We start from the raw sequence: 57671 nt of genomic DNA on the forward strand, positions 1-57671 counted from the left end.
TAGGCTTGCCGCATGACGACGATCCTCGTGCTGAACGGCCCGAACCTCGGACGCCTCGGCACCCGGGAGCCCGAGGTCTACGGCAGCGAGAGCCTCGCCGACATCGAGGCGCAGCTCGCGGCATCCGTGCCGGAGGGCGTCGAGATCGACCTGCGGCAGACCGACGACGAGGCCGAGCTGGTCGGGTGGATCCACGAGGCCGTCGACCGCCGGGTGCCCGTCGTGCTGAACCCTGCCGCCTTCACGCACTACAGCTACGCGCTTCGCGATGCCGCCGCGCAGCTCAAGCAGGCGGGCGTCCCGCTGATCGAGGTGCACCTCTCGAACCCGCATGCCCGCGAGACGTTCCGGCACACGAGCGTCATCTCGGGCATCGCGACGGGCGTCATCGCCGGCTTCGGGTCGGGCTCGTACCGGCTCGCGGTCGACGCCGTCCTGCGTTCGCTCGGGTGAGTCGACTACACTCGATCAGTCGCATGCCTTCGCCGTGCGCCCGCAACTTTCCTCGAATCGAACGGAATCACCTCCATGGCAAGCACCGCTGACATCAAGAACGGCGTCGTCCTCTCCATCGACGGCCAGCTCTGGAGCGTCATCGAGTTCCAGCACGTCAAGCCGGGCAAGGGCGGTGCGTTCGTGCGCACCAAGCTCAAGAACGTGGTGTCGGGCAAGGTCGTCGACCGCACGTACAACGCGGGCGCCAAGATCGAGGTCGAGAACGTCGACCGCCGGGACTTCACGTACCTCTACGCCGACGGCGACGGCTTCGTGTTCATGGACACCTCCGACTACGACCAGATCACGGTCCCCGGCACGGTCGTCGGCGACGCCGCGAACTTCATGCTCGAGAACCAGTCGGTCACGGTCGCGCTGAACAACGGCAACCCGCTCTACGTCGAGCTGCCCGCATCCGTCGTGCTCGAGATCACGTACACCGAGCCCGGCCTGCAGGGCGACCGCTCGACCGGCGGCACGAAGCCCGCGACCGTCGAGACCGGCTACGAGATCCAGGTCCCGCTGTTCCTCGAGACCGGCACGAAGGTCAAGGTCGACACTCGCACGGGCGACTACCTCGGGCGCGTGAACGACTAGTGAGCGCACGTACGAAGGCGCGCAAGCGCGCCCTCGACCTGCTGTACTCCGCGGACATGCGGCAGGTCCCCGTCGAGCAACTGCTCGTGGTCGAGGCCGAGCGCGCCGCGGGGGAGCCCGAGCGCCAGACGTCCTGGCTCTACGCGCGCGAGATCGTCGACGGCGTCGTCGACCATCGTGAGGAGATCGACGAGCTGATCACGACGCACTCGCGGGGGTGGACCCTCGAGCGCATGCCCGCCGTCGACCGGGCGCTGCTCCGCATCGGGGCGTGGGAGATCCTCTACAACGACCAGGTGCCCGATCCCGTCGCGATCTCCGAGGCGGTCGAAGCCGCCACCGTCCTCTCGACCGACGATTCGGCGGGCTTCGTCAACGGGCTCCTCGCCGCGATCTCGCACTCGAAGGCCTGATCCGCCGCCCCTGATCCGTCCTCGAAGGCCGGGTGCCGCGCGTCCCACGACGCGTCGCACCCGGCCTTCCGCGTCGTCACCGCGGAGTCTCGTGGGGGGCTCCCGCGGGCCCGGGCTCGGTGGCTGCCCGGAGGGGAGGCCAGCGACGCCCCTGACGGACGTTCAGCGATGGCCCCGACGCACGACGTCGCTGCTCGCGATGGGATTGGCCTCGGCGCCGATTCACGGCTGCCGCCTCCGATCCCATCGCCTCCGAAAGGCCCCTCCATGTCCAGCACCACCCTCGCCAGCGGCCGCACGTCGACCGCGCAGACCCTCGACTCCATCCTCGATCGCGCGGACGCCGCCCAGGCGGTGGTGCAGCGCTTCCTCGCCCGGACCGCCGAGCCGGCGCTCCGCATCAGCCTCGGGCTCGTCTTCCTCGTCTTCGGCGTCCTCAAGTTCTTCCCGGGCGTGAGCCCCGTCGAGGGCCTCGTCGGTCGTACGTGGAACGCGCTCTCGTTCGGCGTCATCGACGGGTCCGCGGCGATGATCCTCACCGGGGCGCTCGAGACCTTCGTCGGCCTCGCACTCGTGACCGGGCTGCTCCTGCGGATCGGCCTGCTCGTGCTGGCCGGCACGTTCATCGGGATCTTCTCGCCCCTCGTTTTGTTCGGCTCCGAGGCCTTCGGCGCCACCGGGCCGACCCTCACCGGGCAGTACATCCTGAAGGACGTGGTGCTGGTCGCCGCCGCGATGGTCGTCGCCGCCGCGGCGCTGAAGCGGCCGATCCGTCGGTGATCGCGCCCGCGCGCCTCCGGACTAACCGCCGCAGCGCGGCCCCGTATCGTGCGGGGCCGCGCTGCGTCGCGTGTCCCGGGGCCGGGCACTGGTAGGCTCGGAGGACTGGCAACCTTGAAGACCGTCCCGTGAGGCGGAGAAGGGAGTCGCTTCCGTGCGCATCGTGCTCACCCAAGCTGACGTTCAACGGGCGTTGACCCGCATCGCACATGAGATCCTCGAGTCCAATCGAGGCGCCGAGAATCTCCTCCTCCTCGGCATCCCGACGCGGGGCACCGTGCTCGCGAAGCGCATCGCCGCCGTCATCCACCGCATCGAGCCGTCGGCGCCCGCCGAACTCGCCGGGTCCCTCGACGTGACGATGTACCGCGACGACCTCTCGCGCAGCGGCATCCGCATGCCCTCGCCGACCGAGATCCCGGCGTCCATCGACGGCCGCACCGTCGTGCTCGTCGACGACGTGCTCTACTCCGGTCGCACCATCCGCTCGGCGTTCGACGCGCTGAGCGACCTCGGGCGTGCCCGGGCCGTCCGCCTCGCGGTCCTGGTGGATCGCGGCCACCGGGAGTTCCCGATCCGAGCTGACTTCGTCGGCAAGAACCTGCCGAGCGCCGCGAGCGAGCGCATCAACGTGCGCCTCTCCGAGACCGACGGCGTCGAGGACCACGTCTCGATCGAGGGAGGCGTCGAATGAGGCACCTGCTCAGTACGCGGGAGCTGGCCCGCGACGAGGCCATCGCCCTGCTCGACATCGCCGAGGACATGGCCGCCGTGCAGCACCGCGAGGTCAAGAAGCTGCCGACGCTCCGCGGCAAGACCGTCGTGAACCTCTTCTTCGAGGACTCCACGCGCACGCGCATCTCGTTCGAGGCGGCCGCCAAGCGGCTTTCGGCCGATGTCATCAACTTCAGCGCGAAGGGATCGAGCGTCTCGAAGGGCGAGAGCCTGAAGGACACCGCGCAGACGCTGCAGGCCATGGGCGCCGACGGCGTCGTCATCCGCCATCCCTCCTCGGGGGCTCCATACACCCTCGCGACGAGCGGGTGGATCGACGCCGGCGTCGTGAACGCCGGCGACGGCACCCACGAGCACCCCACCCAGGCGTTGCTCGACGCCTTCACGATGCGCAGCCGGCTGCACGGCGCGGCGAGCAGGGGCCGCGGCCTCGACGGCGTGCGCGTCGTCATCGTCGGCGACATCCTGCACTCGCGCGTGGCCCGCTCGAACGTCTGGCTGCTGGCGACGCTCGGCGCCGAGGTGACCCTCGTCGCGCCCCCGACGCTCGTGCCGGTCGACACCGGGGGCTGGCCGGCATCCGTCGTCTTCGACCTCGACGAGGCGCTCGCGAGCGGACCCGACGTGGTCATGATGCTCCGCATCCAGGCGGAGCGGATGCACGGCGCGTTCTTCCCGAACAGCCGCGAATACGCACGAACCTGGGGGCTGGACGATGCCAGGTTCTCCCAGTTGCCCACGGCTACGATGGTCATGCATCCCGGACCGATGAACCGAGGGCTGGAGATCTCCGCCCTCGCGGCGGACTCCGCGCAGTCCACGGTCAGGGAGCAGGTCGCGAACGGAGTATCAGTGAGAATGGCCGCCCTGTACCTTCTGCTCTCGAGCGAACGAGGTGAGGCCTGATGGGCGAATCGTTCGTCATCACCGGCGCGACCCTCCCGACGGGTGAGCGCGCCGACATCCGGCTCGACGGCGGCATCATCGCCGAGGTCGGGAGCATCGCGGATGCCGCGGGGGCGACGGTCATCGACGCCGACGGCCTCATCGCGCTTCCCGGCCTCGTCGACCTGCACACGCATCTCCGCGAGCCGGGCTACGAGCAGTCCGAGACGGTGCTCACGGGCACGCAGGCCGCCGCGGCGGGCGGATTCACCGCGGTGTTCGCGATGGCGAACACCTCGCCGGTCGCCGACACCGCGGGCGTCGTCGAGCAGGAGGCGAGCCTCGGGCTCTCGGCCGGCTACGCCACCGTGCAGCCGATCGGCGCCGTCACCGTCGGCCTCAAGGGCGAACTGCTCGCCGAACTCGGCGCCATGGCGAGGTCCCGCGCGAACGTGCGCGTCTTCAGCGACGACGGGTTCTGCGTCTTCGACCCGCTGCTCATGCGTCGCGCCCTCGAGTACGTCAAGGCCTTCGACGGCGTGATCGCCCAGCATTCGCAGGAACCGCGTCTCACGCAGGGCGCCCAGATGAACGAGGGCGCGCTCTCGGGCGAACTCGGGCTCGCGGGCTGGCCGGCCGTCGCCGAGGAGTCGATCATCGCCCGTGACGTGCTCCTCGCGGAGCACGTGGGCAGCCGCCTGCACGTGTGCCACGTGTCCACCGCCGGTTCCGTCGAGGTCATCCGCTGGGCCAAGGCCCGCGGCATCGACGTGACCGCAGAGGTCACGCCCCACCACCTGCTGCTGACCGAGGACCTCGTCTCGAGCTACGACCCGCGCTACAAGGTGAACCCCCCGCTGCGCCGCGCCGAGGACGTCGAGGCGCTGCGCACCGCCCTCGCCGACGGCACGATCGACATCGTCGCGACCGACCACGCGCCGCATCCGGTCGAGGCCAAGCAGAGCGAATGGGATGCCGCGGCCAACGGCATGGTCGGGCTCGAGTCCGCGCTCTCGGTCGTGCATGCGTCGGTGGTCGAGACGGGCCTGCTCGACTGGGCCGACGTGGCGCGCGTGCTCTCCTCGGCGCCGGCCCGCATCGGCCGCCTCCGCGGGCAGGGCGAGGCCATCGAGGTCGGCGCGGCTCCGGAACTCACGCTCTACGACCCGGCGGCGGCATCCGAGTTCGGACTCGACCGGTTGGCCGGGCGGAGCGTGAACTCCCCGTACCTCGGGCGCCTGCTCCCGGGCCGCGTGGTCGCGACCTTCCACTCGGGCTACGCCACGCTCCTCGACGGCATCGTGCAGCCCGCCGACGAGGTCGCTCGGCTGGCGACGGCGAGTACCGGGGGTGCCCGTGGATAAGTGGATCGGTGCCGTCGTCGCCATCGTCGTCGTCGCCGTCGTGGTGTGGCTCGGGTACCGCGCCTGGCGGCGCCGGGTCGTCCGCGACGAGACGCTCTCCGCGTACCCGCTGCCGGCGTCCATCGGCCCGGTGCGCTACGAGACCGAGGTGCTCTACGTCGCGACGACGCCCGTCGGGTCGCCGCTCGAGCGCCTCGCCGTCGAGGGGCTCGCGTTCCGCGGGTCCGGTCGCGTCGAGGTCCTCGCCGAGGGCCTCGTCCTGCGCATCGCCGGCGAGCGCCCCTCCTTCGTCCCGGCCGATCGGCTCGTGGCCGCGGGGGAGGCGACCTACGCGATCGACCGGGGCGTCGAGCCCGGCGGTCTCGTCGCGATCAGCTGGATCGTGAACCTCGACGAGCCGGCCCCCGACCGCGTGGCGCCGTACGTCGACAGCTACCTCAGGGCCCGGCATCCGGGCGACTCGGCTCGGATCATCGACGCCGTCAACGACATCGCTGCAGCGCGCCCCGTGCTGCAGCCCCACCAGGAGAGCGAGGCCTCGGATGACTGAGACCACCACCCGACTGCACGAGCCGGCCGTGCTCGTGCTCGAAGACGGCACCCGGTTCGAGGGCCGTGCCTACGGCGCCCGCGGACGCACGCTCGGCGAGGCCGTGTTCGCGACCGGCATGACGGGCTACCAGGAGACGCTGACCGACCCCTCGTACGCAGGGCAGATCGTCATGATGACCGCACCGCACATCGGCAACACGGGCATGAACGACGAGGACATGGAGTCGGCCCGCATCTGGGTCGCCGGCTTCGTGGTGCGGGACCCCTCCCGAGTCGTCTCGAACTTCCGCTCGCAGCGGAGCCTCGACGACGACCTCCAGGCGGCCGGCGTGGTCGGCATCAGCGGCATCGACACGCGTGCGCTGACGCGCCACCTGCGCTCCGCGGGCGCCATGCGTTCCGGCATCTTCTCGGGGGAGGCCGCCGCGCTCACGCACGGCGAGCAGCTCGAGCTCGTGCAGAGCACCATCGAGATGACCGGCCGCAACCTGTCGGACTCGGTCTCGACGGCCGAGCGGTACGAGCTCCCCGCCAAGGGCGAACGCGTCGGATCCGTCGCGGTGCTCGACCTCGGCGTCAAGACGTCGACCCTGAACTTCCTCGCGGAGCGCGGTTTCGACGTGAAGGTCCTCCCGCAGTCCGTCACGGCCGAGGAGGTGCTCGCCGAACGCCCCGACGCGCTGTTCTTCTCGAACGGGCCCGGGGACCCCGCGGCATCCGATCGCCATGTCGAGATCCTCCGGAGCTCGCTTCGCGCCGGCGTGCCGTACTTCGGCATCTGCTTCGGCAACCAGCTGCTCGGGCGCGCGCTCGGCTACGGCACGTACAAGCTGCCCTTCGGCCACCGCGGCATCAACCAGCCCGTCGTCGACAAGGCGACCGGCCGCGTCGAGATCACCGCGCACAACCACGGCTTCGCCGTCGACGCTCCGATCGACCGCATCAGCGAGTCGAGTGAGGGCTTCGGCCGTGTCGAGGTCAGCCACGTCGACCTGAACGACGACGTCGTCGAGGGGCTCAACTGCCTCGACATCCCCGCCTTCTCGGTGCAGTACCACCCGGAGTCCGCGGCCGGTCCGCACGACGCCAACTACCTCTTCGACCGGTTCCGCGACATGGTCATCGCGAGCAAGGAGAACCAGGCCTGATGCCCAAGCGCGACGACATCAACAGCGTCCTCGTCATCGGATCCGGTCCGATCGTCATCGGACAGGCGGCGGAGTTCGACTACTCCGGCACCCAGGCGTGCCGGGTCCTCCGCGCCGAGGGGGTGCGCGTCATCCTCGTGAACCCGAACCCCGCGACGATCATGACGGATCCCGACTTCGCCGACGCGACGTACATCGAGCCCATCACGCCCGAGATCATCGAGTCGATCATCATCAAGGAGCGCCCGGATGCGGTGCTGCCGACGCTCGGAGGCCAGACGGCGCTGAACGCGGCGATCGCGCTGCACGACGCCGGCATCCTGCAGAAGCACGGCGTCGAGCTCATCGGCGCCAAGGTGGAGGCCATCCGCAAGGGCGAGGACCGCCAGCTGTTCAAGGACCTCGTCATCGAGGCCGGCGCCGGCGTCGCCCGATCGCACGTGGCCAAGACGCTCGATGATGCGAAGACCTTCGCCGAAGACCTCGGCTACCCGTTGGTCGTGCGTCCGTCGTTCACGATGGGCGGCCTCGGGTCGGGCTTCGCGTACACCGAGGAGGACCTCGTGCGCATCGTCACGCAGGGCCTGCACGACTCGCCGACCACCGAGGTGCTCCTCGAGGAGTCGATCCTCGGCTGGAAGGAGTACGAGCTCGAGCTCATGCGCGACACGGCCGACAACACGGTCGTCGTCTGCTCGATCGAGAACGTCGACCCCGTCGGCGTGCACACGGGCGACTCGATCACCGTGGCGCCGGCGCTCACCCTCACCGACCGCGAGTACCAGCACCTCCGCGACATCGGCATCGAGATCATCCGGCGCGTGGGCGTGGACACCGGCGGCTGCAACATCCAGTTCGCCATCGACCCCGCCGACGGGCGCGTCATCGTCATCGAGATGAACCCGCGCGTCTCCCGGTCGTCGGCCCTCGCCTCCAAGGCCACGGGCTTCCCGATCGCGAAGATCGCCGCGAAGCTCGCCATCGGCTACCGGCTCGACGAGATCCCGAACGACATCACGCGCGTCACGCCGGCCAGCTTCGAGCCGACGCTCGACTACGTCGTGGTCAAGGTGCCGCGGTTCGCGTTCGAGAAGTTCCCGGCCGCCGACCCCACCCTCACGACCACCATGAAGTCGGTCGGCGAGGCCATGGCGATCGGGCGCAACTACGCGACCGCCCTCCAGAAGGCGCTGCGCTCGCTCGAGAAGCGCGGATCCTCCTTCCACTGGGGCGAGGAGCCCCGCACGGCCGAGGAGCTCCTCGAGGAGTCGCGCATCCCGACCGACGGGCGCATCGTGCTCGTGCAGCAGGCGCTCCGCAAGGGCGCGTCGATCGAGCAGGCTTTCGAGGCCACGAAGATCGACCCGTGGTTCCTCGACCAGATCGTGCTCATCAACGAGGTCGCCGAGCAGGTCGCGGCAGCCGAGAACCTCGACACCGACCTGCTGCTGCTCGCGAAGGACCACGGGTTCTCCGACGCGCAGATCGGCCAGCTCCGCGGGTTCGGCGAGGCCGACGCCCGCGAGGTGCGGCACATCCTCGGCATCCGTCCGGTCTTCAAGACCGTCGACACGTGCGCGGGGGAGTTCCCGGCGCTCACGCCGTACCACTACTCGAGCTACGACTTCGAGACCGAGGTCGCACCGTCCGACCGCCGCAAGGTCGTCATCCTCGGTTCCGGCCCGAACCGCATCGGCCAGGGCGTCGAGTTCGACTACTCGTGCGTGCACGCCTCGTTCGCACTGTCGGCCGCGGGCTTCGAGACGATCATGATCAACTGCAACCCCGAGACGGTCTCCACCGACTACGACACGAGCGACCGGCTCTACTTCGAGCCGCTCACGCTCGAGGACGTGCTCGAGGTCATCCACGCGGAGTCGCAGTCGGGCGAGCTCGTCGGCGTCGTCGTGCAGCTCGGCGGCCAGACCGCGCTCGGACTCGCCAAGGGCCTCGAGGCGGCCGGGGTCCCCATCCTCGGCACCACCCCCGACGCGATCGACCTCGCCGAGGAGCGAGGCCTCTTCTCGGGTATCCTCGACCAGGCGGGCCTCCTGGCGCCGCGCAACGGCACCGCGACCGACCTCGCCGGCGCCGTGCAGATCGCCGAGGGCATCGGGTATCCCGTGCTCGTGCGGCCGAGCTACGTGCTCGGCGGCCGCGGCATGGAGATCGTCTACGACTCCCCGTCGCTCGCCGACTACTTCGCCCGCATCGAGGGCCAGGGCATCGTCGGACCGACGCATCCGCTGCTCGTCGACCGGTTCCTCGACGACGCGATCGAGATCGACGTCGACGCGCTCTACGACGGCACCGACCTCTACATCGGCGGCGTCATGGAGCACATCGAGGAGGCCGGCATCCACTCGGGCGACTCGAGCTGCACGCTGCCCCCCGTCACGCTCGGCCGTGCCGAGATCGATCGGGTCCGCGAGGCGACGCGTTCGATCGCCGCGGGCATCGGCGTGAAGGGCCTGCTGAACGTCCAGTTCGCGATCGGCGCGGGCGTGCTCTACGTGCTCGAGGCGAACCCGCGCGCGAGCCGCACGGTGCCGTTCGTCTCCAAGGCGCTCGGCATCCCGCTCGCGAAGGCCGCCTCGCGCATCATGGTGGGCGCCACCGTGGCCGAGCTCATCGCCGAGGGCATGCTCCCCGCATCCGACGGCTCCCGCGTGCCGCTCGACGCACCGGTCGCCGTGAAGGAGGCCGTGCTGCCGTTCCACCGGTTCCGCACGAAGGAAGGGCTCATCGTCGACTCGGTGCTCGGCCCCGAGATGCGCTCGACCGGAGAGGTCATGGGCATCGACCGCGACTTCCCGCGTGCGTTCGCGAAGAGCCAGCTCGCCGCGTACGGCGGCATGCCGACCGGTGGCACCGTGTTCGTGTCGGTGTCCGACGGCGACAAGCGCGCCATCATCCTGCCGATCCTCCGCCTGCACCAGCTCGGCTTCGAGATCGCCGCGACGGAGGGCACCGCCGAGGTGCTGCGCCGCAACGGCATCGCCGCGCGAGAGGTGACGAAGTACAGCGAGAAGGCGAACGAGGACGCGGTCTCCGTGGTGGAGCTCATCCACCGCGGCGAGGTCGCGCTCGTCGTGAACACGCCGAGCGGCCGTTCGGCGCGTGCCGACGGCTACGAGATCCGCGCCGCGGCGGTGTCCTCCGACATCCCGCTCTTCACGACGATCGCCGAGCTCGCGGCCGCCGTCGCCTCGATCGACGCGAGCGGTGAGCCCTTCGAGGTGACGAGCCTGCAGGAGTACGCGCTCCGTCGCGGGGCCACCGCATGAGCGCGCCCGGCACCGTGATCCCCTTCGGCGAGCGGCTCGAGGCCGTCTTCGCCGCGTACGGCCGGCTCTGCGTCGGCCTCGACCCGCACGCCTCGCTCCTCGACCAGTGGGGGCAGCCCGATTCCGCGGAGGGCCTCCGGGAGTTCGGCCTGCGCGTGATCGAGGCCGCCGCGGACCGCGTCGGCATCCTGAAACCCCAGATCGCCTTCTTCGAGCGCCACGGCGCCGCCGGGTACGCCGTGCTCGAGCGACTCCTCGCGGAGGCCCGCGATGCCGGGATGCTCGTGATCGCCGACGTGAAGCGCGGCGACATCGGGTCGACCGTCGAGGCGTACGGCGAGGCCTGGCTGCGTCGCGGGTCGAGCCTCGAGGCCGACGCCATGACCATCAGCGCCTACCAGGGGCTCGGGTCGATCGAGCAGGTCATGCTCGCGGCCGAGGCCGGCGGCAAGGGCCTGTTCGTGCTCGCCGCGACCTCGAACCCCGAGGCATCCGCGATCCAGCGGGCCGTGCTGCAGCAGTCCAGTCGCGCCGGTCACACCGTCGCCGGCGCGATCACGCAGGGAGTCATCGGCTGGAACCAGTCGCGGTCGGATGCCGCGAGCCGGGCGCTCGGCTCCGTCGGCGTCGTCTTCGGCGCCACGACCGACCTGCGCGCCGCGGGGATCCCGACCGACGTCGAGCCGCCGCGGCCCGGGCTCCCCGTGCTCGCGCCCGGGTTCGGCCACCAGGGCGCCGAGCCCGGCGATCTCCGGGCGCGTTTCGGGGCGTACGCCGCCGGGGTGATCGCGAACGAGTCGCGCTCGCTCCTCTCGGCCGGCCCCGACGGCATCGGCGACGCGATCGCGCGCCGTGCCGACGAGTACGGAGCCGTCGGTGCCTGAGGCCGTGCACAGGTCGACGCCCCCCGAGGTCGACCGCGTCGCCGCCTCGCGCGCGGCGGTCGCCGCCCGGCGCGCCCGGGCGTCCGTGAAGGCCGCCATCGCGGCGGGGGAGCGGAGCCCGCTCGACGTGCTCCGGGTCGCGTTCGAGGACGCGGAATCGCCCGAGGGCCGACTGCGCGTGACCGAGTACCTGACCTCGATCCCGGCGATCGGCGTGACGAAGAGCGCCCGCATCCTCGAGGACCTCGAGATCTCCAGCGCCAAGCGCCTCGGTGGGCTCGGCCGGCTCCAGCGACGCCGGCTCCGGGAGTTCGTCGCAGCCTGGATCTCCTCGCACGGCGGCACGGGCGACCGCCTCGTCGTCCTGGCGGGCCCGACCGCCGTCGGCAAGGGCACCGTCGCGTCGTACATCAGACGGCACCATCCCGAGGTCCGGCTGTCCGTGTCGGCGACGACCCGGGCGCCGCGCCCCGGCGAGGTCGAGGGCGAGAGCTACTTCTTCGTCGACGATGCGGAGTTCGACCGCCTCATCGAGGCCGACGAACTCCTCGAGTGGGCGACGGTCCACAACGCGTACCGGTACGGCACGCCGAAGGCTCCGGTCGAGGCCGCGATCGCCGCAGGCGACAGCGTGCTGCTCGAGATCGACATCCAGGGCGCACGCGCGGTCCGTCGCGCGATGCCCGAGGCGACGCTCGTCTTCCTGCTCCCGCCGTCCTGGGACGAACTGGTGCGCCGGCTCGTCGGCCGCGGCACCGAGAGCCCGGCCGAGCAGCAGCGCCGTCTCGAGACCGCGAAGGTGGAGCTCGCGGCCGTCGACGAGTTCGATCACCAGGTCGTCAACCACGACGTGCCCGAGGCCGCGCAAAAGGTCGTAGACTTGATGCGACCCCGTTCAGGGCGGCGTTGAGCTGCCCGGGTCACGGTTTTCCGGCGCACGCGAGGTGCGCATGTTCGTTTCGAAGGAGTATCTCCATGGCTGAGAAGCTGTCCGGCATCATCGACCCGCCCATCGACGACCTGCTCTCCAAGGTCGACTCGAAGTACCAGCTGGTGATCTTCGCGTCCAAGCGCGCCCGTCAGATCAACGACTACTACGCCGACCTCCACGAGGGAAGCCTCTTCGACAACGTGGGTCCGCTGGTCGACTCGTCGATCGACGACAAGCCGCTCTCGGTGGCGATGCACGAGATCAACGAGGACAAGCTGGTGCTCCGCCCCCTCGGCGAGTAAGCACGGCAAGGATGTCGCGGCTCAACATCGTCGTCGGCATCACGGGCGGCATCGCGGCGTACAAGGCCGTCGGCGTCGTACGTGCGCTGGTGCTCGCCGGGCATGACGTCCACGTCGTGCCGACCGAGGGAGCCCTGCGCTTCGTCGGTCGACCGACCCTCGAGGCGATCTCCCGCAACCCCGTGCACGTCGATCTCTACGAGGGGGTCTCCGAGGTGCGGCACGTGGCGATCGGCCAGGCCGCCGACCTCATCGTGATCGCACCGGCGACCGCGAACACGATCGCCAAGCTCGCCGCCGGCCTCGCCGACGACCTCCTCGGCAACACGGTCCTCGCGAGCGAGGCGCCCATCGTCATCGCCCCGGCGATGCACACCGAGATGTGGGCGAACCCCGCGACCCGCACGAACGTCGCCACGCTCCGCGAGCGCGGCGTGACGGTCGTCGGCCCCGCGGTCGGCCAGCTCACGGGCGCCGACAGCGGCCCCGGACGCATGGAGGAGCCCGACGTCATCGTCGAGGCGGCGCTCGCACGCGTGGGGGCGTCCGCTCGTCGCGACCTCGCGGGGCGGCGCGTCGTGGTCACCGCGGGCGGCACGCGCGAACCGCTCGATCCCGTGCGCTTCCTCGGCAACCGCTCCAGCGGCAAGCAGGGCGTGGCCCTCGCGGAAGCCGCGCGGGCGCGAGGAGCCGAGGTCACCCTGATCGCGGCGAACCTCGAGGTCGCCGATCCCGTCGGTTGCGGCATCCGCCCGGTCTCGACGGCCGCCGAGCTGCAAGCCGCGGTCATCGAGGAGGCGCTCGGCGCCGATGTCGTGGTGATGGCGGCCGCTGTGGCCGACTACCGTCCCGCCACGGTGAGCGAATCCAAGATCAAGAAGCAGCCGGGCGAGGACGGACTGACGCTCGAACTCGTCCGCAACCCCGACATCCTCGCCGAACTCGGGCATGCGCCGCACGACGGCACGCTGCTCGTGGGGTTCGCCGCCGAGACCGAGCCCGACGACGAGCGCCTCGTCGCGCTCGGAGCCGCGAAGCTCGAGGCGAAGGGCGCCGACCTGCTCGTCGTCAACCGCGTGGGGTGGACCGAGGGCTTCGCCCGAGACGAGAATCGCGTCGTCATCCTCGGCGCGGGCGGGGCGGTCCTCGATCGCAGCGCCGGCAGCAAGATGTCGGTGGCCGACGCCATCCTCGATGTCGTGGCACGTCATCTGGGCGGCGAGCCCGATGGCGCGGCAGATACGCTGGGCGCGTCGGACCCGGTGCCCGCCGCCTCGGCGGTGCGTGCCGACACCCGTTCTCGCTCCTGACGAAAGTAGACCGCGCCCATGAGCCAGCTCCGCCTCTTCACCTCCGAGTCGGTCACCGAGGGTCACCCCGACAAGATCTGCGACCAGATCTCGGACTCGATCCTCGACGCCCTGCTCCGCGAGGATCCGAAGAGCCGTGTCGCCGTCGAGACGCTGGTCACGACCGGGCTCGTGCACGTCGCCGGAGAGGTCAGCACGTCGGGGTACGTCGAGATCCCGGCGATCGTGCGCGAGCGCGTCACGTCCATCGGCTACGACTCGTCCGATGTCTGGTTCGACGGCCGCTCGTGCGGCGTCTCCGTGTCGATCGGGGGCCAGTCGCCCGATATCGCCCAGGGCGTCGACGATGCGTTCGAGTCGCGGGAGCGCTCGAGCGAGGACGCCCTCGACAAGCAGGGCGCCGGCGACCAGGGCATCATGTTCGGGTACGCCACGCGTGAGACGCCGCAGTTGATGCCCGTGCCGATCTGGATCGCGCACCGACTCGCCGAGCGGCTGACCGAGGTGCGCAAGCGTGGAGAGCTCGACTATCTCCGTCCCGATGGCAAGACGCAGGTGACGATCGGCTACGAGGGGCAGGTCCCGCGCACCATCGAGACCGTCGTGCTCTCCACGCAGCACTCGCCGAAGGTGTCGACCGAGCGGCTGCGCGCCGAGGTCGAGGAGCTCGTCATCACCCCGGTGCTCGAGCAGGTCGAGCTGGCCCGTCCCGAGCTCGCGGTCCTCATCAACCCGACCGGCCGGTTCGAGATCGGCGGGCCGCAGGGCGACGCCGGGCTCACCGGCCGCAAGATCATCATCGACACGTACGGCGGCGCGAGCCGCCACGGCGGCGGCGCGTTCAGCGGCAAGGACCCGTCGAAGGTCGACCGCTCGGCGGCGTACGCCATGCGCTGGGTCGCGAAGAACGCCGTCGCCGCCGGCCTCGCCGACCGGCTCGAGGTGCAGGTCGCCTACGCCATCGGCAAGGCGGCCCCGGTCGGCCTCTACGTCGAGACGTTCGGCACCGCGCACGTCCCCGAGGACCGCCTCATCGAGGCGATCCGGGAGGTGTTCGACCTGCGTCCGGCGGCCATCATCCGGGACCTCGACCTCCTGCGGCCCATCTACGCGCAGACGGCCGCCTACGGGCACTTCGGTCGGGAGCTCCCCGACTTCACGTGGGAGCGACTCGACCGGGTCGACGATCTTCGCGCCTCCGCCGGACTCTGACGTGACGGGCGGCTCCGTCGCCAGGGTGCTCGTCGATTCCCCGCTCCCGCAACTCGATCAGCTCTTCGACTACCGGGTCCCCGACCGGCTGCGGGATGCGGCCAAGCCGGGGGTCCGCGTTCGCGTGCCGCTCCGTTCGGGCGGCCGCATCGCCAACGGGTGGCTCGTCGAGCTGGTGGCGTCGAGCGAGTTCGAGGGACGCCTCAGCGACCTCGAGGACGTCGTGTCCGAGGTGCCGCTGCTCACCCCCGAGGTCTGGGCGCTCGCGCGCGCCGCGGCCGACCGGGCCGCGGGCAACGCCAGCGACGTGCTCAGGCTCGCGGTCCCGTCGCGCTACGTCCGGGTCGAGCGCGCCTGGGCGGGCGCCGAGCCCGACGCCGGGCCGCTGCCGAGCACACCTCCCCCAGTCCACGGCGCTGCCGAAGGACGCATCGAAGCGGGTCTCCGTTCGGGGGAGCGCATGTGGTTCGCGGCCGATCCCCGGCCCGTCCGACTCGAGACGGGAGCCTGGGTCGGGGCATGGGCGGTGACGATGGCGCAGGCTGCGGCGCACGTGCTCGCCGACGATCGATCCAGCCTGCTCATCGTTCCCGACTATCGCGACCAGGAGCAGCTGCAGGCCGCGCTCGAGGCGCACCTCGATGCCCGGCGCATCATCCGCACGGACGCGAGGCAGAGCGGCGGCGCCCGCTTCCGGTCCTTCCTCGACGCGACCGGCGCCGATGCGCGCGTGGTCATCGGCAATCGGTCGACGGTCTACGCGCCCGCGGCACGACTCGGCCTGATCGCCATGTGGGACGACGGCGACTCGCTCATGAACGAGCAGCTCGCTCCGGGCGTCCATCCGCGCGATGCCGCGCTCATCCGGCAGGAGCAGTCCGGTGCGGCGCTCCTCTTCGTCGCCCACTCGCCGAGCGTCGAGCTGGCCCGTCTCGTGGAGATCGGCTGGGTGCGCGAGATCCCGGGCGCCAGGAACGCACGCCCGCGCGTGATCCCCACCGAGCACCAGGCCGCGCACGAGCCGGGGTCGGCCCGCATCCCGTCCGCCGCGTGGCGGCAGGCGCAGGAGGCGGTTCGCGAGGGTCCGGTCCTCGTGCAGGTGGCCAGGCCGGGCAACGCCCCGCTGCTGGCGTGCGACCGCTGCCGCGAGCCCGCGCGGTGCGCGACCTGCGGCGGCGGCCTGGCGATCCCGCGCGAGGGCGGGGTGGCGAGGTGCGTGCTCTGCGGCACCACCGCCAACGGTTGGGCCTGCCCCACCTGCGAGGGCACACGCCTCCGCGCCGTGACCATCGGCGCGAGCCGGACGGCCGAAGAGCTCGGCCGGGCATTCCCGAACACCCGGGTCGTGCTCTCCGACGGCGAGAAGCCGGTGCTCCGCGTCGGCGCCGAGTCGGCACTGGTGGTCGCCACCAGGGGCGCCGAGCCCATCGCCGACGGCGGCTACCGCGCGGTCCTCCTGCTCGACGGGGAGCGGATGCTGCTGCGCGAGTCGTTGCGCGTCGCCGAGGACTGCCTGCGCTGGTGGTCGAATGCCGCGGCGCTCGTCGCTCCGGGGTCGCCGGTCTTCCTGGTCGGCGTTGGCGGCGCCCTCGCCACGGCGCTCACGACCTGGCGGCAGGGCGACTGGGCCTCGGCCGAACTGGCGTCGAGGCGCGCCCTTCGATTCCCGCCGGCGGTGCGCGTCGCGAGCGTCACGGCGTCGACGGCGAACGTGGCCAGGGCGGTGGATGCCGCGAAGGCGATCGACGGCGTCGACGTGCTCGGCCCCACGCCCGTCGACGAGTCGCTCGCTCGGGCGCTCGTCCGATTCGACTACGCGGCCGGCGCGAAGGTCGCCCGGGAACTGCGCTCGGAGATGATCCGGGTGGCGACCGAGCGTCGCAGGCCCGTCGCGGGGCGGCCGGTACGACGTCCGGCCGTCCTGCGAGTGCGGTTCGATGACCCGGAAGTGCCCTGAGGGCTTGACGGGCCGAGGGGCCACGGTCGACCGGGCGGCGCCGTCATCGGACCCCTCCGACCGTCGTTCGTCCGACAGCGGGCCGGGCACGCCCCGCTGGTCGGCGACAATGGAGTGTGCAGAAGCTCCGTCTCGTGTTCGCCGGTACGCCGGCCGCCGCTGTCCCCTCGCTCGAACGGCTCGCCGCGAGCGGCCACGAGATCGTCGCGGTGGTCACCCGTCCGGCGGCTCCGATCGGCCGGAAGCGCGTGCTCACGCCCTCTCCAGTCGCTCGAGCGGCCGAGCGGCTGGGCCTCGAGGTGATCGAGGCCGCGAGGCTCGACGACGAGGCCACCACCCGTCTCGCGGCATCCGCGCCCGACCTCGGCGTGATCGTCGCGTACGGCGGCCTGGTGCGCGAGCCGCTCCTGTCGACGCCCGTGCACGGCTGGATCAACCTGCACTTCTCGTTGCTTCCGGCCTGGCGGGGTGCCGCGCCCGTGCAGCATGCCCTCATCAACGATGACCCCGCGACCGGCGCCGCCGTGTTCCAGCTCGTGGCCGAGCTCGATGCCGGGGACGTCTTCGCGGAGCTCTCGCACCGGATCGAGCCGGGTGACACCGCAGGCAGCCTGCTCGAGACCCTCGCCGAACGCGGGGGAGCGTTGCTCTCCGACGTGGTCGACGGCATCGCCGAGGGCACCGCGCGGGCGATCCCGCAGGCGGGCGAGCCGTCCTTCGCCCCGAAGCTCCGCATCGACGACGCCCGCATCGACTGGAACGAACCCGCACGATCGGTCCTCGCGCGCTATCGGGGCGTGACCCCCGAACCCGGCGCGTGGACGACCCTCGACGGCGCGAGGCTCAAGCTCCTCGGCCTCGCCGCCGCGCCCACTCCCACGGATCTGGGGGTCGAGGCGCTTCCGACCCTCGCCGTCGGCGAACTCGCCGCGGTCGGACGACGCCTGCTCATCGGCACGGCCGACGTGCCCGTCGAGGTCGTGCAGGTCCAGCCGGCCGGCCGGACGGCGATGCCGGCCGCCGACTGGTGGCGCGGGGCAGGCCGCGTCGGGGCGGTGGCCGCATGAACGCGCAGGGCGGCGACCGCGGTGCGCCCCGCCGGCACCAGCCTCCCCGTGGGCCGAAGGTGTCCCCGGCGCGCACGGTCGCGTTCGACGTGCTCGAGGCCGTTCGCCGAGACGAGGCCTACGCCAACCTCCTCCTGCCCGCGCGCATCCGTCGCGCCCGCCTCAGCACCGCGGATGCCGCGTTCGCGACCGAGCTGACGTACGGGACCCTGCGCAGGCAGGGCTACTACGACCAGGTGCTCGCGATCGCGGCGGGTCGCCCGGCGGAGGCGATCGATCCGGCCGTGCTCGACGTGCTGCGCCTTGGGACTCATCAGCTGCTCGCGACGCGGGTGCCGACCCACGCGGCCGTGAACGAGCAGGTGGACCTCGTGCGCCGCGTCGCGCCGAAGGCCGCCGGCTTCGTCAACGCCGTGCTGCGGACGGTCTCACGCACCGACGCCGAGGCCTGGCGCGCACTCGTGGCCGAGGGTGCGCCGAACGAGGACGAACGCCTGGCGCGGCTCGAGAGCCACCCCGTGTGGGTCGTCCGGGCGCTGCGCGCGGCACTCGCGCGCGAGGGTCGTGCCGACGAACTCGAGGCGCTGCTCCAGGCCGACAACTCCTCGCCGCGGGTGAACCTCGCGGTCCTGCCCGGCATCGGCGACGGTGCCGACGAGCTCGGCGCGATCGACGGCTTCGCGCCCGACCGGTACTCGCCGATCGGTGGCACGGCCGAGAACCCGATCGCGGTCGTCGAGGCGGCCGGGGGTCGCATCCGCGTGCAGGACGAGGGTTCGCAACTCGCGGCGCTCGCACTCAGCCGGGCCGTGCCCGTGCGAGCCGGCGAGCGCTGGCTCGACCTCTGCTCGGGCCCAGGCGGCAAGACGGCCGTGCTCGCGGCCGAGGCGCTCGCGGGCGGAGCCGTGCTCGCCGCGAACGAGGTAGTCCCGGCGCGGGCCGACCTCGTGCGTGCGGCGATCGCCGGCGTGCCGACGCAGGTCGACGTGCGTGTGGGCGATGGGCGCTCCCTCGACCCGGCCGCGTACGGAGCCCCCGACGGGTTCGACCGGATCCTGCTCGACGCGCCCTGCACGGGCCTCGGCGCGCTTCGGCGACGCCCGGAGGCACGCTGGCGCAAGCGACCCGAGGACGTCGCGGAGCTCACGCTGCTCCAGGGCCAGCTCCTCGATTCCGCGTTCGCCGCGCTGGCCCCGGGAGGCGTGCTCGCGTACGTGACCTGTTCGCCGCACACGGGGGAGACGCACGGCACATTGGGCGCGGCGCTCGCCCGGTGGGGGTCGATGGCCGAGCAGCTCGACACGGCCGCGATCGTGCAAGACCTGTCGCGGCATCCGCTCGACCTCGCGTCCGATCCGGCCACGGTGCAGCTCTGGCCGCACCGACACGGCACGGACGCCATGTTCATCGCCCTGGTGCGTCGGGTTGCGGCATCCGCCGATCGCCCGGGCGGCGACCGCACGCCTGCTCGATAAGGTTGCAGCATGACGACGCGGATCAACCCGAGCATCCTCGCTGCCGACTTCGTGAACCTGCAGGCCGAGCTCGCGCGCATCGCGACCGCCGACCTCGTGCACGTGGACGTCATGGACAACCACTTCGTCCCGAACCTGACCTTCGGTCCGCAGATGGTCGGACGCATCCAGGACGTCAGTCCCATCCCGCTCGACGTGCACCTCATGATCTCCGACGTCGATCGGTGGGCACCCGGGTACGCGGAGCTCGGCGCCTACTCCGTCACGTTCCACGCCGAGGCGACCGACGAGCCGGTCGCCCTCGCCAGGCGGCTGCGCGCGATCGGCGCCCGTGCCGGCATCGCCCTCAAGCCGGGAACGGATGCCGAGCCCTACCTGGAACTGCTCTCCGAGTTCGACCAGGTGCTCGTCATGACCGTCGAGCCCGGATTCGGCGGCCAGTCCTTCATGCACGAGACGATGCCGAAGCTGCGTTCCGTCGCCGACGCGGTCCGTGCCGCTGGTCTGGACGTCTGGCTGCAGGTCGACGGCGGGATCTCGACCGACACGATCGGCATCGCCGCAGAGGCCGGGGCCGATACGTTCGTGGCCGGCTCGGCAGTGTTCGGCGCCGACGTGCCGGCCGAGCGCATCGCGGCGCTGCGTGACCTCGCGGCGTCGCACCGCCACGAGGGCGCGCACGGCCCGGGTAGTCTGAAGTCGTGAAGACATTCGACGAACTCTTCGTCGAGCTCAGCGAGAAGGCCCGCACCCGTCCAGAGGGTTCCGGCACCGTGCGCGAGCTCGATGCGGGCGTGCATGCCATCGGGAAGAAGATCGTCGAGGAGGCGGCCGAGGTGTGGATGGCCGCCGAGTACCAGACCGACGATGAGGCTGCCGAGGAGATCTCGCAGCTGCTCTACCACCTTCAGGTGATGATGATCGCGAAGGGGCTCTCGCCCGCCGACGTGTACCGACATCTCTGATCGCGCTCCCGTCCGTCAGAACCGTCGAAACGATCGTGCATCCCGCACAAGAAGGCCAGAACATGCTTCGAATCGCCGTGCCCAACAAGGGCTCGCTCTCAGAGACCGCCGCCCAGATGCTCTGGGAGGCCGGGTACACGGGTCGCCGGGACCCGCGCGACCTGCACACCGCCGATCCACGCAACGGCGTCGAGTTCTTCTACCTGCGACCGCGTGACATCGCGACCTACGTCGGGTCGGGGGCGCTCGACGTCGGCATCACCGGCCGCGACCTCCTCCTCGACTCGGGCTCCGACGCGGTCGAGATCGCGCCGCTCGGGTTCGGCGACTCGACCTTCCGGTTCGCGGGCCCCGCCGGAGCCTTCACCGACCTGGCCGGCCTCCAGGACGTCCGCGTCGCGACGAGCTATCCGGGCCTCGTGGGCGCATTCCTCGCCGGCCATGGCGTCACGTCGACGCTCGTGAAGCTCGACGGGGCGGTCGAATCGGCCGTCCGTCTGGGCGTCGCCGACGCCGTCGCCGACGTCGTCTCCACCGGGTCGACCCTGCGCCAGGCCGGGCTGGAGATCTTCGGCCCCGTGATCCTGGACTCCGAGGCCGTCCTCATCGGTTCGGGCGTCGAGCGCTCGGGGGCCGACACGCTGCTCCGCCGCCTCCAGGGCGTGCTCGTCGCGCGGCAGTACGTGCTGCTCGACTACGACGTGCCGGTCGAGCACCTCGAGGCCGCGACCGCCGCGGCGCCCGGGTTCGAGTCGCCGACCGTCTCACCGCTGCACGACCCCGAGTGGGTCGCCGTGCGCGTCATGATCCCGCGGGGCGACATGAACCAGGTGATGGACGAGCTGTACTCGCTCGGTGCCCGGGCGATCCTCGTGAGCGCGATCCACGCCGCACGGCTGTAGGCCCCGATGCCAGTCGCGATCAGGGTCATCCCGTGCCTCGACGTCGCCGCGGGGCGCGTCGTCAAGGGCGTCAACTTCGAGAACCTGCGGGATGCCGGCGACCCGGTCGAGCTCGCCGCGCGCTATGGGGAGCAGGGCGCCGACGAGCTCACCTTCCTCGACGTCACCGCGACGGTCGACGACCGGTCCACCACCTACGAGATGGTCCAGCGCGTCGCCGAGCAGGTCTTCATCCCGCTCACGGTGGGAGGCGGTGTGCGCTCCGCGGAGGACGTGGCCCGACTGCTCGGCCACGGCGCCGACAAGGTGGGCGTCAACAGCGCCGCCATCGCGCGCCCGGCCCTCCTCGGCGAGATCGCCGACCGCTTCGGCGCGCAGGTGCTCGTCCTCTCGCTCGACGTGAAGCGGTCGGAGCGCACGGCGTCGGGTTTCGTGGTGACCACGCACGGCGGCCGCACCGAGACCGACCTCGACGCCCTCGACTGGGCGAGGCGGGCCATCGAGCTCGGCGCGGGCGAGCTGCTCGTCAACTCGATCGATGCCGACGGGACGAAACGCGGCTTCGACCTGGAGCTCACCGCGCTGATGCGCGAACGATCGAGCGTTCCCGTCATCGCCTCGGGCGGCGCCGGCGCGGTGGAGCACTTCGCGCCCGCGGTCGCCGCGGGCGCTGACGCCGTGCTCGCGGCATCCGTGTTCCACAATGGGGAGATGACCATCGCCGAAGTGAAGGCCGCCCTGGCCGCCGACGGGCGGATCGTCCGATGAGCGCCGCCGTCGACGCTGCGCTCGACCGGGCGGCGTTCAATGCCGACGGCCTGCTGCCGGCCGTCATCCAGCAGGAGGGCACCGGCGAGGTCCTGATGCTCGGCTGGATGGACCGCGAAGCCATGCGGCGCACGCTCACCGAGGGGCGCGTGACGTTCTGGTCTCGGTCGCGGCAGGAGTACTGGCGCAAGGGCGACACGTCGGGCCATGCGCAGTACGTGCGGCAGGCCGCGCTCGACTGCGACGCCGACACCCTGCTCGTGACCGTCGAGCAGGTCGGCGTGGCATGCCACACCGGCACGAGGACCTGTTTCGTGGGCGACCCGCTCGAGGTCGTCCAGGGCTTCCCGCCCGCCGACTGACGAGGAGCGCGCGTGCCCGCCACCACCACCTTCGACGAGTTCACCTCGCTGCTTCCCGGCAGGCGCGTCGTCCCCGTCGCGCGCGAGCTCTTCGCCGACGGCGAGACGCCGGTCGGCATCTACCGCAAGCTCGCCCACGGCAAGCCGGGCACGTTCCTGCTCGAGTCGGCGGAGCAGGGCGGCATCTGGTCGCGATACTCCTTCGTCGGCGTCGCGTCCTACGGCGTGCTCACGGAGCACGAGGGGCGCGTCCGATGGCAGGACCACGGGCTCGACGAGGCCAGGGCCCTCGGCGACGCCGGTTCCCTCGCACCGCTCGCAGCGCTCGAGGCGCTCTACGAACGGTGGCGTTCCGACGACGTCCCCGGCGCGCCGCCGCTCACCGGCGGGCTGGTCGGCTTCATCGGCTGGGAGGCGATCCGGCAGATCGAGCACCTGCCGAACCGGCCACCGGCGGACTTCGAGGTTCCCGGCCAGGCGTTCTGCTTCGTCGCCGAACTGGTCGTGATCGATCACCGCACGGGCACCGTGCAACTCGTGGCATCCGTGCTCAACGACGGCGTCGACGCGCCCGATGCGATGTGGGTCGGTGCGCAGGAGCGACTCGACCGGATGCAGCGCGATCTCGCCCGACCTGCCGAGGCGTGGCTGGCCGAGATCGACCTCACGACACCGACGACGCCCACTCACCGCACCGAGAAGACCGACTTCCTGGCGGCGGTCGAGCGATCGCGCGAGTACATCCGCGACGGCGACGTCTTCCAGGTGGTCGTCTCCCAGCGCTTCGAGCAGGAGGCGAGCGCCGACCCCGTCGACGTCTACCGCGTCCTGCGCGCCCTGAACCCGAGCCCGTACATGTACTTCCTGCACCTCGCGGATGCCGCGGGCGAGCCGTTCCACATCGTCGGGTCCTCACCGGAGGCCCTCGTCAAGGTCGCCCAGGGCAGGGTGTTCACGCATCCGATCGCCGGGTCGAAGCCGCGCGGCGACACGCCCGAGGCCGACGCCGACTACGAGGCGGAGCTCATCGCGGACCCGAAGGAGCAGGCGGAGCACCTCATGCTCGTCGACCTCGCCCGCAACGACCTCGCCAAGGTCTGCATCGCGGGCTCCGTCGAGGTGACGGAGTTCATGCGCGTCGAGCGCTTCAGCCACATCATGCACCTCGTCTCCTCCGTCGAGGGTGATCTCGCGGCCGGCGCGAACGCCGTCGACGTGTTCCGCGCCACCTTCCCCGCCGGCACGCTTTCGGGAGCGCCGAAGCCCCGCGCGCTCGAGATCATCGACGAGCTCGAGCCGGCCCAGCGCGGCGTGTACGGCGGCGTCGTCGGCTACTTCGGGTTCGGCGGCGACGCCGACCTCGCGATCGCGATCCGGACGGCGACGATCGCGGGCGGCGTCGCGCACGTCCAGGCCGGAGCGGGGCTCGTGGCCGACTCCGTTGCCGAGTCGGAGTACGAGGAGTCGCAGAACAAGGCCGCCGCACCCCTCCGGGCCGTGGCCATCGCCAACGCGATGCGGCGGGTTCCGTGAACGGCGCGCGCGCCAAGTCGCTCGCACTCCTCGCGGGCGTGGCGGGTGCCGGACTGACGCTCCTGGCCTGGAGCCAGACCTGGTTCGAGCTCCGACTGCTCGGGCAGGCGGGCATCGGGACCGCGGATGTCATCGCCGTCGGCGGGGGAGTCGCGTCCCCGGCGCTCGCGGCGCTCGGCCTCGCCGGCCTCGCCCTCGTCGCGGCGATCGCGATCGCCGGACCGGTGCTGCGCGTCGTGCTCGCGGTCATCCAGGCCCTCCTGGGGGGATCGATCATCCTCGCGAGCTCCCTCGCCATCGGCGATCCGGTCGGCGCCGTCGCACCGGCCGTGACGGAGGCCACGGGCGTGGCCGGCACCGGGCCGACCGCCGAGCTCGTGGCATCCGCGAGCGCGACCTTCTGGCCGACGGCCGCGATGCTCGGGGGAGCCCTCGTCGTCATCGCCGGCCTCGTCGCGCTGTCCACGACGCGGCAGTGGCCAGGCTCCTCCCGCCGCTACTCGTCCGCGCGCGTGACGGATGCCGCCACCGGTGAGCCCACGACGCTCGCCGCCGCCCAGGTGCCGCAGATGGACGCCCGCCGACGGGCCTCAGATCGAGCCGTCGATGCCTGGGATGAACTCAGCCGCGGCGACGACCCGACCGAGGCCGGGATGCCTGGCCCCGGCTCCGGTATCGGAGATGACGTGCCGCACGCCGAGGGCGAAGGCCCCACCGACCCCAGCCGCTAGACTTGCGACGACCCCTGAACGCTACGAAGGAGCAACATGAGCACTGAGACCGCAGACCCCGGCCACGGACACTCGCCCGCGGCATGGACGGCCGTCGTCATCATGCTCGTCGGCTTCGCGGTGGGGACGCTCGCATTCTGGTTCGAGATCGTGTGGCTCGTGTGGGCGTCCGCCGGCATCGTCCTGATCGGCCTGCTCGTGGGCTGGTTCCTCGGCCGGGCCGGCTACGGCGTCGGCGGCGACAAGGTCGCCGCGAAGGCGCACTGACGCGTGCTCGCCGACCTGACGGCCAACTCGGTCGCCGACGCACTCGCGCGCCGTGAGGTCCGCCCGCTCGACGTGGTCGAGCGTGCGGCCCTCGATCGCGCTCCCGCGCTGGACGCGCTCCACGCACTGCGGCCGGCCGCCCGGGTGAAGGTCATCGCCGAGATCAAGCGGGCGAGCCCATCCCGCGGGGCCCTGGCGAGCATCGACGACCCGGCCGAGCTGGCGCGCCTCTACGAGCTCGGCGGGGCCAGCGCCATCAGCGTGCTCACCGAGTCGCGCAAGTTCAAGGGCTCGCTCGCCGACCTCGATGCCGTTCGCGCCGCGGTGGCCCTCCCGGTGCTGCGCAAGGACTTCATCGCCACGCCCTACCAGGTGTTCGAGGCGCGAGCGGCCGGTGCCGACCTCGTGCTCCTCATCGTGGCGGCCCTCGACGACCGCACACTGCTCGAGTTGTACGAGCTCATCACCTCGCTGGGCATGACGGCGCTCGTCGAGACGCACTCCGGCGAGGAGCTGGAGCGAGCTTCGGCGATCGGCGCGCGCCTCATCGGCGTGAACGCGCGCGACCTGTCGAGCTTCGAACTCGATCGCGACCTCTTCGGCCGGCTCGCCGACCGATTCCCCTCAGATGCCATCCGCGTCGCCGAGTCGGCGGTGCTCTCAGCCGCGGATGTCGCGCACTACCGTGCGGCGGGCGCCGATGCCGTGCTCGTCGGCGAAGCGCTCGTCACGGGCGACCCGATGGCCAACCTCTCAGCTTTCCTGGCGGTGTGACATGGCGCTCAGAGCGCAGACCGGTCCGTACTTCGGCGACTTCGGCGGGCGCTTCGTGCCCGAATCCCTGATCGCCGCCCTCGACGAGCTCGGTGAGGCGTACTCCCTCGCCAAGCTCGATCCCGCGTTCGCGGAGGAGCTCGCCGAACTCGGGCGCAGCTACACCGGGCGCCCCTCGATCATCACCGAGGTGCCGCGGTTCGCTGCCCACGCCGGCGGCGCCCGCATCATCCTGAAGCGCGAGGACCTCAACCACACGGGGTCCCACAAGATCAACAACGTGCTCGGCCAGGCGCTGCTCACCAAGCGCATCGGCAAGACGCGCGTCATCGCCGAGACCGGAGCCGGCCAGCACGGCGTCGCCACCGCGACCGCCGCGGCCCTGTTCGACCTCGACTGCACGATCTACATGGGCGAGGTCGACACCGAGCGCCAGGCGTTGAACGTGGCCCGCATGCGTCTGCTCGGCGCCGAGGTGATCGCGGTCACGAGCGGTTCTCGCACCCTGAAGGACGCCATCAACGACGCGATGCGCGACTGGGTCACGAACGTCGAGACGACCAACTACATCTTCGGCACGGTCGCCGGGCCGCATCCGTTCCCCGAGATGGTGCGCGACTTCCAGAAGATCATCGGCGAGGAGGCACGCCAGCAGGTCCTCGACCTGACCGGTGCACTGCCCACCGCCGTCGCGGCGTGCGTCGGCGGCGGCTCCAACGCCATCGGGCTCTTCCACGCGTTCCTCGACGACGCCGACGTGAGGATCTACGGCTTCGAGGCCGGCGGCGAGGGCGCGGAGACGCCGCGGCACGCGGCGACGATCACGAAGGGCCGGCCCGGCGTGCTGCACGGCGCCCGCAGCTTCATGCTCCAGGACGAGGACGGCCAGACCATCGAGTCGCACTCGATCTCCGCCGGCCTCGACTATCCGGGTGTGGGCCCCGAGCACTCCTGGCTCGCCGACATCGGCCGAGCCGAGTACCGTCCCGTGACCGACGACGAGGCCATGCAGGCGCTCCGCCTGCTGACCCGCACGGAGGGCATCATCCCGGCCATCGAGTCGGCCCACGCCCTCGCGGGCGCACTCGAGCTCGCGCGGGAGCTGGGGCCCGACGCGACCATCCTCGTGAACCTCTCGGGTCGTGGCGACAAGGACATGGACACGGCCGCGAAGTACTTCGAGCTCTACGACGAGGAGAACGCCAAGTGAGAACGGTCGCTCCCGTCATCGCCCGCCGCAACGACGAGGCCGACGGGGCGCTCATCGGCTACCTCCCGGTCGGGTTCCCGACGCTCGACGAGAGCGTCGAGGCCGCCGTCGCGCTGGTCGAGAACGGCGTCGACATCCTCGAGCTCGGGCTGCCCTACTCCGATCCGGTCATGGACGGTCCGGTCATCCAGGCCGCGACGCAGCAGGCGCTCGCGAACGGGTTCCGACTCTCGCACGGCTTCGAGGCCGTCCGCCGCATCACGGAGCGCGTCGCCGCTCCCGTCCTGATCATGACCTACTGGAACCCCGTCGTGCAGTACGGCGTCGACCGCTTCGCCGACGATCTCGCGGCGGCCGGGGGAGCGGGCCTCATCACGCCCGACCTGATCCCCGACGAGGGGGCCGACTGGATCGCGGCGTCGGATCGCACGGGCCTCGACCGCGTCTTCCTGGCGGCCCCGACCTCGACGGATCCCCGGCTGGCGCAGACGATCGACGCGAGCCGCGGCTTCGTGTACGCCGTCTCGACGATGGGCATCACCGGCGCTCGTGCCGATCTCGACGAGGCCGCGCGCACGCTGGTCGGGCGGCTCCAGGCCGCGGGCGCCGAAGCGAGCTGCGTCGGCGTGGGCATCTCGACGGCCGCCCAGGTGGCCGAGGTGCTGGGGTACGCGCAGGGCGCGATCGTCGGCTCAGCCCTCGTGCGGGCGCTGGCCGAGGGCGGGGTCCAGGCAGCAGGCTCGCTCGCGGCGGAGCTCGCGCGCGGCACGCGTTCCGAGTGAAGTACGCTGACTGAGGCCCGAGTGGCCGAAGCCCCCGAAGAAAGGCAGCAGTTCGCGTGATCGCACCGCTGAGCATCCCGAGCCCGAACCCCGAGTGGCAGTCGTTCCAGATCCCGATGCCGTGGGGCGTGCTGACGATCCACGCCTACGCGCTCTGCATCCTCGTGGGCATCATCCTGGCGGTCATCGTCACGTCGCGCCGGCTCACGAAGCGCGGCGCGGAGCCCGGCATCGTGATCGACATCGCCCTGTGGGCCGTGCCGCTCGGCATCATCGGTGCGCGGTTCTACCACGTGTTCACGCACCCGAACGACTACTTCTTCGAGGGCGCGAACATCTGGAACCCGTTCGAGCCCGGCGCCATCTGGAACATCTGGGAGGGCGGCAACGCGATCTACGGCGCGCTCCTCGGTGGGGCCGTGGGCGTGCTCATCGGATGCCGGTTGACCGGCATCCGGTTCCTCTCGTTCGCTGACGCGCTGGCGCCCGGACTCCTGCTCGCGCAGGCGGCCGGACGCCTCGGCAACTGGTTCAACCACGAACTCTTCGGTGCTCCGACGGACCTGCCCTGGGGCCTCGAGATCCCGTCGGACAACCCAGCGTTCCCTGCGGGCCTCGCCGACGGCACGCTCTTCCACCCGACCTTCCTCTACGAGATCGTCTGGAACCTGGCGGGCGTCGCCGCGATCCTGCTCCTCGAGCGTCACTTCAACCTGCGGTGGGGGCGCGCCTTCGCCGTCTACCTCATCTGGTACGGCACCGGCCGGGCCTTCCTCGAGTCGATCCGAGTCGATCCGAGCGAGATGTTCCTCGGCGTCCGCGTGAACGTCTGGGCCTCATTCGCCGCCATCCTCGTCGGCGTGATCATGCTGTTCGTCCTGCGCCGACGGCACACGGGTTCCGAGCCGACGCCCTATGTTCCCGGGCGTGAATGGAAGGGCCCCGACGCTGCGCTAGACTCGGACGAAACTGAGTCTGACTCCGACTCTCTCGACAACGAGGTCGAGAGTGAGAACATCGAGGGCGAGACCGCGGCCACAAGCTCGCGCGGGTCCACCACTTCCTGAGGCCCTCACCTCGTTCTCCGACGCGGCGCCGCACCTTGCGCCGCGACTCTCTCCGCTGGGCCGACGTCGTCCCCCGCTGCCACCTAGTAGATGAGGACGGTCACACGTGTCGCTCACTCCACCCTTCGCGAGGTTCGGTTCGATCCCCGCCGCCCACGGCATGTACGACCCTGCCGCCGAGAAGGACGCCTGCGGCCTCGCGATGGTCGCGACCCTGCGCGGCACCGCCGGTCACGACATCATCGCGACCGCGCTCGATGCGCTGCGCCACCTCGAGCACCGCGGTGCGGTCGGCTCCGACGCGGGCACCGGCGACGGTGCGGGCATCATCACGCAGATCCCCGACGAGTTCCTTCGTGCCGTGGTCGACGTCGAACTGCCGGCCGCCGGATCGTACGCGGTCGGCAACGCCTTCCTTCCGTTGGACCCCAGCCTCCGCAGCACCATCAAGCGCCAGCTCCGGCAGATCGCCGAGTCCGAGGGCCTGCAGGTCATCGCGTGGCGCGAGGTGCCGGTGCGTCCCGAGGAGCTCGGAACGCTCGCCCGCGCGGCGATGCCGGCCGTGCACCAGCTCTTCGTGCAATCGGCAGCGACGACCGACGACGGCGAGCGCCTCGCCGGCATCGCGCTCGACCGGCTGACGTTCCGCCTGCGCAAGCGGGCCGAGCGCGAGCTCGAGCTCTACTTCATGTCGCTCTCCAGTCGCACCATGGTCTACAAGGGCATGGTCACCACGCTGCAGCTGGAGCCGTTCTACCCCGACCTCTCCGATGAGCGGTTCGCATCCAAGCTCGCCCTCGTGCACTCGCGCTACTCCACGAACACGTTCCCGTCGTGGCCGTTGGCGCAGCCGTTCCGGATGATCGCCCACAACGGTGAGATCAACACCATCCAGGGCAACCGGAACTGGATGCGCGCGCGCCAGTCGCAGCTCGCATCGGAGGTGCTCGGCGACCTCGACCCGATCCTGCCGATCGTCACCCCCGGCGCGAGCGACTCGGCGTCGTTCGACGAGGTCGTCGAGTTGCTCACGCTCGCGGGCCGCAGCCTGCCGCACGCCGTCATGATGATGGTGCCCGAGGCGTGGGAGAACCAGACCGAGATCTCCCCGGAGCGTCGCGCGTTCTACGAGTACCACTCGATGCTCATGGAGCCGTGGGACGGTCCCGCCGCGATCGTGTTCACCGACGGCTCACTCGTCGGGGCCACGCTCGACCGCAACGGCCTGCGGCCGGGGCGGTACGTCGTGACCGACGACGGCCTCGTGGTCCTCGCGAGCGAGATCGGCGTGCTCGAGGTCGCGCCATCGCGCGTCGTCCGGAAGGGCAGACTGCAGCCCGGGCGCATGTTCCTCGTGGACACCGAGGCCGGCCGCCTCATCGAGGACGACGAGATCAAGTCCGAGCTCGCGGCATCCGAGCCCTGGGGCGACTGGCTCGACGAGGGCCGCATCCGCCTCGCCGAGCTTCCGGAGCGCGAGCACATCGTGCACCCGCCGGCCTCGATCACGCGCCGCCAGCGCACCTTCGGCTACACCGAGGAGGAGGTCAAGATCCTCCTCGCGCCCATGGCGCGCACCGGTCAGGAGCCGCTCGGCGCGATGGGCTCCGACACCCCGATCGCGGTGCTCTCCCAGCGCCCGCGCCTGCTCTTCGACTACTTCACGCAGCAGTTCGCGCAGGTCACCAACCCGCCGTTGGACTCCATCCGCGAGGCGGTCGTGACCTCGCTCGGCACGTCGATCGGCCCCGAGGGCAACCTGCTGACGGCCACGCCCGGCCACGCGCGTCAGGTCGCGCTCGACTTCCCGGTCATCGACAACGACGAGCTCGCCAAGATCGTGCACATCGACCCGCGCACCGGCGGTGCGCGCACGACCAAGACGCTGAAGGGCCTCTACCGCGTCGACGACGGCCCCGAGGCCATGCGCGCACGTCTCGACGAGCTGTGCCAGGAGGTCGACCAGGCGATCGAGGAGGGCGCTCGCTTCGTCGTGCTGAGCGACCGCGACTCCACCGCGGACCTCGCGCCCATCCCGTCGCTCATCATGCTGTCAGCGGTGCACCACCACCTCATCCGCTCCGAGACCCGGATGAAGGTCGGGCTCGTCGTCGAGGCGGGCGACGTGCGCGAGGTGCACCACGTCGCGCTCCTCATCGGCTACGGCGCATCCGCGGTGAACCCGTACCTGGCGATGGAGACCTGCGAGTCGCTCGTGCGGTCCGGGGTCATCACCGGCGTGTCACCCGAGCAGGCCGTGCACAACGTCATCAAGGCGCTCGGCAAGGGCGTGCTGAAGATCATGTCGAAGATGGGCATCTCGACGATCTCCTCGTACGCGGGAGCACAGGCGTTCGAGGCGGTCGGCCTCGCCCAGGACTTCATCGACGAGTACTTCACCGGCACCGTCTCCAAGCTCGGCGGCATCGGCATCGACGTGATCGCCGCCGAGAACCTGGCGCGTCACCGCGTCGCGTACCCGCAGGATGTCGCCGTGCGTGCGCACGAGCGTCTCGCGACGGGCGGCGAGTACCAGTGGCGCCGCGACGGGTCCCCGCACCTGTTCAACCCCGAGACGGTGTTCCGCCTCCAGCACTCCACGCGAAACCGTCGGTACGACGTCTTCCGCGAGTACACCTCGATGGTGGACTCGCAGGCCGAGGAGCTCATGACGCTGCGCGGGCTCTTCGCGCTGCGCACCGGCACGCGTCCCGCCGTCCCCATCGACGAGGTCGAGTCCGTCGCGTCGATCGTGAAGCGGTTCTCGACGGGAGCGATGAGCTACGGCTCGATCTCGAAGGAGGCGCACGAGTCGCTCGCGATCGCCATGAACCGCCTCGGGGCGAAGTCGAACACGGGCGAGGGCGGCGAAGACCTCGACCGTCTGCTCGACCCCGAGCGGCGCAGCGCGATCAAGCAGGTGGCGTCCGGCCGGTTCGGCGTGACGAGCATGTACCTCACGCACGCCGACGACATCCAGATCAAGCTCGCTCAAGGTGCCAAACCGGGTGAAGGCGGCCAGTTGCCGCCGACCAAGGTCTACCCGTGGGTCGCTCGCACGCGGCACGCGACGGCCGGAGTCGGACTCATCTCCCCGCCACCGCACCACGACATCTACTCGATCGAAGACCTCAAGCAGCTGATCTTCGACCTCAAGCGCGCCAATCCCAAGGCGCGTGTGCACGTCAAGCTCGTGAGTCAATCCGGCATCGGTGCCGTCGCGGCCGGAACGGCGAAGGCCCTCGCCGACGTCATCCTGGTCTCGGGGCACGACGGCGGCACGGGCGCCAGCCCGCTGAACTCGCTGAAGCACGCGGGCACGCCCTGGGAGCTCGGCCTCGCCGAGACCCAGCAGACGCTGATGCTGAACGGCATGCGCGACCGCGTGGTCGTCCAGGTCGACGGTCAGCTGAAGACCGGCCGTGACGTGGTCATCGGCGCTCTGCTGGGCGCCGAGGAATTCGGCTTCGCGACCGCGCCGCTCGTGGTGCAGGGGTGCGTCATGATGCGCGTCTGCCACCTCGACACCTGCCCGGTCGGCGTCGCGACGCAGAACCCCGTGCTGCGCGAGCGCTTCACCGGGAAGCCCGAGTTCGTCGTGAACTTCTTCGAGTTCATCGCGCAGGAGGTGCGCGAGTACCTCGCCGAGCTCGGCTACCGCTCGCTCGACGAGGTCATCGGGCGCCGCGAGCTCCTCGACATCGACCGGGCGGTCGACCACTGGAAGTCGTCGGGCCTCGACCTGACGCCGGTGCTCGTCGGACCCGACTTCTCGGACTCGGAGCCACGTCGCAACCTGCGCGAGCAGGACCACGAGCTCGAGCAGCACTTCGACAACGAGTTGATCCGCCGCAGCGCGGTCGTGCTCGAGGACGGCGGCACGATCAGCATCGACCTGCCGGTCAGGAACACCGAGCGCGCGGTCGGCACGATGCTCGGCCACGAGGTCACCGTGCGCCGCGGCGAGCACGGCCTGCCCGCCGGGTCGATCGACATCACGCTCACGGGGTCTGCCGGGCAGAGCCTCGGCGCGTTCCTGCCGAGCGGGATCACGCTCCGGCTCGAGGGCGACTCCAACGACTACGTCGGCAAGGGCCTCTCCGGTGGCCAGATCGTGCTCCGCCCCTCCAGGGAGAGCACGTTCGCCGCCGAGCGCAACGTCATCGCGGGCAACGTCATCGGCTACGGCGCCACACGGGGCAGCATGTTCCTGCGGGGCATCGTCGGCGAACGGTTCCTGGTCCGCAACTCCGGCGCCTCTGCGGTCGTCGAGGGCGTGGGCGACCACGCACTCGAGTACATGACGGGCGGCCTCGCGCTGATCCTCGGAGAGACCGGTCGCAACCTCGGAGCCGGCATGTCGGGCGGCACCGCCTACGTGCTCGGCCTCCGCGAGGAGCGCGTCAACCGCGAATCCCTCAGCTCGGGCGAACTCGAGCTGCTCCCGCTCGGCAGCGCCGACCGCGAGATCGTCCGCGACCTGCTCGAGCAGCACGTCGCGAACACCGATTCGACCGTCGCCGCCGATCTGCTCGCTGCAGGCGACGGCGCGTTCGAGCGTTTCACCAAGGTGCTGCCGCGCGACTACGCGGCAGTGCTCCGCACCCGCCAGAGCGCGGTCGACGAGGGGCTCGACCCCGACGGCGACGTGGTCTGGACCCGAATCCTGGAGGTGACGGGTGGCTGACACCGAGATGGTCTGGACCCGAGCTGTGCTCACGAACTGCGTGGAGGTGACGGGTGGCTGACACCGAGATGGTCTGGACCCGAGCTGTGCTCACGAACTGCGTGGAGGTGACGGGTGGCTGACACCGAGATGGTCTGGACCCGAGCTGTGCTCACGAACTGCCTGGAGGTGACGGGTGGCTGACACCGAGATGGTCTGGACCCGAGCTGTGCTCACGAACTGCGTGGAGGTGACGGGTGGCTGACACCGAGATGGTCTGGACCCGAGCTGTGCTCACGAACTGCGTGGAGGTGACGGGTGGCTGACCCGAAGGGCTTTCTGAAGGTCACCGAGCGCGAGCTGCCCAAGCGGCGTCCCGTGCCGGTGCGCATCATGGACTGGAAAGAGGTCTACGAGCAGGGCGACCCCGCACAGCTCCGCCGACAGGCCGGTCGGTGCATGGACTGCGGCATCCCGTTCTGCCATCAGGGCTGCCCGCTCGGCAACCTGATCCCCGAGTGGAACGACCTGATGTACCGCGGCGAGGGACGCGCGGCCGCCGAGCGGCTCCACGCCACGAACAACTTCCCCGAGTTCACGGGCCGGCTCTGCCCGGCACCGTGCGAGTCGTCGTGCGTGCTCGGCATCAACCAGCCGGCCGTGACCATCAAGCAGGTCGAGGTCTCGATCATCGACCAGGCCTTCGGCAGCGGATGGGTGCAGCCGCAGCCGCCGGCGCGCCTCACCGGCAAGACGGTCGCGGTCGTCGGCTCCGGTCCGGCCGGTCTCGCCGCGGCCCAGCAGCTGACGCGCGCGGGCCACACGGTGGCCGTGTACGAACGTGACGACCGCATCGGCGGCCTGCTCCGCTACGGCATCCCCGACTTCAAGATGGAGAAGAAGCACATCGACCTGCGCATCGCGCAGATGACCGCCGAGGGCACCCGTTTCCGTGCGGGGGTCGACATCGGCGTGGACATCACATGGGACCAGCTGCGCGAGCGCTACGACGCCGTCGTGGTCGCCACCGGTGCGATGGTGCCGCGCGACCTGCCGATTCCCGGACGCGACCTGCCCGGCGTGCACTTCGCCATGGAGTACCTCACCCAGTCCAACCACCACGTGGCCGGCGACGAGGTGTTCGACCAGATCACGGCCGAGGGCAAGCACGTCGTCGTCCTCGGCGGCGGCGACACGGGTGCCGACTGCATCGGCACCGCGCACCGCCAGGGCGCCCTCTCGGTGACGAACCTCGCCATCGGCAAGCAGCCCGGCGACGCGCGTCCCGAGCACCAGCCGTGGCCGCTGCACCCGACCGTGTTCGAGGTGCAGAGCGCGCACGAGGAGGGCGGCGAGCGCGAGTACCTCGTCTCCACGGTCGAGTTCCTGTCCAACGAGAACGGCGAGCTCCGTGCGATCCGCGTCGCGGAGACGGAGTTCCTCGACGGACGGCGCGTCCCGAAGGCCGGGACCGAGCGCGAGATCCCCGCGGACCTCGTGCTCCTCGCCCTCGGCTTCACGGGGCCCGAGACCGACCTGATCGACGACCAGATCCAGCTTCCGGTCGATGCGCGCGGCAACTTCGCGCGCAGCGCCGACTACGCGACCTCGCACCCCGGCGTCTACGTCGCGGGCGACGCCGGACGCGGGCAGTCGCTCATCGTCTGGGCGATCGCCGAGGGCCGTGCTGCGGCATCCGCCGTCGACCGGTACCTTGAAGGCGAGACCGATCTCCCGAGCCCCGTGGCGGCGACGGCACGCGCGTTCGCCATCTGACCACGGTGCGCCGACGGCGTACCACCCGATAACAACCCCGCGTTCCCGCGCGGAGACAGCTTGGAGCACAACCACATGAGACGAGCGAAGATCGTCGCCACCCTCGGGCCGGCGACATCGAGCTACGAGCAGATCCGCGCGATCATCGATGCGGGCGTCGACGTGGCGAGGATGAACCTCAGCCACGGCAGCTACGACGTGCACGAGGGCGTCTACCAGAACGTCCGGAAGGCCGCGAACGACAGCGGCAAGGCGGTCGCCGTGCTGGTCGACCTGCAGGGCCCGAAGATCCGCCTCGGCAAGTTCGCCGACGGCCCCCACGAGCTCGCCGAGGGTGACATCTTCAAGATCACCACCGAAGAGGTCGAGGGCACGAAGGAGCTCGTCGGAACCACGTTCAAGGGCCTGCCCCAGGACGTCAAGCCCGGCGACTTCCTGCTCATCGACGACGGCAAGGTGCGCGTCGAGGTCATCGAGACCGATGGCGTCGTGGTCACCACGAAGGTCGTCGTCGCCGGTCCAGTCTCGAACAACAAGGGCATCAACCTTCCCGGCGTCGCGGTCAACGTGCCCGCGCTCTCCGACAAGGACGAGGCCGACCTGCGTTGGGGCCTCGAGCTCGGCGCCGACATCATCGCCCTCTCCTTCGTGCGCAACGCCGAGGACATCGTGCGCGTGCACGAGATCATGGACGAGGTCGGGCGTCGGGTGCCCGTCGTGGCCAAGATCGAGAAGCCGCAGGCCGTCGACCACCTCGAGGAGATCATCGAGGCGTTCGACGCCGTCATGGTGGCACGTGGCGACCTCGGCGTCGAGCTCCCGCTCGAGGCCGTGCCGATCGTGCAGAAGCGCACCGTCGAGATCGCCCGCCGTCTCGCGAAGCCCGTCATCGTGGCCACGCAGATGCTCGAGTCGATGATCCACAGTCCTGTTCCGACGCGTGCGGAGACCTCGGATGTCGCGAACGCCATCCTCGACGGCGCCGACGCGGTCATGCTCTCGGGCGAGACCAGCGTGGGGGAGTACCCCGTCATCACGGTCCAGACCATGGCCCGCATCGTCGAGTCGACCGAGAAGCACGGTCTCGAGCGCATCCCGGCCCTCGGCACCAAGCCGCGCACGCAGGCCGGCGCCATCACGCTCGCGGCGGTCGAGGTGGCCGACTTCGTCGAGGCGAAGTACCTCTGCGTCTTCACCGAGTCCGGCGAGACCGTGCGCCGGATGTCCCGCCTCCGTCACGACATCCCGATCCTCGCGTTCACGCCCGACCCGGCCATCCGCCGTCGCATGGCGCTGAACTGGGGCGTCGAGTCGTTCGTCGTCGATCGCGTGACCCACACCGACCAGATGGTCGGCCAGGTCGACGAGGCACTTGCCCGCATGGGCCGCGCTGCGAAGGGCGAGAAGGTCGTCATCATCTCGGGTTCCCCTCCCGGAATCCCGGGCACCACCAACGACGTCCGCGTGCACGTCGTCGGCGAGGTGCTCTAGCAGGTCGAACCGACGGCCCGGCGCTCCACGGAGTGACCGGGCCGTCGTCGTCCGCGCAGCCCTGACGCCCGCGGGGCGACGGCGCCGGCCACGGCACGGCGAAGAGATCGTGTGGGTCGCGGCTGCGCCGGGCGATCCCGCGTGCCAGAATTCGAGCATGGCCGCCGGGCGGAGCGCGAACCGGTGGAACGCAGGCGGGAGGGCACGGATGTCGACGGGAACGAGCGGGTCGAGGCGCCGAGCGCGCCGCACGTCGAAGCGTCCCTCGACGACGCTCGCCGAGCGCTGGACCGTCGTCGACGGCGTCGACGTGTTCTATCGCGAGTCGCCCCACCCGCCGTCCGGTGCCGCGGCGATGATGCACGTGCACGGCTTCGGGCTGTCTGGCAGGTATCTGCTGCCTACGGCCGAGCGGCTTGCCGACGACTTCCACACGCTCGTGCCCGACCTTCCGGGCTTCGGCCGGAGCGGGAAGGCACCGGGCGCCCTCGACGTGCCGGACCTCGCGCACGCGGCCGCGCGCTTCCTCGACGACCGTGGAATCGAGCGCGTGACCCTGGTCGGCAACTCGATGGGCTGTCCCGTCATCTGCGAGTTCGCCCATCTCTACCCCGACCGGCTCGACCGGGCCGTGCTCGTGTCCCCGGCGGGCGGTATCTACAACCAGCCGCTCCGGCGCGCGATGGGGCAGATCAGCCGTGACGGCACACGGGAGCCGGCTCGACTCATGCGGGTCGTCACGCCCGACTACCTGCGATTCGGGGTGCCGAGCACGGTGCGCATGTTCAAGGCGCTCACGCAGTACCCGTCACTCGAGCGGATGCTCGCCCTGCACATCCCGACGCTCGCGGTGCTGGGCGACCGGGATCCGCTGATGCCCGGGGCGGAGCGCGTCCAGGAGGTCGCCGGGCAGACCGACAACCACGTGCTCATCGCGAAGATCGAGGGCGCCGCGCACGCCATCAACTTCAGCCACTCGGGTGAGCTGGCGCACATGATCCGGTTGTTCATGGCCGACCGGCCGATCGTCGACGACCCGGACTCGCCCGGTCACGCACGCCTGTACGAGATCCACCGCGGCTCGCAGCATCCGCCGGCTCGGGAAGACTGAGACGGCCGGCTCGAAGCCGGCCCGATGGTGCCGGTGGTGGGGGTCGAACCCACACGCCCTTTCGGGCAAAGCATTTTGAGTGCTCCGCGTCTGCCATTCCGCCACACCGGCCAGAGGCCTCGCTCAGAATACCGTAGGCTTTGCTGCGTGACTGACACCGAAAACACCCAGCCGGCACCGCGCCGCGTCGTCGTGGCGGAGGATGAGTCGCTCATCCGCCTCGACATCGTCGAGATCCTGCGCGACAACGGCTACGAGGTCGTCGGAGAGGCGGGTGACGGTGAGACCGCGGTCGCGCTGGCCACCGAGCTTCGTCCCGACCTCGTCATCATGGACGTGAAGATGCCGCAGCTCGACGGCATCTCGGCCGCCGAGCGCCTCTCGAAGGGCCACATCGCCCCGGTGGTGCTGCTCACGGCGTTCAGCCAGAAGGAGCTCGTCGAGCGAGCGAGCGAAGCCGGTGCGCTCGCGTACGTCGTGAAGCCGTTCACGCCGAACGACCTGCTGCCCGCGATCGAGATCGCGCTCGCCCGATACGCGCAGATCATCGCGCTGGAGGCCGAGGTCGGCGACCTCGTCGAGCGCTTCGAGACGCGCAAGCTCGTCGACCGGGCCAAGGGCCTGCTCAACGAGAAGATGGGCCTCTCCGAGCCCGAGGCGTTCCGATGGATCCAGAAGGCCTCGATGGACCGCCGCCTCACAATGAAGGACGTCTCCCAGGCGATCATCGAACAGCTGGCCGCCAAGAAGTAGCCCCGAACGAACGACGGATGCCGCGACGAGACCACTCGTCGCGGCATCCGTCGTCTGAGCGGGGTGGCCGAGGAACGGCGGTGATCGGCTGTCGGCGGCCGCTTGTAGGCTTGGCGAGTGCCAGACGCTGACAAGCCCACCCTCCTCGTGATCGACGGCCATTCGCTGGCGTTCCGCGCCTTCTACGCCCTGCCGGTCGACAGCTTCTCGACGCGCGACGGGCAGCACACGAACGCCATCCACGGCTTCCTGTCGATGTTGCTCCTGCTGCTCGCGAACGAGAAGCCGACCCACCTCGCGGTGGCGTTCGACATGTCGCGTGCCTCGTTCCGCACGCGTGAGTACCCCGAGTACAAGGGCACCCGCGGCGAGACCCCGGCGGAGTTCAAGGGCCAGGTGCCGCTGCTGCAGGAGGCGCTGAAGGCGATGGGCATCGTGACCCTCGAGAAGGAGGACTTCGAGGCCGATGACATCCTCGCGACGCTCGCCGAGCGAGGCCGTGCCGGCGGGTACCGGGTCCTCCTGGTCTCGGGTGACCGCGACACGATCCAGCTGGTGAATGACGATGTCACGCTGCTGTACCCCAACACCCAGGGCGTCTCGCAGCTCAAGCGCTACGACCCGGCCGCGGTCACCGAGCGCTACGGCATCCGGCCCGAGCAGTACCCCGACATCGCCGCGCTCGTGGGGGAGTCGAGCGACAACCTGATCGGCATCTCGAAGGTCGGCGAGAAGACCGCGGTCAAGTGGCTGGGCCTCTACGGCGACCTCGACGGCATCCTCGAGCACGCCGACGAGATCAAGGGCGTGGTCGGGCAGAACCTGCGCGACCAGCGCGAGAACGCGATCCGCAACCGCCGCCTCAACCGTCTCGTCACCGATGTCGAGCTTGACGTCGAGCTCGACCAGCTCGAGGCGCGGGAGATCGACCTCGACGAGGTGCGGCCGATCTTCGAACGGCTCGAGTTCCGGACGCTGCTCGAGCGCCTCACGAAGCTCGTGGCCGAGGCCGCCGGCACCGCGGTCGATGCCGGCGGCGGCAGCCCTCAGCCTCCGGCCGACGTTCCGGCCGTCGATGCGCCCATCGCGCCGGTTGCGGCCGACCTCTCCGGCGACGCGCTCGGCGCCTGGCTCGACGCCGCGAAGGCGGCCGAGCCGGCGGGCCTCGGGCTCAGCCTCGAGATCCTCGACGGCCGGGTGATCGGAGCCGGCATCGCCACCGCGACCGAGACCGTGCGCCATTCGTTCCGGGCCGAGTCCGCGGAGTCGACGTCCTTCGCAGCGTGGCTCGCGGGCGACGCGCCGAAGGTGATGACCGACGCGAAGGGGCAGCTGAAGGCGGCGGCCCGCTCGGGCCTCGCGGTCGGCGGACTCGTGCTCGACACGCTCGTCGCCGGCTGGCTGCTGCGACCCAATCTCACCGAGAAGACGCTGGCCGACCTCGTCGACCGTCACCTCGGCGAGACCCTGCCGCAGGGTGACCCCTCGCTGCTCGTTCCCGAGGAGGGCTCCGACGCCGGTGCGCCCGAGTTCGCGTGGTACACGCTCCGGCTCGCGCCCGTGGTGCTGAGCGCCCTGCCCGAGAGCACCCGGCAGCTGCTCGCCGACGTCGAGATGCCGCTCGTCCCGGTGCTCGCCGCCATGGAACTGCGCGGAGTCACCGTCGACCACGGCGAGCTCGCGAGCCTCTCGTCCGAACTCGGTGATCGTGCTGCGGCCCTCGCCGCCGCCGCCTATGCCGAGATCGGTCGAGAGGTGAACCTCGGTTCGCCAAAGCAGTTGCAGGAGGTGCTCTTCGACCAGCTCGCCATGCCGAAGACGCGGGCGACGAAGACCGGCTACACGACCGATGCGAGCGCCCTCGCCGACCTGCAGGAGTCGAACCCACACCCGTTCCTCGGGTTCCTCCTCGAGCACCGCGACGCGACCAAACTCCGTCAGATCGTGGAATCCCTCGACAAGTCCATCGCGGCAGACGGGCGCATCCACACGTCCTACGGGCAGATCGGCGCGGCGACCGGGCGCATGTCGTCGAACGACCCGAACCTGCAGAACATCCCCATCCGCACCGACGACGGTCGGCGCATCCGGAAGGCGTTCCGTCACGGCCCCGAGTACGTCGAACTCCTCACGGCCGACTACTCGCAGATCGAGATGCGCATCATGGCGCACCTGTCGGGCGACCCCGGGCTCATCGAGGCGTTCAACGCCGGCGAGGACCTGCACCGATTCGTCGGCGCCCGCGTGTTCTCGGTCGACCCGGCCGACGTCACGCCGCTCATGCGAACCAAGGTCAAGGCCATGTCCTACGGACTCGCCTACGGCCTCAGCGCATTCGGCCTGTCCAAGCAGCTGCGCATCGACCGCGCCGAGGCCACGCAGCTCATGAAGGAGTACTTCGAGCGCTTCGGAGCCGTCCGCGACTACCTGCGCGGGGTCGTCGAGCAGGCGAGGATCGACGGGTACACCGAGACCATTTTCGGTCGGCGACGGCCGTTCCCCGATCTCACGAGCCCGAACCGCGTGCATCGCGAGAACGCGGAGCGGGCGGCGCTCAACTCGCCGATCCAGGGCTCGGCCGCCGACATCATGAAGCTCGCCATGACGACGGTCGAGGCCGAGATCGCGGCGCGTGGGCTGTCCAGTCGCATGCTCCTGACCGTCCACGACGAGCTCATCTTCGAGGTGGCGCCGGGGGAGTCCGACGTCCTCGAGACCGTGGTCCGCGATCGCATGGCCAACGCGGCCGAACTCCTCGTCCCGCTCGAAGTTCAGGTCGGCCGCGGGAGCGACTGGGAGGATGCCGCGCACTGACCGGTCGGCCCGGCCGATGTGCTGCACCCATCGCGATCGCGGCTGTCTCGGCCGTCCTCGGCTGGCCTAGGCTCGACGCATGGCCTCGAGTGAACGCATCCCGACCGACGTCGACCGTATCGCCGAGGAGTGGGTGGACTCCCTCGTCGAGCTCCAGCCGGTGCTGGGCACCTACATCGGCAGGGCCGACGCCGATGGCAGGTTCGGCGACTACTCGCCGGAGGGGCTCGACGGGCAGGCAGAGGCCGCGCGGCGGGTCATCTCCCAGCTGGACGCAGCCGCGCCGGTCGACGAGGTCGACGCCGTGACGGTGGCCGACCTGCGCGGCGAGCTCGCGCTCGAACTCGAGGCGCACGCCCTGGGCCTCCCACTGCGCGACCTGAACGTGATCGCGAGTCCCGCCCAGGAGATCCGCGAGGTGTTCGACCTCATGTCGGCCGACAGCACGGACGACTGGGCGACCATCGCCACGCGCCTCGAGGCGCTTCCGGGAGCCCTCGACGGATACATCCGAACGCTTCGCCTGGGTCGCGAACGGGGATCCGTTCCGGCCAAGCGCCAGGTGCGCGAGGTCGCGAAGCAGGCTCGCAAGCTCGAACGTGCCGACGGCTTCTTCGGCGACTTCGTCGGCGGCGCGCCCGACTCCGTGCCCTCCACGCTTCGAGGCGATCTGGTGCGGCGCGCGGCCGGCGCGGGCGAGGCGTACGGCCGGCTCGCCGAGTTCCTCGAGGCCGAACTCCTTCCAGCGGCAGGTGAGGCCGACGCCGTCGGTCGTGAGATCTATGCGCTCCGCTCCCGGCACTTCCTGGGGGCAGTCGTCGACCTCGACGAGACGTACGAGTGGGGCATCGAGGAGCTGGCCCGCATGGTCGCCGAGCAGGAGGCGATCGCCGATGAGATCCTCCCCGGGGCATCCGTTCACGAGGCGATCGCGTTCCTCGACGGCGACGACACCCGGAAGCTGCACGGGACCGACGCCCTGCAGCGGTGGATGCAGGAGGTGAGCGACCGTGCCGTCGCGGAACTCGGCGCCACGCAGTTCGAGATCCCCGACGAGATCCGCACGCTCGAGTGCATGATCGCGCCGACCCAGTCGGGCGGCATCTACTACACGGGCCCGACCGACGACTTCAGCCGTCCCGGCCGGATGTGGTGGTCCGTGCCGGAAGGCGTCACCGAGTTCGACACGTGGCGCGAACTCACGACCGTCTACCACGAGGGCGTGCCCGGCCATCACCTGCAGATCGGCCAGGCCGTCGTGAACCGCGGGACCCTCAACACCTGGCGTCGCCAGCTCGCCGGCACCTCCGGGCATGCGGAGGGGTGGGCGCTCTACGCGGAACGCCTCATGCAGGACCTCGGCTACCTCGACGACCTCGCCGATCGCCTCGGGATGCTCGACGGCCAGCGCATGCGCGCCGCTCGGGTCGTTCTGGACATCGGCGTGCATCTCGGCAAGCCGCGGCCGGACGGCCAGGGCGCATGGACGGGGGAGTACGCCTTCCAGTTCCTGGGGGAGAACGTCAACATGAACCAGGGCTTCGTCGACTTCGAGGTGAATCGGTACCTCGGCTGGCCGGGCCAGGCGCCCTCGTACAAGGTCGGCCAGCGGATCTGGGAGCAATTGCGAGACGACGCCGAGCGGCGCGAGGGCGACTCGTTCGACATCAAGGCCTTCCACCGGCGTGCGCTCGACCTCGGCGGCGTGGGGCTGGATACGCTCCGCTCCGCGCTGCTCTCCTGAGGTGTTCCCGTCGGCACGTGCGGATGACTCGCCCGGGTTGCCCTCGCGGGCCACGGTCGGCTAGGATTGAATGTCACTTCTGTGACGATCCTGTCCGCATGCCCATCGCGGAAACAACACATATCGCTCTCCCTCGCGATGGGCTCGATTCTGTCCTTTACGGAGCATTCACTACATGACAACCGCAACGACCAAGGCACCCAAGCAGGTCGCTATCAACGACATCGGATCTGCTGACGATTTCCTCGCCGCGGTCGAGAAGACTTTGAAGTTCTTCAACGACGGCGACCTCATCGAGGGCACCGTCGTGAAGATCGACCGCGACGAGGTGCTCCTCGACGTCGGCTACAAGACCGAGGGTGTCATCCCCTCGCGTGAGCTTTCCATCAAGCACGATGTCGACCCCAGCGAGGTCGTCGGCGTCGGCGACACCGTCGAGGCGCTCGTTCTCCAGAAGGAGGACAAGGAAGGCCGCCTCATCCTGTCGAAGAAGCGTGCGCAGTACGAGCGCGCGTGGGGCGACGTGGAGAAGATCAAGGAAGCCGATGGCGTCGTGACCGGTACGGTCATCGAGGTCGTCAAGGGCGGCCTGATCGTCGACATCGGCCTCCGCGGCTTCCTCCCGGCGTCGCTCATCGAGCTCCGCCGCGTGCGCGACCTCACGCCGTACCTCGGCCAGGAGATCGAGGCGAAGATCCTCGAGCTCGACAAGAACCGCAACAACGTGGTTCTCTCGCGCCGCGCGCTGCTCGAGCAGACGCAGTCCGAGTCGCGTTCGACCTTCCTCGCCAACCTGCACCCGGGCCAGATCCGCAAGGGCGTCATCTCGTCGATCGTCAACTTCGGTGCGTTCGTCGACCTCGGTGGCGTCGATGGTCTCGTCCACGTCTCCGAGCTCTCCTGGAAGCACATCGAGCACGCCAGCGAGGTCGTCGAGGTCGGCCAGGAGGTCACCGTCGAGGTGCTCTCCGTCGAGCTCGACCGCGAGCGCGTCTCCCTGTCGCTCAAGGCGACGCAGGAAGACCCGTGGCAGGTGTTCGCGCGTACGCACGCGATCGGCCAGGTCGCACCGGGCAAGGTCACGAAGCTCGTCCCGTTCGGCGCGTTCGTTCGCGTCGCCGACGGCATCGAGGGCCTCGTGCACATCTCGGAGCTGTCGGGCAAGCACGTCGAGCTCGCAGAGCAGGTCGTGTCGGTCGGCGAAGAGGTCTTCGTCAAGGTCATCGACATCGACCTCGAGCGTCGCCGCATCTCCCTCTCGCTGAAGCAGGCGAACGAGGGCGTGGACCCCGAGGGCACCGAGTTCGACCCGGCGCTCTACGGCATGCTCACCGAGTACGACGAGCAGGGCAACTACAAGTACCCTGAGGGCTTCGACCCCGAGACCAACGAATGGCGCGAGGGCTTCGAGGCCCAGCGCGAGAAGTGGGAGCAGGACTACGCTGCCGCCCAGGAGCGTTGGGAAGCCCACAAGAAGCAGGTCGCTCAGGCGAGCGTCGCGGCTGCCGCCGACGACTCGTTCGGCGCTGCCGCCGCATCGTACTCGAGCGACACGGCCGGTGCCGGCACGCTCGCAGACGACGCGTCGCTCGCCGCGCTTCGCGAGAAGCTGTCGAGCAACTAGTCCGGATTCGATCCGCACACGGAAGGCCGGTCCCCCTCGGGGGCCGGCCTTCCGGCGTATCCCCGTTCCGCACGTCCGACCTTCGCCTGTGCGTTCAAGGCCGCCGGATGCGTGGACGCACACGCCCTCGCCGTCATGGCTAGAGTGGGGTCGTGTATCTGATCGGCCTCACCGGCGGCATCGCGTCCGGAAAGTCCACCGTCGCCCGGCGGCTCTACGAGCACGGCGCCGTCCACATCGACGCCGACCATCTGGCGCGTCGTGCGGTCGAGCCGGGCAGCGCCGCCCTCGAGCAGATCGTCGCCGAGTTCGGCCCAGGCGTGCTGCATGGCGATGGCACCCTCGATCGGGCGAAGCTCGGCGAGATCATCTTCAGCGACGAGGCGGCCCGTGAACGGCTCAACTCGATCGTGCACCCCGCGGTGCGCCGGTTGGCCGCCGAGCAGTTCGCGAAGGCCGAGCGCGCCGACCCCCACGCGATCGTCGTCTACGACGTCCCGTTGCTCGTCGAGGCATCCGTCGATCACCCGTTCGATCTCATCGTCGTGACGAGCGCGCCCCGGCGCACGCAGGTCAGGCGTCTCGTCGAGGAGCGCGGGCTCGATCCGGTCCAGGCCGCCGCGCGGGTCGACGCCCAGGTCGAGAACACCCAGCGCCTCGCCGTCGCGGACGTGGTCATCGACACGGACGGCACCCTCGGGCACACCATGAGCCAGGCGGACGCGCTCTGGGTCCGCATCGCGCAGGAGGCCGCCGCACGCCGGCACGACGGCTCCGACTGATCCGCTTCCCGTCGGTCTCCGGCGAGACGGTTCTCCGGCGATGAGGGCCTCGTGTCGGTGGTCGAACCTAGACTGGAAGCATGCAGGCCACCCGATCCGTTCGCCCATTCGAGGTCGTCAGCGAGTACGTGCCGAGCGGCGATCAGCCCGCGGCCATCGCCGAGCTCGCCGGCCGAATCAACGCCGGAGAGACCGACGTCGTCCTCCTCGGTGCGACCGGCACCGGCAAGTCCGCCACGACCGCCTGGCTCATCGAGCAGGTGCAGCGGCCGACGCTCGTGCTGGCTCACAACAAGACCCTCGCGGCCCAGCTCGCGACGGAGTTCCGCGACCTGATGCCGAACAACGCGATCGAGTACTTCGTCTCGTACTACGACTACTACCAGCCCGAAGCGTACGTCCCGCAGACCGACACCTTCATCGAGAAGGACTCCTCGGTCAACGCCGAGGTCGAACGGCTGCGCCACTCCACCACGAACTCGCTGCTGAGCCGCCGCGACGTCGTGGTCGTCTCCACTGTCTCCTGCATCTACGGCCTTGGCACGCCCGAGGAGTACCTCAAGGCCATGATGCCGTTGCAAGTGGGGCAGCGGGTCGACCGCGACTGGCTCATCCGCAAGTTCGTGTCCATGCAGTACCAGCGCAACGACGTCGAGTTCTCACGCGGCACGTTCCGGGTGCGGGGCGACACGATCGAGATCATCCCGGTCTACGAGGAGCTCGCCATCCGCATCGAGATGTTCGGCGACGAGGTCGAGGCGCTGTACAGCCTGCATCCGCTCACCGGTCAGGTCGTCGCGAAGCTCGACGCCGTGCCCGTGTTCCCGGGCTCGCACTATGTCGCGAGCACCGACGTGATGCAGCGGGCCATCGGCACCATCCGCATCGAGCTCGAGGAGCGGCTGGCCGAGCTCGAGCGGGAGGGCAAGCTGCTCGAGGCGCAACGCCTCCGCATGCGCACGACATTCGACCTCGAGATGATGGAGCAGATCGGGTTCTGCTCGGGCATCGAGAACTACTCGAGGCATATCGACGGGCGGGCGCCGGGGGAGGCCCCGCACTGCCTGCTCGACTACTTCGCCGACGACTTCCTCGTCGTCATCGACGAGTCGCACGTGACCGTGCCGCAGATCGGCGCGATGTACGAGGGCGACTCCTCACGGAAGCGCACGCTCGTCGAGCACGGCTTCCGCCTGCCGAGCGCCCTCGACAACCGGCCGCTCAAGTGGGACGAGTTCACCAACAGGGTCGGCCAGAAGGTCTACCTGTCGGCGACTCCCGGTCGCTACGAGATGGGCATCGCCGACGGCGTGGTCGAGCAGATCATCCGCCCGACCGGACTCGTCGACCCGCAGATCGTCGTGAAGCCGTCGAAGGGACAGATCGACGACCTGCTCGAGGAGATCCGCCTGCGCGCCGAGCGCGACGAGCGCGTGCTCGTCACCACGCTCACCAAGCGCATGGCCGAAGAGCTGACCGACTACCTGACCGAGGCCGGCGTGCGGGTGCGGTACCTCCACTCCGACGTCGACACCCTGCGACGCGTCGAGCTGCTCACCGAGCTCAGGGCCGGCGTGTACGACGTCCTCGTCGGCATCAACCTGCTACGAGAGGGCCTCGACCTTCCCGAGGTCTCCCTCGTCGCCATCCTCGACGCAGACAAGGAGGGCTTCCTCCGCTCGTCGACCTCGCTCATCCAGACGATCGGGCGCGCGGCGCGCAACGTCTCCGGCGAGGTCCACATGTACGCCGACGTCCTCACCGATTCGATGAAGTCCGCCATCGACGAGACCGAGCGACGTCGCGAACGCCAGCTCGAGTACAACCGCGTCAACGGCATCGACCCGACGCCCCTGCGCAAGCGCATCGCGGACATCACCGACGTCCTCGCGCGAGAGGAGGCGGACACGGCGGCCCTGCTCGCAGGGCGCGATGCGCGCAAGAAGTCTCCCGTGCCGAACCTGCGTCGCGAGGGCATCGCCGCCGAGGGCGCCAACGACCTCGAGGAACTGATCCGCGACCTGAACGACCAGATGCTCGTCGCAGCCGGCGAGCTCAAGTTCGAGCTCGCCGCCCGGCTTCGCGACGAGGTCTCCGAACTCAAGCGCGAACTTCGGCAGATGGAGAAGGCGGGGCACCTGGGCTGACGCCCCACCGGTTCATCGAACATATGTTCGCTGAGAGCACGTGCCCTCACGGCATTCGTGTCGGTGGTCGTCTTTAGACTCGTAGGGTGCCAGTTTCACGTCTCGATGCCCATTCGCGCCTGAGTGTCCGCGGAGCCCGCGTGCACAACCTCCAAGACGTCGACGTCGAGATCCCGCGCGACGCCATGGTCGTGTTCACGGGCCTTTCAGGCTCGGGCAAGTCCTCGCTCGCGTTCGACACGATCTTCGCAGAGGGGCAGCGGCGCTACGTCGAATCGCTCTCGGCCTACGCCCGACAGTTCCTCGGACAGGTCGACCGTCCCGACGTCGACTTCATCGAGGGACTGAGCCCCGCCGTCTCGATCGACCAGAAGTCGACGAACCGGAACCCCCGTTCCACCGTCGGCACGATCACCGAGATCTACGACTACATGCGGCTCCTGTGGGCTCGCATCGGCGTGCCGCACTGTCCGGTCTGCGGTGAGCGCATCCAGCGGCAGACGGTGCAGCAGATCGCCGATCAGTTGATGAAGCTCGAGCAGGGCACGCGGTTCCAGGTGCTGAGCCCCGTCGTCTCGCAGAAGAAGGGCGAGTTCGTCGACCTCTTCACCGAGCTCGCGGCCGGCGGCTACTCCCGCGCCGTCGTCGACGGCGAGCTGATCCGCCTCGACGAGCCGCCCAAGCTCAAGAAGCAGGTCAAGCACGACATCTCGGTCGTCGTCGACCGACTCGTCGCCAGCCCCGACGGGCTCGGACGTCTCACCGACTCACTCGAGACGGCGTTGCGTCTCACCGACGGCCTCGTGCAGATCAACTACGTCGACGCGAGCGGTCCCGAGGCGTGGGACACCTTCTCCGAGAAGCTCTCGTGCCCGAACCAGCACCCCATCCAGCTCACCGAGATCGAGCCCCGCACGTTCTCCTTCAACGCGCCGTTCGGCGCCTGCCCCGAGTGCTCGGGCCTCGGCACCCGAATGGCCGTCGATGAAGACCTCCTGCTCGGCGACCCCGCCCTCAGCATCGCCGAGGGCGTCATCATCCCCTGGACCTCGCAGGGCAAGAGCCTCTACAACTACTACGAGAAGCTCCTCCAGGGGCTCGCGCGCGACCTCGGCTTCTCGCTGGACACCCCATGGCAGGACCTCGATCCCGAAGCCCGCGGGGCCGTGCTGCGCGGCGATAACTTCGAGGTCAAGGTCAAGTGGCGCAACCGCTACGGCCGTGAGATGAGCTACACCTCCGGTTTCGAGGGCGTCGTCCCCTACATCGAGCGGCAGTACCTCCAGGCCGAGACCGACGCGCAGCGCGTGCGGTGGTCCGAGTACCTCCGCGAGGTGCCCTGCTCGGTGTGCGGCGGCAAGCGGCTCAAGCCCGAGGTGCTCTCCGTGCTGATCCACGATGCGAGCATCGCCGATGTCGGACTCCTCAGCCTGACCGATGCCCGGGCGTTCATGGACCGGCTGGAGCTCACCGATCGCGAGCAGGCGATCGCCGCCCAGGTCCTTCGGGAGATCAAGCTGCGCCTGGACTTCCTGATCCGCGTGGGGCTCAGCTACCTCGACCTGGCGCGCGCGGCGGCCACCCTCTCGGGCGGCGAGGCGCAGCGCATCCGGCTCGCGACCCAGATCGGTTCGGGCCTCACCGGCGTGCTGTACGTGCTCGACGAGCCCAGCATCGGACTCCACCAGCGCGACAACCGCCGCCTCATCGACACCCTCGTGGCACTCCGCGACCTCGGCAACACCCTGATCGTCGTGGAGCACGACGAGGACACCATCCGCACCGCCGACTGGATCGTCGACATCGGTCCGGGCGCCGGCGTGAACGGCGGCACGGTGGTCCACTCCGGCAGTTACGAGGACCTGCTCGCGAACACGCGGTCCCTCACCGGTGACTACCTCTCCGGCCGCAAGGAGATCTCGATCCCCGAATCGCGGCGCCAGATCGATCGTGAACGCGTCATCTCGGTGCACGGCGCGGCGGCCAACAACCTCCGCGGCGTCGATGTGGACTTCCCGCTCGGCGTGTTCACGGCCGTGACCGGCGTCAGCGGGTCGGGCAAGTCCTCCCTCGTGAACGACATCCTCTACCGCGTGCTCGCGAACCGGCTCAACGGTGCGCGCAAGCTCCCGGGCAAGCACCGGCGCGTCACGGGCCTCGACCAGCTCGACAAGGTCGTGCACGTCGACCAGGCTCCCATCGGGCGCACGCCGCGCTCGAATCCCGCGACCTACACCGGCGTCTTCGATCGCATCCGGACGCTCTTCTCCGAGACGACCGAGGCGAAGGCCCGAGGGTACCTTCCCGGCCGGTTCAGCTTCAACGTCAAGGGCGGCCGATGCGAGGCCTGCTCGGGTGACGGCACGATCAAGATCGAGATGAACTTCCTGCCCGACGTGTACGTGGCGTGCGAGGTCTGCGGCGGACAGCGGTACAACCGCGAGACGCTCCAGGTCCACTACAAGGGCAAGAACATCGCCGAGGTGCTCGAGATGCCGATCAGCGAGGCGGCCGAGTTCTTCGAGCCGATCTCGGCGATCCACCGCTACCTGAAGACGCTCGTCGACGTCGGCCTCGGCTACGTGCAGCTCGGCCAGAGCGCGACCACGCTGTCCGGCGGCGAGGCGCAGCGCGTGAAGCTCGCGACCGAACTCCAGCGCCGCTCGAACGGGCGGAGCGTGTACGTGCTCGACGAACCGACGACTGGGCTGCACTTCGAAGACGTCCGCAAGTTGCTGAAGGTGCTCGGCAAGCTCGTCGACAAGGGCAACACCGTGATCGTCATCGAACACAGCCTCGACGTCATCAAGTCGGCCGACTGGGTCATCGACCTCGGACCGGAGGGCGGCTCCGGCGGTGGCCAGATCGTCGCCACCGGCACTCCCGAGGACATCGCGGCGGTCAGGGAGAGCCACACCGGCACGTTCCTCCGCGAGATCTTCGATGCCGCCACGACGCGGGTCGACGTCGCCAGCTGACTCGATGAGCGACGCGCTGCCGTACCGTCCGAAGGCGGGGGAGATCCCGACCGATCCGGGCGTCTACCGATTCCGCGACGCCGATCGTCGCGTGCTGTACGTGGGCAAGGCCAAGAACCTCCGCGCCCGCCTGTCGAACTACTTCGCGCCTCTTCGCACCCTCCATGAGCGGACCCGTCGGATGGTCACGACGGCCTCCTCGGTCGAGTGGACCGTGGTCGGCAACGACGTCGAGGCCCTTCAGCTCGAGTACACCTGGATCAAGGAGTTCGATCCGCCGTTCAACGTCAAGTACCGCGACGACAAGTCGTATCCGTACCTCGCCGTGACCTTGGCGGACGAAGCCCCCCGGGCGATCGTCACGCGGCGGAGCGGCATCCCGGGGGCGCGGTACTTCGGGCCGTATCCCAAGGTGTGGGCGGTGAACGAGACCCTCGACCTCATGTTGAAGCTCTTCCCGATCCGCACCTGCAAGGACTCCGACTACCGGCGCGCGATGGCCTCGGGGCGGCCGTGTTTCGCCGGCCAGATCGGGCGCTGCTTCGGTCCCTGCTCCGGCTCGGTGACGATCGAGGAGCACCGTGCGAACGTCGAGCGGTTCGTCTCGTTCATGACGAACCAGGATCGCCGCATCGTCGATGAGCTGTCGAACCAGATGCTCGAGGCATCCGCCCGCCTGGAGTTCGAGACCGCCGCCCGCCGTCGCGACCAGTTGCAGGCCGCGACGCAGTTCTTCGAGAAGAGCGCCGTCGTGCTGCGCGACGACGTCGACGTCGACGTGTTCGGCATCGAGCACGACGAGCTGGCCGCGGCCGTCCAGATGTTCATCGTCCGCGGTGGGCGGGTCCGCGGCGTCCACTCGTGGACCGTCGACAAGGAGCTCGACGTCCCGCTCGGCGAGCTCGTCGACTCGGTCGTCCAGAACGCCTACGGAGGCGACCTGCGTCCAGGCCGCGAGGTGATCGTGGCCGAGCTTCCCGACGACGCCGTCGCGCTGCAGGCGTGGCTGACCGATCGGGCAGCACGGAAGGTGCGTCTCAAGGCGGCGCAGCGCGGCGACAAGGCGGCACTGCTGGCGACCGCGACGCAGAACGCCAGGCAGTCGCTCATGCTCTACAAGACTCGGCGGAGCGCCGACTTCACGACGAGATCTCGCGCACTGGAGGACATCCAGGAGGCGCTCGGCATGGCCGACGCCCCGTTGCGCATCGAGTGCTTCGACGTGTCGCACCTCAGCGGCACCAACATCGTCGCATCGATGGTCGTCTTCGAGGACGGGCTGCCCCGGAAGGACGAGTACCGGCGGTTCACGATCGCCGAGTCCACCGACGACACCGACTCGATCCACCAGGTGCTCACCCGCCGGCTCGCCTACCTCTCCGGCGGGGGAACGGGGGATGACGCCACGGCACCGGATGCGACGGCGTCAACGGACTCGGAGGCCGTCGACGCCGGCGCGAACCGGAGATCGAAGTTCTCGTACCGACCCAACCTGCTGGTCGTCGACGGTGGTCAACCGCAGGTCGAAGCGGCCGCCCGCGCGCTCGAGGAGTCCGGTGTCGAGGGCATCTACCTCTGCGGCATCGCGAAACGACTCGAGGAGATCTGGACGCCCGATGCCGACTACCCGGTGATCCTGCCGAGGAACAGCGACGCCCTGTTCCTCTTCCAGCGGGTCCGTGACGAGGCTCACCGATTCGCGATCACGCATCAGCGCCAACGCCGCAAGCGCGACATCTCCTCGATCCTCGCCGAGGTGCCGGGACTCGGCCCGACGCGCATCAAAATCCTGCTGCGCCACTTCGGGTCGGTCAAGCGCCTGCGCGAGGCATCCGTCGACGAGATCTCGAGCGTGGACGGGTTCGGTGCGACGCTCGCCTCCGTGGTGCACGGCCACCTTCGCTCCGGAGCCGGATCACAACCCGGGTAGGCTGGGATCTCGACGTGCGCGGAAGGGGAACCGAAACGATGGCGACCGATTTCGAGCACCAGGAGATGCTGATCGTCACCGGCATGTCCGGAGCCGGGCGCTCCACCGTCGGCAACGCACTCGAGGATCTCGGCTGGTACGTCGTCGACAACCTCCCGCCGCAGATGCTGCGTCCGCTCGTCGAACTCGTGGAGCGGGCAGGCGCCTCGCTGCCGCGCATCGCCGCCGTCGTCGACATCCGAGGCCGGGACTTCTTCCCGGAGCTGCGCGAGATCATCCAGGCCCTTCGAACCGGCGTGAACGTCCGGGTGGTGTTCCTCGATGCGACCGATGCGGTGCTCGTCCGAAGGTTCGAGGCCGTGCGTCGCCCCCACCCCCTGCAGGGCACGGGCACGCTCCTCGACGGCATCGGCGCGGAGCGTGCCCGTCTGGCCGAGCTGCGCGAAGCCGCGGACCTCGTCATCGACACCTCCGAGCTGAACATCCACCAGCTCGCGAACGTCATCACCGACACCTTCGCCGAGGCCGGCCGGGCCGGGGTGCAGGTCACGCTGCTCAGCTTCGGCTTCAAGTACGGGTTGCCGACCGATGCCGACCTCGTCGCCGACGCGCGCTTCCTGCCGAATCCGTTCTGGGTCTCGGAGTTGCGCAGCCTCACCGGCGAGGACGCGACGGTCTCCGACTACGTGCTCGCGCAGGAGGGCGCGCGCGAGTTCATCGACGCGTACGTCACGGCATTGACGCCGGTCCTCGCCGGCTACCAGCGCGAGAACAAGGGCCACGCCACGATCGCGGTCGGATGCACGGGAGGAAAGCATCGCTCCGTCGCCGTCATCCGTGAACTCGCGCAGCGGCTGGCCGAGGTGCCGGACATCGCCGTCAGCGTGCGGCACCGCGACCTCGGCCGCGAATGAGCGGCGGCGCGCGTGAACAGCAGAACTCGGGGCGAGCGCCCCACCCACCCACAGGAAGGATCACGAGGTGGCATTGACCGCGGATGTGAAAGAAGAACTCGCGCGTGTCGAGGTGTCCAAGACCAGCGTCCGGGCGGCCGAGCTCGCATCGGTGCTGCGCTTCGCCGGCGGCCTGCACATCATCTCGGGTCGCATCGCGATCGAGGCTGAGCTCGATTCCCCGACCACGGCCAAGCGCGTCACCCGCGACCTCGGCGAGCTCTACGGCGTCCGACCGGATGTCTCGGTCATCGCGCCGTCCGGAATCCGGCGCACGAACCAATTCCTGCTGCGCGTGCTCGACGGCGGGGAGACGCTCGCCCGCCAGACCGGCCTGCTGGACGCCCGCCGCCGACCCGTGCGCGGCCTCCCGAACAAGCTGACCACCGGTTCGCGCGACGAGGTCGCGGCGGTCTGGCGCGGCGCGTTCCTCGCGCATGGCAGCCTGACCGATCCCGGCCGATCGGCCGCCCTCGAGATCACCTGCCCCGGCAACGAGACCGCGATGGCGCTCGTCGGGGCGGCCGGACGGCTCGGCATCTCCGCGAAGGCCCGCGAGGTCAGGGGAGTCCACCGGGTGGTGATCCGCGACGGCGAGGCCATCAGCGCGATGCTCTCGCTCATGGGCGCGAGCACGACCGTCCGCAACTGGGAGGAGCTCCGACAGCGCCGCGAGGTGCGCGCGACGGCCAACCGTCTCGTGAACTTCGACGATGCGAACCTGCGCCGATCGGCGCAGGCCGCCGTGGCCGCCTGCGCTCGCGTCCAGCGTGCGATGGAGCTGCTCGGCGACGACATCCCCGACCACCTCAAGTACGCCGGGGAACTCCGCCTGGCCCACAGGGACGCCAGCCTCGACGAGCTCGGCCACCACGCCGACCCGCCCATGACGAAGGACGCCGTCGCAGGCCGCATCCGCCGCCTCCTCGCCATGGCCGACACCCGCGCGGCCGCGCTCGGGGTGCCGGGCACCGAGGCCAGCCTTCCCGCGGACCTCGACGACGTCTGAGTCGTTCGAGGGCCACGAGCGGATCAGCGAGACGGATGCCCCGGCATCCGTCTCGTCGCGATGCCCTTCGGCAGGCGTCATCGGGCGTCAACCCCCGACCGGGTCGACCGGCGCCGGGCATAGACTCGAATGCGCAGCCGCGGAACACCGGGCAGAGGCCCGGAACGCCCGGCATCTGACAAGGAGAAGCAATGGCTGACTACACCCTCCCCGATCTCGCCTACGACTACGCGGCACTCGAGCCGGCGATCAGCGGCACGATCATGGAGCTGCACCACTCGAAGCACCACCAGGCGTACGTGACGGGCGCGAACACCGCGCTCGCGCAGCTCGCCGAGGCGCGCGAGACGGGCAACCTCGCCAACGTGAACAAGCTCGAGAAGGACCTCGCGTTCAACCTCGGCGGTCACGTGAACCACTCGATCTTCTGGACGAACCTCTCGCCCGACGGCGGCGACAAGCCCACCGGCGACCTCGCATCGGCGATCGACGACGAGTTCGGTTCCTTCGACAAGTTCCAGGCGCACTTCACGGCCACCGCACTCGGCGTGCAGGGTTCCGGCTGGGCCGTCCTCGCCTGGGATTCCCTCGGCCAGCGCCTGATCATCGTGCAGTTCTTCGACCAGCAGGGCAACCTCCCCGCCGGCATCGTGCCGCTGCTCATGCTCGACGTCTGGGAGCACGCGTACTACCTCGATTACCGCAACGTGCGCGCCGATTACGTGAAGGCGTTCTGGAGCATCGCGAACTGGGACAACGTGCAGAAGCGCTTCGCCGCAGCAAACGAGAAGACCTCAGGGCTGCTGCTACTGTCGTAATCGTTGGCGGTGTCCTCGGGCCCCGCCCGGGGACACCGTCGTCCGATCATTCCCAAAAACCGCGCTCGTCGCGCACCGTCAATTCAGGAGACATCCGTGTCTGTAAAGATCGGCATCAACGGCTTCGGTCGTATCGGCCGCAACTACTTCCGCGCCGCACTCGCTCAGGGAGCGGACCTCGAGATCGTCGCGGTCAACGACCTCACCGACAACAAGACGCTCGCGCACCTGCTCAAGTACGACTCCATCACGGGCCGGCTCGACGCTACCGTCGACTACGACGACGACAACATCATCGTCAACGGCACCGCGATCAAGGCGTTCGCGGAGCGCGACCCCGCGAACCTCCCGTGGGGCGAGCTGGGCGTCGACATCGTCATCGAGTCCACCGGCTTCTTCACCAAGGCAGCGGACGCCCGCAAGCACATCGAGGCCGGCGCGAAGAAGGTCCTCATCTCGGCACCCGCGACCGACGAGGACGCCACCTTCGTCATGGGCGTCAACGAGCACGAGTACGACCCCGCGTCGCACCACATCATCTCCAACGCGTCGTGCACGACGAACTGCCTCGCGCCCCTCGCGAAGGTGTTCAACGACACCTTCGGCATCGAGCACGGCCTCATGACGACGGTCCACGCCTACACGGCCGACCAAAACCTGCAGGACGGCCCCCACAAGGACCTTCGCCGTGCGCGCGCCGCCGCCATCAACATCGTGCCGACCTCGACCGGTGCCGCCAAGGCGATCGGCCTCGTGCTGCCCGAGCTCATCGGCAAGCTCGACGGCTTCGCGCTGCGCGTTCCGGTGCCCACCGGCTCGATCACCGACCTCACCGTGACCACGAAGAACCCGGTCACGGTCGACGAGATCAAGGCTGCGTACAAGGCGGCCGCCGAGGGCCCCATGAAGGGCATCCTCAAGTACACCGAGGACGACATCGTCTCCAGCGACATCGTCACCGACCCGCACTCGTCGATCTTCGACGCGGGCCTCGTGCGCGTCATCGGCAACCAGGTGAAGCTCTCGAGCTGGTACGACAACGAGTGGGGTTACTCCAACCGCCTCGTCGACCTGACCGAGTACGTCGCCGAACGTCTCTGAATCGAGTCACCGTGACCCTGCGAACGATCGAAAGCCTCGGTTCGCTCGCCGGAACACGCATCGTCGTCCGTTGTGACCTCAACGTTCCTCTCAAGGGCGGGGTCATCACGGACGACGGTCGTGTTCGGGCGTCGCTGCCGACACTCACCGCGCTGACCGATCAGGGCGCCAAGGTGGTCGTGGTCTCGCACCTCGGCCGCCCCGACGGCGCACCCGACGCCAAGTACAGCCTCGCGCCGGTCGCGGCCCGCCTCGGCGAACTCGTCGACGTGCCGGTCGCCTTCGCGACCGACACCGTCGGGCCGGACGCGACGGCCAAGGTCGACGCACTCGGCGACGGCGAGATCCTCGTCCTCGAGAACCTCCGGTTCAACCCGGGGGAGACCTCCAAGAACGAGGCCGAGCGCACCGCGTTCGCCGGTGAGCTCGCCGCCTTCGCCGACAAGGTCGTCTCCGACGGCTTCGGCGTCGTGCACCGCAAGCAGGCCAGCGTGTTCGAGCTCGAGGAGCTCCGACCGAGCGCCGCGGGCCTGCTCATCGCGTCCGAGCTCGACGTGCTCGACCGACTGACCGAGAAGCCCGAGCGACCGTATGCGGTCGTGCTCGGGGGCTCGAAGGTCTCCGACAAGCTCGGCGTCATCGCGCATCTCCTCCCGCGCGTGGACACCCTGCTGATCGGCGGAGGCATGCTCTTCACCTTCCTCGCGGCCCAGGGCCACAAGGTGGGATCGAGCCTGCTCGAGGCCGACCAGATCGAGACCGTGAAGGGCTACCTCGCCGAGGCGGCCGAGCGCGGGGTCACGATCGTCCTCCCGACCGACGTCGTCGTCGCGGCCTCGTTCTCGGCCGAGGGCGAGCACGTGGTCACGGCGGCCGACGCGATCGAGGAGACTCCGTTCGGGGCCTCCGGCCTCGGCCTGGACATCGGCCCCGACACCGCGGCCGCCTTCGCGGAGCACATCCGTTCGTCGAAGACGGTCTTCTGGAACGGACCGATGGGCGTGTTCGAGCTCGAGCCGTTCGCGGCGGGCACGCGGGCGGTCGCACAGGCGCTCACCGAGGTCGACGGTCTCAGTGTCGTCGGCGGCGGCGACTCCGCCGCAGCCGTGCGCCAGCTCGGATTCGACGACGACCGGTTCGGGCACATCTCGACCGGTGGCGGCGCAAGCCTCGAATTCCTCGAGGGCAAGAAACTCCCCGGACTGGAGGTCCTCGGTTG

Annotated in this window: 46 protein-coding genes, 1 tRNA gene and 1 pseudogene (1 of these 48 only partly in view); 47 read left to right on the plus strand and 1 reads right to left on the minus strand. The window is 70.0% G+C overall.

What is annotated here, in order from left to right; translation table 11 throughout:
• Nucleotides 1-12: 12 nt before the first annotated feature.
• The 34 genes and pseudogenes from GQQ95_RS10670 (at nt 13) to GQQ95_RS10835 (ending at nt 37799) form a co-directional block, all read left to right on the plus strand.
• Complete coding sequence (locus GQQ95_RS10670; protein WP_157427653.1) at nt 13-453, plus strand: type II 3-dehydroquinate dehydratase; 441 nt, start codon at nt 13-15, stop codon at nt 451-453.
• Nucleotides 454-528: 75 nt separating this feature from the next.
• Nucleotides 529-1092, plus strand: coding sequence for an elongation factor P (gene efp, locus GQQ95_RS10675; protein WP_157427654.1), 564 nt, complete (start codon nt 529-531; stop codon nt 1090-1092).
• Nucleotides 1092-1505 (plus strand): transcription antitermination factor NusB, encoded by a 414-nt coding sequence (gene nusB, locus GQQ95_RS10680; RefSeq protein ID WP_157427655.1) that lies wholly within the window; start codon nt 1092-1094, stop codon nt 1503-1505. Before efp ends, nusB begins: the two co-directional genes overlap by 1 nt.
• A 267-nt stretch (nt 1506-1772) precedes the next feature.
• Nucleotides 1773-2285, plus strand: a complete 513-nt coding sequence (locus tag GQQ95_RS10685; RefSeq protein ID WP_157427656.1) for a DoxX family membrane protein — start codon at nt 1773-1775, stop codon at nt 2283-2285.
• A gap of 151 nt (nt 2286-2436) precedes the next feature.
• Nucleotides 2437-2979 (plus strand): annotated as a pseudogene (gene pyrR, locus GQQ95_RS10690) (bifunctional pyr operon transcriptional regulator/uracil phosphoribosyltransferase PyrR); the annotation flags it as partial.
• Nucleotides 2976-3926, plus strand: coding sequence for an aspartate carbamoyltransferase catalytic subunit (locus tag GQQ95_RS10695; RefSeq protein WP_157427658.1), 951 nt, complete (start codon nt 2976-2978; stop codon nt 3924-3926). The pseudogene pyrR and the gene GQQ95_RS10695, both read left to right, overlap by 4 nt.
• Nucleotides 3926-5269: a dihydroorotase gene (locus GQQ95_RS10700; protein WP_157427659.1), complete on the plus strand. Its 1344-nt coding sequence runs from the start codon at nt 3926-3928 to the stop codon at nt 5267-5269. Before GQQ95_RS10695 ends, GQQ95_RS10700 begins: the two co-directional genes overlap by 1 nt.
• A complete protein-coding gene (locus tag GQQ95_RS10705) occupies nt 5262-5819 on the plus strand; it encodes a PH-like domain-containing protein (RefSeq protein ID WP_212275393.1) in 558 nt (185 codons plus the stop codon). Before GQQ95_RS10700 ends, GQQ95_RS10705 begins: the two co-directional genes overlap by 8 nt.
• Nucleotides 5812-6969 (plus strand): glutamine-hydrolyzing carbamoyl-phosphate synthase small subunit, encoded by a 1158-nt coding sequence (carA, locus tag GQQ95_RS10710; RefSeq protein WP_212275395.1) that lies wholly within the window; start codon nt 5812-5814, stop codon nt 6967-6969. Before GQQ95_RS10705 ends, carA begins: the two co-directional genes overlap by 8 nt.
• Nucleotides 6969-10256 carry a carbamoyl-phosphate synthase large subunit gene (gene carB / locus GQQ95_RS10715; RefSeq protein WP_157427660.1) on the plus strand — a complete coding sequence of 1096 codons (3288 nt, stop codon included), beginning with the start codon at nt 6969-6971 and terminating at the stop codon, nt 10254-10256. Before carA ends, carB begins: the two co-directional genes overlap by 1 nt.
• On the plus strand, nt 10253-11140 hold the full coding sequence (gene pyrF / locus GQQ95_RS10720) for an orotidine-5'-phosphate decarboxylase (protein WP_157427661.1): 888 nt from the start codon (nt 10253-10255) through the stop codon (nt 11138-11140). The genes carB and pyrF overlap by 4 nt, the downstream gene beginning before the upstream one ends.
• Nucleotides 11133-12050, plus strand: coding sequence for a guanylate kinase (gene gmk / locus GQQ95_RS10725; RefSeq protein ID WP_157427662.1), 918 nt, complete (start codon nt 11133-11135; stop codon nt 12048-12050). Before pyrF ends, gmk begins: the two co-directional genes overlap by 8 nt.
• A gap of 65 nt (nt 12051-12115) precedes the next feature.
• A complete protein-coding gene (gene rpoZ / locus GQQ95_RS10730) occupies nt 12116-12373 on the plus strand; it encodes a DNA-directed RNA polymerase subunit omega (RefSeq protein WP_055857586.1) in 258 nt (85 codons plus the stop codon).
• Between the two features lie 11 nt (nt 12374-12384).
• Nucleotides 12385-13683 (plus strand): bifunctional phosphopantothenoylcysteine decarboxylase/phosphopantothenate--cysteine ligase CoaBC, encoded by a 1299-nt coding sequence (gene coaBC, locus GQQ95_RS10735; RefSeq protein ID WP_157427663.1) that lies wholly within the window; start codon nt 12385-12387, stop codon nt 13681-13683.
• Between the two features lie 18 nt (nt 13684-13701).
• Nucleotides 13702-14895: a methionine adenosyltransferase gene (metK, locus tag GQQ95_RS10740; protein WP_157427664.1), complete on the plus strand. Its 1194-nt coding sequence runs from the start codon at nt 13702-13704 to the stop codon at nt 14893-14895.
• Between the two features lies 1 nt (nt 14896).
• A complete protein-coding gene (locus GQQ95_RS10745; protein ID WP_157427665.1) occupies nt 14897-16852 on the plus strand; it encodes a primosomal protein N' family DNA-binding protein in 1956 nt (651 codons plus the stop codon).
• A gap of 116 nt (nt 16853-16968) precedes the next feature.
• Nucleotides 16969-17919: a methionyl-tRNA formyltransferase gene (gene fmt, locus GQQ95_RS10750; protein ID WP_157427666.1), complete on the plus strand. Its 951-nt coding sequence runs from the start codon at nt 16969-16971 to the stop codon at nt 17917-17919.
• A complete protein-coding gene (locus tag GQQ95_RS10755) occupies nt 17916-19394 on the plus strand; it encodes a transcription antitermination factor NusB (protein ID WP_157427667.1) in 1479 nt (492 codons plus the stop codon). Before fmt ends, GQQ95_RS10755 begins: the two co-directional genes overlap by 4 nt.
• Nucleotides 19395-19403: 9 nt before the next feature.
• Nucleotides 19404-20099, plus strand: a complete 696-nt coding sequence (gene rpe / locus GQQ95_RS10760; protein ID WP_157427668.1) for a ribulose-phosphate 3-epimerase — start codon at nt 19404-19406, stop codon at nt 20097-20099.
• Entirely contained in the window at nt 20096-20359 is a 264-nt protein-coding gene (locus GQQ95_RS10765; protein ID WP_157427669.1) for a phosphoribosyl-ATP diphosphatase, read from the plus strand. Before rpe ends, GQQ95_RS10765 begins: the two co-directional genes overlap by 4 nt.
• Before the next feature lie 62 nt (nt 20360-20421).
• Nucleotides 20422-21261: an ATP phosphoribosyltransferase gene (hisG, locus tag GQQ95_RS10770; RefSeq protein ID WP_157427670.1), complete on the plus strand. Its 840-nt coding sequence runs from the start codon at nt 20422-20424 to the stop codon at nt 21259-21261.
• A gap of 6 nt (nt 21262-21267) precedes the next feature.
• Nucleotides 21268-22029, plus strand: a complete 762-nt coding sequence (hisF, locus tag GQQ95_RS10775) for an imidazole glycerol phosphate synthase subunit HisF (protein ID WP_157427671.1) — start codon at nt 21268-21270, stop codon at nt 22027-22029.
• Nucleotides 22026-22391, plus strand: coding sequence for a phosphoribosyl-AMP cyclohydrolase (gene hisI, locus GQQ95_RS10780; RefSeq protein WP_157427672.1), 366 nt, complete (start codon nt 22026-22028; stop codon nt 22389-22391). The genes hisF and hisI overlap by 4 nt, the downstream gene beginning before the upstream one ends.
• 12 nt (nt 22392-22403) lie before the next feature.
• Nucleotides 22404-23924: an anthranilate synthase component I gene (locus GQQ95_RS10785; protein WP_157427673.1), complete on the plus strand. Its 1521-nt coding sequence runs from the start codon at nt 22404-22406 to the stop codon at nt 23922-23924.
• On the plus strand, nt 23921-24655 hold the full coding sequence (locus GQQ95_RS10790) for a Trp biosynthesis-associated membrane protein (RefSeq protein ID WP_157427674.1): 735 nt from the start codon (nt 23921-23923) through the stop codon (nt 24653-24655). Before GQQ95_RS10785 ends, GQQ95_RS10790 begins: the two co-directional genes overlap by 4 nt.
• Nucleotides 24656-24691: 36 nt before the next feature.
• Complete coding sequence (locus tag GQQ95_RS10795) at nt 24692-24922, plus strand: DUF6704 family protein (protein ID WP_157427675.1); 231 nt, start codon at nt 24692-24694, stop codon at nt 24920-24922.
• Nucleotides 24923-24925: 3 nt separating this feature from the next.
• Nucleotides 24926-25696 (plus strand): indole-3-glycerol phosphate synthase TrpC, encoded by a 771-nt coding sequence (trpC, locus tag GQQ95_RS10800; RefSeq protein ID WP_157427676.1) that lies wholly within the window; start codon nt 24926-24928, stop codon nt 25694-25696.
• A gap of 1 nt (nt 25697) precedes the next feature.
• Nucleotides 25698-26906: a tryptophan synthase subunit beta gene (gene trpB, locus GQQ95_RS10805; RefSeq protein WP_157427677.1), complete on the plus strand. Its 1209-nt coding sequence runs from the start codon at nt 25698-25700 to the stop codon at nt 26904-26906.
• The gene (gene trpA, locus GQQ95_RS10810; RefSeq protein ID WP_157427678.1) at nt 26903-27688 is read left to right on the plus strand and encodes a tryptophan synthase subunit alpha; all 786 of its coding nucleotides are present in this window, start codon (nt 26903-26905) and stop codon (nt 27686-27688) included. Before trpB ends, trpA begins: the two co-directional genes overlap by 4 nt.
• Nucleotides 27689-27804: 116 nt before the next feature.
• Entirely contained in the window at nt 27805-28755 is a 951-nt protein-coding gene (gene lgt / locus GQQ95_RS10815; protein WP_157427747.1) for a prolipoprotein diacylglyceryl transferase, read from the plus strand.
• Nucleotides 28756-28915: 160 nt separating this feature from the next.
• Nucleotides 28916-33442, plus strand: a complete 4527-nt coding sequence (gene gltB, locus GQQ95_RS10820; RefSeq protein WP_157427748.1) for a glutamate synthase large subunit — start codon at nt 28916-28918, stop codon at nt 33440-33442.
• 297 nt (nt 33443-33739) lie between these two features.
• Nucleotides 33740-35197: a glutamate synthase subunit beta gene (locus GQQ95_RS10825; RefSeq protein WP_157427679.1), complete on the plus strand. Its 1458-nt coding sequence runs from the start codon at nt 33740-33742 to the stop codon at nt 35195-35197.
• A gap of 75 nt (nt 35198-35272) precedes the next feature.
• Nucleotides 35273-36688 (plus strand): pyruvate kinase, encoded by a 1416-nt coding sequence (pyk, locus tag GQQ95_RS10830; protein ID WP_157427680.1) that lies wholly within the window; start codon nt 35273-35275, stop codon nt 36686-36688.
• Between the two features lie 208 nt (nt 36689-36896).
• The gene (locus tag GQQ95_RS10835) at nt 36897-37799 is read left to right on the plus strand and encodes an alpha/beta fold hydrolase (RefSeq protein ID WP_157427681.1); all 903 of its coding nucleotides are present in this window, start codon (nt 36897-36899) and stop codon (nt 37797-37799) included.
• A 25-nt stretch (nt 37800-37824) separates the two neighbouring features.
• Here GQQ95_RS10835 and GQQ95_RS10840 read toward each other — a convergent pair.
• Nucleotides 37825-37910 (minus strand) — tRNA-Leu (locus GQQ95_RS10840).
• A gap of 36 nt (nt 37911-37946) precedes the next feature.
• Here GQQ95_RS10840 and GQQ95_RS10845 point away from each other — a divergent pair.
• The 13 genes from GQQ95_RS10845 to GQQ95_RS10905 form a co-directional block, all read left to right on the plus strand.
• Nucleotides 37947-38552, plus strand: coding sequence for an ANTAR domain-containing response regulator (locus tag GQQ95_RS10845; RefSeq protein ID WP_157427682.1), 606 nt, complete (start codon nt 37947-37949; stop codon nt 38550-38552).
• 117 nt (nt 38553-38669) lie between these two features.
• Nucleotides 38670-41366: a DNA polymerase I gene (gene polA, locus GQQ95_RS10850; RefSeq protein WP_157427683.1), complete on the plus strand. Its 2697-nt coding sequence runs from the start codon at nt 38670-38672 to the stop codon at nt 41364-41366.
• 79 nt (nt 41367-41445) lie between these two features.
• Nucleotides 41446-43110, plus strand: coding sequence for a DUF885 domain-containing protein (locus GQQ95_RS10855; protein WP_157427684.1), 1665 nt, complete (start codon nt 41446-41448; stop codon nt 43108-43110).
• A gap of 175 nt (nt 43111-43285) precedes the next feature.
• Entirely contained in the window at nt 43286-44734 is a 1449-nt protein-coding gene (gene rpsA, locus GQQ95_RS10860; protein ID WP_157427685.1) for a 30S ribosomal protein S1, read from the plus strand.
• Between the two features lie 152 nt (nt 44735-44886).
• A complete protein-coding gene (gene coaE / locus GQQ95_RS10865) occupies nt 44887-45516 on the plus strand; it encodes a dephospho-CoA kinase (protein WP_157427686.1) in 630 nt (209 codons plus the stop codon).
• Nucleotides 45517-45596: 80 nt separating this feature from the next.
• Nucleotides 45597-47663 carry an excinuclease ABC subunit UvrB gene (gene uvrB, locus GQQ95_RS10870; protein ID WP_157427687.1) on the plus strand — a complete coding sequence of 689 codons (2067 nt, stop codon included), beginning with the start codon at nt 45597-45599 and terminating at the stop codon, nt 47661-47663.
• Nucleotides 47664-47749: 86 nt separating this feature from the next.
• A complete protein-coding gene (gene uvrA / locus GQQ95_RS10875; protein ID WP_157427688.1) occupies nt 47750-50641 on the plus strand; it encodes an excinuclease ABC subunit UvrA in 2892 nt (963 codons plus the stop codon).
• A 4-nt stretch (nt 50642-50645) separates the two neighbouring features.
• Nucleotides 50646-52571 (plus strand): excinuclease ABC subunit UvrC, encoded by a 1926-nt coding sequence (gene uvrC, locus GQQ95_RS10880; RefSeq protein ID WP_157427689.1) that lies wholly within the window; start codon nt 50646-50648, stop codon nt 52569-52571.
• Between the two features lie 38 nt (nt 52572-52609).
• Complete coding sequence (gene rapZ / locus GQQ95_RS10885; protein ID WP_157427690.1) at nt 52610-53485, plus strand: RNase adapter RapZ; 876 nt, start codon at nt 52610-52612, stop codon at nt 53483-53485.
• A 67-nt stretch (nt 53486-53552) separates the two neighbouring features.
• Complete coding sequence (whiA, locus tag GQQ95_RS10890) at nt 53553-54533, plus strand: DNA-binding protein WhiA (RefSeq protein WP_157427691.1); 981 nt, start codon at nt 53553-53555, stop codon at nt 54531-54533.
• A gap of 191 nt (nt 54534-54724) precedes the next feature.
• Nucleotides 54725-55351 carry a superoxide dismutase gene (locus tag GQQ95_RS10895; protein ID WP_157427692.1) on the plus strand — a complete coding sequence of 209 codons (627 nt, stop codon included), beginning with the start codon at nt 54725-54727 and terminating at the stop codon, nt 55349-55351.
• 96 nt (nt 55352-55447) lie between these two features.
• Entirely contained in the window at nt 55448-56452 is a 1005-nt protein-coding gene (gene gap / locus GQQ95_RS10900; protein WP_157427693.1) for a type I glyceraldehyde-3-phosphate dehydrogenase, read from the plus strand.
• 11 nt (nt 56453-56463) lie between these two features.
• Nucleotides 56464-57671, plus strand: partial view of a phosphoglycerate kinase gene (locus tag GQQ95_RS10905; RefSeq protein ID WP_157427694.1) — the 5' portion only. The gene runs 7 nt beyond the window's last position; only the first 1208 of its 1215 coding nucleotides appear in the window; it begins with the start codon at nt 56464-56466; its stop codon lies beyond the right edge, outside the window.

The organism is Agromyces salentinus, from assembly GCF_009749395.1.
Taxonomy (GTDB): domain Bacteria; phylum Actinomycetota; class Actinomycetes; order Actinomycetales; family Microbacteriaceae; genus Agromyces; species Agromyces salentinus.

Coding starts and splice junctions, on each gene's coding strand:
- GQQ95_RS10795 (WP_157427675.1), top strand. CDS start 24,692: ATGAGCACTGAGACCGCAGACCCCGGCCACGGACACTCGCCCGCGGCA.
- metK (WP_157427664.1), top strand. CDS start 13,702: ATGAGCCAGCTCCGCCTCTTCACCTCCGAGTCGGTCACCGAGGGTCAC.
- rpsA (WP_157427685.1), top strand. CDS start 43,286: ATGACAACCGCAACGACCAAGGCACCCAAGCAGGTCGCTATCAACGAC.
- GQQ95_RS10700 (WP_157427659.1), top strand. CDS start 3,926: ATGGGCGAATCGTTCGTCATCACCGGCGCGACCCTCCCGACGGGTGAG.
- GQQ95_RS10685 (WP_157427656.1), top strand. CDS start 1,773: ATGTCCAGCACCACCCTCGCCAGCGGCCGCACGTCGACCGCGCAGACC.
- hisI (WP_157427672.1), top strand. CDS start 22,026: ATGAGCGCCGCCGTCGACGCTGCGCTCGACCGGGCGGCGTTCAATGCC.
- GQQ95_RS10835 (WP_157427681.1), top strand. CDS start 36,897: ATGTCGACGGGAACGAGCGGGTCGAGGCGCCGAGCGCGCCGCACGTCG.
- pyrF (WP_157427661.1), top strand. CDS start 10,253: ATGAGCGCGCCCGGCACCGTGATCCCCTTCGGCGAGCGGCTCGAGGCC.
- coaBC (WP_157427663.1), top strand. CDS start 12,385: ATGTCGCGGCTCAACATCGTCGTCGGCATCACGGGCGGCATCGCGGCG.
- lgt (WP_157427747.1), top strand. CDS start 27,805: ATGCCGTGGGGCGTGCTGACGATCCACGCCTACGCGCTCTGCATCCTC.
- uvrC (WP_157427689.1), top strand. CDS start 50,646: ATGAGCGACGCGCTGCCGTACCGTCCGAAGGCGGGGGAGATCCCGACC.
- pyk (WP_157427680.1), top strand. CDS start 35,273: ATGAGACGAGCGAAGATCGTCGCCACCCTCGGGCCGGCGACATCGAGC.
- gltB (WP_157427748.1), top strand. CDS start 28,916: ATGTACGACCCTGCCGCCGAGAAGGACGCCTGCGGCCTCGCGATGGTC.
- GQQ95_RS10695 (WP_157427658.1), top strand. CDS start 2,976: ATGAGGCACCTGCTCAGTACGCGGGAGCTGGCCCGCGACGAGGCCATC.
- efp (WP_157427654.1), top strand. CDS start 529: ATGGCAAGCACCGCTGACATCAAGAACGGCGTCGTCCTCTCCATCGAC.
- GQQ95_RS10670 (WP_157427653.1), top strand. CDS start 13: ATGACGACGATCCTCGTGCTGAACGGCCCGAACCTCGGACGCCTCGGC.
- rpe (WP_157427668.1), top strand. CDS start 19,404: ATGACGACGCGGATCAACCCGAGCATCCTCGCTGCCGACTTCGTGAAC.
- trpB (WP_157427677.1), top strand. CDS start 25,698: ATGGCGCTCAGAGCGCAGACCGGTCCGTACTTCGGCGACTTCGGCGGG.
- rapZ (WP_157427690.1), top strand. CDS start 52,610: ATGGCGACCGATTTCGAGCACCAGGAGATGCTGATCGTCACCGGCATG.
- hisG (WP_157427670.1), top strand. CDS start 20,422: ATGCTTCGAATCGCCGTGCCCAACAAGGGCTCGCTCTCAGAGACCGCC.
- GQQ95_RS10755 (WP_157427667.1), top strand. CDS start 17,916: ATGAACGCGCAGGGCGGCGACCGCGGTGCGCCCCGCCGGCACCAGCCT.
- hisF (WP_157427671.1), top strand. CDS start 21,268: ATGCCAGTCGCGATCAGGGTCATCCCGTGCCTCGACGTCGCCGCGGGG.
- carB (WP_157427660.1), top strand. CDS start 6,969: ATGCCCAAGCGCGACGACATCAACAGCGTCCTCGTCATCGGATCCGGT.
- uvrB (WP_157427687.1), top strand. CDS start 45,597: ATGCAGGCCACCCGATCCGTTCGCCCATTCGAGGTCGTCAGCGAGTAC.
- carA (WP_212275395.1), top strand. CDS start 5,812: ATGACTGAGACCACCACCCGACTGCACGAGCCGGCCGTGCTCGTGCTC.
- GQQ95_RS10855 (WP_157427684.1), top strand. CDS start 41,446: ATGGCCTCGAGTGAACGCATCCCGACCGACGTCGACCGTATCGCCGAG.
- GQQ95_RS10895 (WP_157427692.1), top strand. CDS start 54,725: ATGGCTGACTACACCCTCCCCGATCTCGCCTACGACTACGCGGCACTC.
- rpoZ (WP_055857586.1), top strand. CDS start 12,116: ATGGCTGAGAAGCTGTCCGGCATCATCGACCCGCCCATCGACGACCTG.